General features: G+C 63.0%; 48 protein-coding genes and 4 pseudogenes (2 of these 52 cut by a window edge). 21 read left to right on the top strand and 31 right to left on the bottom strand.

The genetic code is table 11. From position 1 onward, the window contains the following. The 8 genes from P0D89_RS17100 to P0D89_RS17065 all read right to left on the bottom strand — a co-directional run. Window positions 1-869, bottom strand: partial view of a 3-hydroxyacyl-CoA dehydrogenase family protein gene (locus P0D89_RS17100; protein WP_408361140.1) — the 5' portion only. The gene continues 7 nt to the left of window position 1, outside the view; only the first 869 of its 876 coding nucleotides appear in the window; the start codon lies at window positions 867-869; its stop codon lies beyond the left edge, outside the window. Between the two features lie 43 nt (window positions 870-912). Then, window positions 913-1,683, bottom strand: coding sequence for an enoyl-CoA hydratase/isomerase family protein (locus P0D89_RS17095; protein ID WP_408361142.1), 771 nt, complete (start codon window positions 1,681-1,683; stop codon window positions 913-915). An 11-nt stretch (window positions 1,684-1,694) separates the two neighbouring features. After that, complete coding sequence (locus tag P0D89_RS17090; protein ID WP_408361144.1) at window positions 1,695-2,474, bottom strand: enoyl-CoA hydratase-related protein; 780 nt, start codon at window positions 2,472-2,474, stop codon at window positions 1,695-1,697. An 11-nt stretch (window positions 2,475-2,485) separates the two neighbouring features. Then, window positions 2,486-3,715 carry a CaiB/BaiF CoA transferase family protein gene (locus tag P0D89_RS17085; protein ID WP_408361146.1) on the bottom strand — a complete coding sequence of 410 codons (1,230 nt, stop codon included), beginning with the start codon at window positions 3,713-3,715 and terminating at the stop codon, window positions 2,486-2,488. 102 nt (window positions 3,716-3,817) lie between these two features. Next, complete coding sequence (locus tag P0D89_RS17080) at window positions 3,818-5,155, bottom strand: MFS transporter (protein ID WP_408361148.1); 1,338 nt, start codon at window positions 5,153-5,155, stop codon at window positions 3,818-3,820. Window positions 5,156-5,265: 110 nt separating this feature from the next. Next, a complete protein-coding gene (locus P0D89_RS17075; protein ID WP_408361150.1) occupies window positions 5,266-6,504 on the bottom strand; it encodes a CaiB/BaiF CoA transferase family protein in 1,239 nt (412 codons plus the stop codon). A 48-nt stretch (window positions 6,505-6,552) separates the two neighbouring features. Next, the gene (locus P0D89_RS17070) at window positions 6,553-7,320 is read right to left on the bottom strand and encodes a CoA-transferase subunit beta (RefSeq protein WP_408361152.1); all 768 of its coding nucleotides are present in this window, start codon (window positions 7,318-7,320) and stop codon (window positions 6,553-6,555) included. Then, window positions 7,317-8,222, bottom strand: coding sequence for a CoA transferase subunit A (locus P0D89_RS17065; RefSeq protein ID WP_408361154.1), 906 nt, complete (start codon window positions 8,220-8,222; stop codon window positions 7,317-7,319). The genes P0D89_RS17070 and P0D89_RS17065 overlap by 4 nt, the downstream gene beginning before the upstream one ends. A 16-nt stretch (window positions 8,223-8,238) precedes the next feature. On the opposite strand from P0D89_RS17065, the gene dgcA reads away from it, so the two are divergent. Next, window positions 8,239-9,300, top strand: coding sequence for an N-acetyl-D-Glu racemase DgcA (dgcA, locus tag P0D89_RS17060; RefSeq protein WP_408361156.1), 1,062 nt, complete (start codon window positions 8,239-8,241; stop codon window positions 9,298-9,300). A 44-nt stretch (window positions 9,301-9,344) separates the two neighbouring features. Here dgcA and P0D89_RS17055 read toward each other — a convergent pair whose 3' ends face one another. Continuing rightward, window positions 9,345-10,085, bottom strand: a complete 741-nt coding sequence (locus tag P0D89_RS17055) for an IclR family transcriptional regulator (RefSeq protein ID WP_408361158.1) — start codon at window positions 10,083-10,085, stop codon at window positions 9,345-9,347. A 166-nt stretch (window positions 10,086-10,251) separates the two neighbouring features. Here P0D89_RS17055 and P0D89_RS17050 point away from each other — a divergent pair, with 166 nt between their 5' ends. From P0D89_RS17050 to P0D89_RS17040, 3 genes are all read left to right on the top strand, one after another. Then, window positions 10,252-11,052: an SDR family NAD(P)-dependent oxidoreductase gene (locus P0D89_RS17050; protein WP_408361160.1), complete on the top strand. Its 801-nt coding sequence runs from the start codon at window positions 10,252-10,254 to the stop codon at window positions 11,050-11,052. 1 nt (window position 11,053) lies between these two features. Then, window positions 11,054-12,505, top strand: coding sequence for an NAD-dependent succinate-semialdehyde dehydrogenase (locus P0D89_RS17045; protein WP_408361163.1), 1,452 nt, complete (start codon window positions 11,054-11,056; stop codon window positions 12,503-12,505). Window positions 12,506-12,594: 89 nt separating this feature from the next. Continuing rightward, on the top strand, window positions 12,595-13,659 hold the full coding sequence (locus P0D89_RS17040) for an alpha/beta hydrolase (protein WP_408361165.1): 1,065 nt from the start codon (window positions 12,595-12,597) through the stop codon (window positions 13,657-13,659). Window positions 13,660-13,704: 45 nt separating this feature from the next. On the opposite strand, the pseudogene P0D89_RS17035 reads toward P0D89_RS17040, so the two are convergent. Then, window positions 13,705-13,962 (bottom strand): annotated as a pseudogene (locus P0D89_RS17035) (c-type cytochrome); the annotation flags it as partial. Window positions 13,963-14,055: 93 nt separating this feature from the next. Continuing rightward, the gene (locus P0D89_RS17030) at window positions 14,056-14,949 is read right to left on the bottom strand and encodes a LysR family transcriptional regulator (RefSeq protein ID WP_408361167.1); all 894 of its coding nucleotides are present in this window, start codon (window positions 14,947-14,949) and stop codon (window positions 14,056-14,058) included. Window positions 14,950-15,085: 136 nt separating this feature from the next. Between P0D89_RS17030 and P0D89_RS17025 the strand changes: the two genes are divergently transcribed. Together P0D89_RS17025 and P0D89_RS17020 are read left to right on the top strand one after the other, a co-directional pair. After that, window positions 15,086-15,916 (top strand): oxidoreductase, encoded by an 831-nt coding sequence (locus P0D89_RS17025; RefSeq protein ID WP_408361169.1) that lies wholly within the window; start codon window positions 15,086-15,088, stop codon window positions 15,914-15,916. 107 nt (window positions 15,917-16,023) lie between these two features. Continuing rightward, window positions 16,024-16,326, top strand: coding sequence for a YciI family protein (locus P0D89_RS17020; RefSeq protein ID WP_408361171.1), 303 nt, complete (start codon window positions 16,024-16,026; stop codon window positions 16,324-16,326). Between the two features lie 87 nt (window positions 16,327-16,413). Here the strand turns inward: P0D89_RS17020 and P0D89_RS17015 are convergent, their stop codons facing one another. Then, window positions 16,414-17,394 (bottom strand): zinc-dependent alcohol dehydrogenase family protein, encoded by a 981-nt coding sequence (locus P0D89_RS17015; RefSeq protein WP_408361252.1) that lies wholly within the window; start codon window positions 17,392-17,394, stop codon window positions 16,414-16,416. Window positions 17,395-17,479: 85 nt separating this feature from the next. Between P0D89_RS17015 and P0D89_RS17010 the strand changes: the two genes are divergently transcribed. Beyond that, on the top strand, window positions 17,480-18,361 hold the full coding sequence (locus tag P0D89_RS17010) for a LysR family transcriptional regulator (protein WP_408361173.1): 882 nt from the start codon (window positions 17,480-17,482) through the stop codon (window positions 18,359-18,361). Between the two features lie 386 nt (window positions 18,362-18,747). Here P0D89_RS17010 and P0D89_RS17005 read toward each other — a convergent pair whose 3' ends face one another. Genes P0D89_RS17005 through P0D89_RS16995 form a run of 3 tightly spaced genes read right to left on the bottom strand, consistent with a single transcriptional unit; the run spans window position 18,748 to window position 24,630 of the window. Further along, window positions 18,748-20,199, bottom strand: coding sequence for a short-chain fatty acid transporter (locus P0D89_RS17005; protein ID WP_408361176.1), 1,452 nt, complete (start codon window positions 20,197-20,199; stop codon window positions 18,748-18,750). 24 nt (window positions 20,200-20,223) lie between these two features. After that, complete coding sequence (lhpI, locus tag P0D89_RS17000; protein WP_408361178.1) at window positions 20,224-21,159, bottom strand: bifunctional Delta(1)-pyrroline-2-carboxylate/Delta(1)-piperideine-2-carboxylate reductase; 936 nt, start codon at window positions 21,157-21,159, stop codon at window positions 20,224-20,226. A gap of 24 nt (window positions 21,160-21,183) precedes the next feature. Then, entirely contained in the window at window positions 21,184-24,630 is a 3,447-nt protein-coding gene (locus P0D89_RS16995) for a molybdopterin-dependent oxidoreductase (RefSeq protein WP_408361254.1), read from the bottom strand. Between the two features lie 164 nt (window positions 24,631-24,794). Between P0D89_RS16995 and P0D89_RS16990 the strand changes: the two genes are divergently transcribed. Continuing rightward, window positions 24,795-25,706: a LysR family transcriptional regulator gene (locus P0D89_RS16990; protein WP_408361256.1), complete on the top strand. Its 912-nt coding sequence runs from the start codon at window positions 24,795-24,797 to the stop codon at window positions 25,704-25,706. Window positions 25,707-25,919: 213 nt separating this feature from the next. Here the strand turns inward: P0D89_RS16990 and P0D89_RS16985 are convergent. After that, window positions 25,920-26,526, bottom strand: a pseudogene (locus P0D89_RS16985) (IS6 family transposase); the annotation flags it as partial. Then, window positions 26,517-26,843, bottom strand: coding sequence for a hypothetical protein (locus P0D89_RS16980; protein WP_408376924.1), 327 nt, complete (start codon window positions 26,841-26,843; stop codon window positions 26,517-26,519). The pseudogene P0D89_RS16985 and the gene P0D89_RS16980, both read right to left, overlap by 10 nt. Window positions 26,844-27,780: 937 nt before the next feature. Between P0D89_RS16980 and P0D89_RS16975 the strand changes: the two genes are divergently transcribed. Then, window positions 27,781-28,206 carry a PIN domain-containing protein gene (locus P0D89_RS16975; RefSeq protein ID WP_408361182.1) on the top strand — a complete coding sequence of 142 codons (426 nt, stop codon included), beginning with the start codon at window positions 27,781-27,783 and terminating at the stop codon, window positions 28,204-28,206. A 430-nt stretch (window positions 28,207-28,636) separates the two neighbouring features. On the opposite strand, the gene P0D89_RS16965 is transcribed toward P0D89_RS16975, so the two are convergent. Next, window positions 28,637-29,968: a chloride channel protein gene (locus P0D89_RS16965; RefSeq protein ID WP_408361186.1), complete on the bottom strand. Its 1,332-nt coding sequence runs from the start codon at window positions 29,966-29,968 to the stop codon at window positions 28,637-28,639. 602 nt (window positions 29,969-30,570) lie between these two features. On the opposite strand from P0D89_RS16965, the gene P0D89_RS16960 reads away from it, so the two are divergent. The 8 genes from P0D89_RS16960 (at window position 30,571) to P0D89_RS16925 (ending at window position 43,003) form a co-directional block, all read left to right on the top strand. Next, a complete protein-coding gene (locus P0D89_RS16960) occupies window positions 30,571-31,818 on the top strand; it encodes an MFS transporter (RefSeq protein ID WP_408361188.1) in 1,248 nt (415 codons plus the stop codon). A gap of 357 nt (window positions 31,819-32,175) precedes the next feature. Next, a complete protein-coding gene (locus tag P0D89_RS16955; RefSeq protein WP_408361190.1) occupies window positions 32,176-33,078 on the top strand; it encodes a TetR/AcrR family transcriptional regulator in 903 nt (300 codons plus the stop codon). Between the two features lie 535 nt (window positions 33,079-33,613). Next, on the top strand, window positions 33,614-36,112 hold the full coding sequence (locus P0D89_RS16950; protein ID WP_408361192.1) for an acyl-CoA dehydrogenase: 2,499 nt from the start codon (window positions 33,614-33,616) through the stop codon (window positions 36,110-36,112). Between the two features lie 98 nt (window positions 36,113-36,210). Then, a complete protein-coding gene (locus P0D89_RS16945) occupies window positions 36,211-37,638 on the top strand; it encodes a 3-oxoacyl-ACP reductase (protein ID WP_408361194.1) in 1,428 nt (475 codons plus the stop codon). Window positions 37,639-37,640: 2 nt separating this feature from the next. Next, entirely contained in the window at window positions 37,641-38,582 is a 942-nt protein-coding gene (locus tag P0D89_RS16940) for a MaoC/PaaZ C-terminal domain-containing protein (protein ID WP_408361196.1), read from the top strand. Between the two features lie 124 nt (window positions 38,583-38,706). Then, window positions 38,707-40,008: an acetyl-CoA C-acetyltransferase gene (locus tag P0D89_RS16935; RefSeq protein ID WP_408361198.1), complete on the top strand. Its 1,302-nt coding sequence runs from the start codon at window positions 38,707-38,709 to the stop codon at window positions 40,006-40,008. A 138-nt stretch (window positions 40,009-40,146) separates the two neighbouring features. Beyond that, a complete protein-coding gene (locus tag P0D89_RS16930; protein ID WP_408361200.1) occupies window positions 40,147-41,943 on the top strand; it encodes an AMP-binding protein in 1,797 nt (598 codons plus the stop codon). Between the two features lie 37 nt (window positions 41,944-41,980). Beyond that, entirely contained in the window at window positions 41,981-43,003 is a 1,023-nt protein-coding gene (locus P0D89_RS16925) for a DUF1571 domain-containing protein (protein ID WP_408361202.1), read from the top strand. On the opposite strand, the gene P0D89_RS16920 is transcribed toward P0D89_RS16925, so the two are convergent. The 5 genes from P0D89_RS16920 to P0D89_RS16900 all read right to left on the bottom strand — a co-directional run bounded on the left by P0D89_RS16920 (window position 43,000) and on the right by P0D89_RS16900 (window position 46,737). Continuing rightward, on the bottom strand, window positions 43,000-43,449 hold the full coding sequence (locus P0D89_RS16920; protein ID WP_408361204.1) for a hypothetical protein: 450 nt from the start codon (window positions 43,447-43,449) through the stop codon (window positions 43,000-43,002). The two genes, P0D89_RS16925 and P0D89_RS16920, sit on opposite strands and share 4 nt — an antisense overlap. A 46-nt stretch (window positions 43,450-43,495) precedes the next feature. Continuing rightward, complete coding sequence (locus tag P0D89_RS16915; RefSeq protein ID WP_408361206.1) at window positions 43,496-45,073, bottom strand: FAD-binding oxidoreductase; 1,578 nt, start codon at window positions 45,071-45,073, stop codon at window positions 43,496-43,498. A 90-nt stretch (window positions 45,074-45,163) separates the two neighbouring features. After that, window positions 45,164-46,036 (bottom strand): anti-sigma factor, encoded by an 873-nt coding sequence (locus P0D89_RS16910; protein WP_408361208.1) that lies wholly within the window; start codon window positions 46,034-46,036, stop codon window positions 45,164-45,166. Beyond that, window positions 46,033-46,578, bottom strand: coding sequence for a sigma-70 family RNA polymerase sigma factor (locus P0D89_RS16905; protein ID WP_408361210.1), 546 nt, complete (start codon window positions 46,576-46,578; stop codon window positions 46,033-46,035). The genes P0D89_RS16910 and P0D89_RS16905 overlap by 4 nt, the downstream gene beginning before the upstream one ends. Before the next feature lie 15 nt (window positions 46,579-46,593). Continuing rightward, window positions 46,594-46,737, bottom strand: a complete 144-nt coding sequence (locus P0D89_RS16900) for a hypothetical protein (RefSeq protein ID WP_408361212.1) — start codon at window positions 46,735-46,737, stop codon at window positions 46,594-46,596. 372 nt (window positions 46,738-47,109) lie between these two features. Between P0D89_RS16900 and hfq the strand changes: the two genes are divergently transcribed. Next, window positions 47,110-47,622 carry an RNA chaperone Hfq gene (gene hfq, locus P0D89_RS16895; RefSeq protein ID WP_408361214.1) on the top strand — a complete coding sequence of 171 codons (513 nt, stop codon included), beginning with the start codon at window positions 47,110-47,112 and terminating at the stop codon, window positions 47,620-47,622. Window positions 47,623-47,642: 20 nt separating this feature from the next. Here the strand turns inward: hfq and P0D89_RS16890 are convergent, their stop codons facing one another. Continuing rightward, a complete protein-coding gene (locus tag P0D89_RS16890; RefSeq protein ID WP_408361217.1) occupies window positions 47,643-47,861 on the bottom strand; it encodes a hypothetical protein in 219 nt (72 codons plus the stop codon). Between the two features lie 403 nt (window positions 47,862-48,264). Here P0D89_RS16890 and P0D89_RS16885 point away from each other — a divergent pair, with 403 nt between their 5' ends. Further along, entirely contained in the window at window positions 48,265-48,474 is a 210-nt protein-coding gene (locus P0D89_RS16885; RefSeq protein WP_408361260.1) for a hypothetical protein, read from the top strand. 398 nt (window positions 48,475-48,872) lie between these two features. On the opposite strand, the gene P0D89_RS16880 is transcribed toward P0D89_RS16885, so the two are convergent. Together P0D89_RS16880 and P0D89_RS16875 are read right to left on the bottom strand one after the other, a co-directional pair. Then, window positions 48,873-49,610 (bottom strand): DUF2968 domain-containing protein, encoded by a 738-nt coding sequence (locus P0D89_RS16880; protein WP_408361219.1) that lies wholly within the window; start codon window positions 49,608-49,610, stop codon window positions 48,873-48,875. A gap of 47 nt (window positions 49,611-49,657) precedes the next feature. Then, window positions 49,658-50,913, bottom strand: a pseudogene (locus tag P0D89_RS16875) (sigma 54-interacting transcriptional regulator). Window positions 50,914-50,915: 2 nt separating this feature from the next. On the opposite strand from P0D89_RS16875, the pseudogene P0D89_RS16870 reads away from it, so the two are divergent. Continuing rightward, window positions 50,916-51,275, top strand: a pseudogene (locus tag P0D89_RS16870) (ShlB/FhaC/HecB family hemolysin secretion/activation protein); the annotation flags it as partial. 253 nt (window positions 51,276-51,528) lie between these two features. Beyond that, window positions 51,529-52,014, top strand: coding sequence for a DUF2147 domain-containing protein (locus P0D89_RS16865; RefSeq protein WP_408361221.1), 486 nt, complete (start codon window positions 51,529-51,531; stop codon window positions 52,012-52,014). A 193-nt stretch (window positions 52,015-52,207) separates the two neighbouring features. Here the strand turns inward: P0D89_RS16865 and P0D89_RS16860 are convergent, their stop codons facing one another. The 5 genes from P0D89_RS16860 to P0D89_RS16840 all read right to left on the bottom strand — a co-directional run. Further along, entirely contained in the window at window positions 52,208-52,675 is a 468-nt protein-coding gene (locus tag P0D89_RS16860; protein WP_408361223.1) for a transposase, read from the bottom strand. Window positions 52,676-52,884: 209 nt separating this feature from the next. After that, window positions 52,885-53,982: a cell division protein ZapE gene (gene zapE / locus P0D89_RS16855; protein WP_408361225.1), complete on the bottom strand. Its 1,098-nt coding sequence runs from the start codon at window positions 53,980-53,982 to the stop codon at window positions 52,885-52,887. A 90-nt stretch (window positions 53,983-54,072) separates the two neighbouring features. Beyond that, window positions 54,073-55,503, bottom strand: coding sequence for a dihydrolipoyl dehydrogenase (lpdA, locus tag P0D89_RS16850; protein ID WP_408361227.1), 1,431 nt, complete (start codon window positions 55,501-55,503; stop codon window positions 54,073-54,075). Between the two features lie 150 nt (window positions 55,504-55,653). Continuing rightward, entirely contained in the window at window positions 55,654-56,928 is a 1,275-nt protein-coding gene (gene odhB, locus P0D89_RS16845) for a 2-oxoglutarate dehydrogenase complex dihydrolipoyllysine-residue succinyltransferase (RefSeq protein WP_408361229.1), read from the bottom strand. 139 nt (window positions 56,929-57,067) lie between these two features. Next, on the bottom strand, window positions 57,068-57,671 hold the final stretch of the coding sequence (locus tag P0D89_RS16840; RefSeq protein ID WP_408361231.1) for a 2-oxoglutarate dehydrogenase E1 component. Its footprint extends 2,258 nt past the window's final position; only the last 604 of its 2,862 coding nucleotides appear in the window; its start codon lies off the right edge, out of view — the gene reads right to left on this strand; it ends in the stop codon at window positions 57,068-57,070.

Genomic DNA, 57,671 nt, shown 5'->3' with positions numbered 1-57,671 from the left:
CCAAACATCTTCGTGTCGGTGTACTGGTGGAATCCACGGCCCGTTTTTTTGCCGAGCCAGCCGGCCGCAATCATGCGCTTCACGAGCGGCGGGCACGCGGCCCGATCCTCGTTGGTCAAGCCGTGCATCGCCTCGCTTAGCAGACGCTGCGTGTCCATGCCGATCAGATCGAGCAGTTCGAGCGGACCCATCGGATAGCCCAGCGCCGTCTTGATGGCCTTGTCGATTTCCGCCGGTTCCGCAACGCCTGCTTCCACGAGACGAATCGCGTCGTTGTTATAGGGGATGAGGAAATAGTTGAGGATAAACCCCGGCGTATCGTTCGTTTTCACCGGCTTCTGGCCGAGTTGCACGGTGAAGTCCCACGCGCGCTGCCAGGTGTCGTCACTGGTCGCGAGGCCGGGCGACATTTCGACCAGTTTCATCAATTGCGCGGGCAGGCAGAAATGCATGCCGACGAAGCGATCGGGCCGGCCCGAGCCGCCTGCGATTTCGGTAATGGAGATCGTCGAGGTATTCGAGGCGAAGATCGTCGTGGGCTTGCAGATCGCGTCGAGCGCGGAAAAAAGTTCGTGCTTGACGCGCAAATCCTCGAACACCGCCTCGATGACCACGTCGCTCGACGCGAGGTCCTCGAGCCTCGTGGTGGACGACCATCGCGCGAGAATCGATTCGACCTCTTCCGCGCTGAGCTTGCCGCGCGCCACAGATTTATTAAGGAATGCCTCGGTTTGCTGCCGGGCGCGATCGAGCGCATCCTCGCGCGCATCGAACACGATCGTGCGAAATCCCGCCCTTGCCGCCACGATGGCGATTCCGGTGCCCATCGTGCCGCTACCCGCGACTGTTACTGTATTCACTTTTGTCACGTCTACTCCACCTAGGTTGTTTGCATGCGCTTGCGCGCGGCGCTCACCAATCCCTGAATGTCGGTTTGCGCTTTTCGATGAACGCGCGCATGCCTTCGTCGGCGTCGTTGGTCTGGTAGGCCAACGTCGAGAGGTCCGCTTCGATACGCAGCCCCTCTTCGAGCACGGAATCGAATGCCCGTTGGACGGCCTGCTTCGCCAGCATCAAGGCGATCTTGCTGTGTCCCGTGAACTGGCGGCTGAACGCTTCGCCAATCTGATGGGGATCGCCCTCATCCACGACGCAGCTGACGAGCCCGATCCGTTCGGCTTCCTCGGCGTCAATCGTCTTGCCCGACATGATGAGCTCCAGCGCACGCGCAGGACCGACGATGCGCGGCAGGCGTTGCGTCCCGCCGTAGCCCGGAATCAGGCCCAACTTGATCTCCGGCAACCCCATCTTCGCGGATCGCATCGCCACGCGGAAGGTGCACGCCAGCGCAAGCTCAAGGCCGCCGCCAAACGCGTAACCTTTGACGACGGCGATCGACGGGATCGACAGTTCATCGAGCTTGCAAAACACGGACTGCCCGAAGCTCGCTCCCTGTCGTTGCTCCACCAGACAGCGCGCGGTCAACTCCTTGATATCCGCACCCGCGCAAAACGCCTTTTCGCCATGTCCCGAGACGACCAGCGCGCTTGCGCCGGACGCCTTGACTTCGTCGATCGCGCTGGAGATCTCGCGCAGAACGCCAAAGCTGAGCGCGTTGAGCGCCTGCGGGCGATTCAGTGTGAGGAATGCGACGTCCTCACGGAATGAAAGTTCGACGCTCATGCCTCGCCCCTTCAATGACCGAAGCGGCCCGCGTCGGGAGAACGGCGCTCGGCGAACGACTGCGCGAGTTCATCCTGTTCTTCGCTGCCGATGTAGGCACGCAGCAGCAGATCGTGCGTCACTCGCGAAAGTCCCGCGACGCCACCATGCCGCGCATTGAAAGCGCCTTTGATCGAGGCGAGCGCGAATGCGCCGCGCTCGGCGATTTCGAGCGCATATTCCCGCGTCGCGCTCTTCAGCTCGCCATCCGGCACCACCTTGTTGATGAGACCCATTTCGAGCGCTTCACCCGCCGTGATCTTCTGGTTGCGATACCAGATTTCCTTCGCGCGCTTCTTGCCCACGAGATCTTCGAGGTACCACGTGCCGTACCCGGCGTCGAAGCTACCGACCATCGGTCCTACCTGGCGGAAGATCGCGCTTTCCTTCGCGATCGTGAGATCGCAAACGACCTGCAGCACGTTGCCCCCGCCCACCGCGAAGCCATTAACCGATGCGATCACGGGCTTCTGCAGACGGTCGATGTTTTCGTACATTTCGAGCACCGGCAGCACGCCGGCATAGAGCTTCGAGTCCTGCATGCCATCCTTGCGACCGCCCGTGCAGAAGAATTTCTCGCCCGCCCCGGTGAGCACGATGACGCGCGTGCGCGTCTCGCGGCGAATGTCGTTGATGCAGTCGCGGATCTCATGGCACATGCGCTCGGTGAACATGTTGCCGTCGTCCGGACGATTGAGCGTGATGGTCCCGATCGGGCCATCTTCTTCATACAGAATCTCTTCGTAAGCCATGGAAACCTCCATCAAATGATCTTTGCCGCGACGAGACGGGCAACGTCCTCTTCGGCCATCCCGAGACGCTGCCGCAACACGCTTTGCGTGTCGCGGCCGAGCTCGGGCGGCGGCCGTCGGTGAACGTTGCTGACGCCGTCGAAGCGAATACCCAGACCCACCTGGGGAACGAGCCCATCCGCGGCCTCGACCGCGTAAAACATGCCTTTTCCACGCAGCACTTCATCGGCCACGACCTGTTCGACACGGTTGATCGGTCCCGAGGGAATCCGGTGTGATTCGAAAAGTGCAAGCCAGTGCGCGCGGGGACGCGCCAGCAGAATGCGGCTGACCTCGGCCACAATTTCCGCGCGCCGCTCTCTGCGTGCGGCGTTCGTGGCGAAACGCGCTTGCTGGCCGTACGCGGGATGCTCGACCGCCTGCCAGAAGCGCTGCCAGATCACATCGTTGCCGAGGCCGAGCGTGATCGGCTCGTCCGCAGTACCGAACACCTGATAGATCGCGATGACGGAATCGCGCCCGCCCGATCGCGTCACCGCCTCGCCGCTCCCGAGCCAAGGCACGATGCGCGGCGACATGAAGCGGACCATGCTTTCCACCATCGAGACGTCGATCGCCTTGCCGGTACCGGTACGCTGCCGCTCGATGATCGCCGCCAGGGTCGCGAGCGCGACGTCCTGCCCCGCGAGCAGGTCCGCCGCAGGCGTGCCGACTTTTTGCGGGCCGCTATCGGGCTCGCCGGTCAGGTCCATCACGCTCGAATAACCTTCCGCAATGAGGTCGTAGCACGGCGAGTCCGCGCGCGTGCCCGTGAGACCGAAGCCCGTCAGCGAGACGTGGATCAGGCGCTCGTTGATCGTACGCAGCCGCGCTTCGTCGAGTCCTAGCTTCGCCTGCACGCCCGGGACCATGTTGAGCACGATGACGTCGCTTTCCTCAACGAGCCGATCGACGATATTCCGTCCCTCCGGCTGGCGAATATCGAGGGTCATGCTTTCCTTGTTCCGGTTGACGCTCAGGAACCAGAGCGACTGCGTGCCGAGAAACGGCGGCCCCCATGCCCGTGTGTCGTCGCCCGCGCCGGGCTTCTCGATCTTCAGCACTTCCGCGCCCATGTCCGCGAGCAATTGGGTCGCGTAGGGGCCCGCGATCGAGGTCGTCAGATCGAGTACGCGAATGCCCTCCAGCATGCGCAAACCGCCTTCATCGCGTTGCACGGGAAGCGAATCGAATGGCTTCATAATAAGTTATCTTAAATAAACGTATTGCGAACGGATCGATATGGACTAGTCGAACCCGCTGTTTCCTGCATTGTTGTAAGACTGCTACGCTCGCGCCCGGCGTCAGACGTCCAGAAGCAACGGACGATTCGCGGTCTCGCGCATCAGGACGGAGGCGACGAACGCGACGCCAGTCGCGCTCATCACAAAGAACGCAGGTGATGCCGGGTTTCCGGTGCTGGCCACGAGCCAGGTCGCGATATAGCCCGCCGAGCCGCCCGCGAGAATCGAAGCGATGTTGTAGCCGAGCGCGAAGCCGCTGACACGCATCGAAGCAGGCAGCGTTTCTGCGAGCGTCGCAAGCAGATTCGCCAGATAGCATGCGGTGATCTGTCCGAGGACGAGTTGCACGGCGATGCCCACGACCGCGCTATGCGTTGCGAGCGTGAAGAGCGGATACGCGCTCACAACGAACAGCCCGTTAAGCAGAACCATGATCTTCTTGCGGCCGAAGCGGTCGGAAAGACGCGACCAGAACGGCATCGATACGGCCGCGAGCACGAGCGTCGCCGTGGTCGCCCATGCCGCTGTTTTCGCATCCACCACGTGCTGGGTCTGAAGCAGCGTGCTCAGATAAGTGAACACGGTCCAGTAGCTCGCGTTCGACGTCAAAGCCAGCGCGATCACCACGAGAACGGCGGTGGGCCGCGCCTTGAGCACGCCGAGCGCAGGCGCTCGCTTGATTTCCTTTTCCTTGGCGATTTCCTCGAACGCGACCGACTCCTCCATGCGCAGGCGCACGAACAATGCGATGAGACCGAGCGGCAGCGAAACGAGAAAAGGAATGCGCCAGCCCCACGTTGCGAAATCTGTCTCCGCAACGAAAGCCCGCGTGAGCGCCACGCTGAACGACGCGAGCAGCGTGCCCGAGACCGTTCCCAGATTGACGAAGCCAGTGAGGTAGCCGCGTCGTTCTATCGGCGATTGCTCCGCCACATAGGAGGCGGCCGTGCCCAATTCGCCGCCTGCGGAAAACGCCTGAACGCAACGCAGGAGCACGAGTATCACGGGCGCCGCCACGCCAAGCGCTTCGTATGACGGAATGAAGCCGATGAGAACGCTCGCAGCGACCATGCCCGCGACGGACAGCGTCAGCGCCTTGCGCCGGCCCAGCCTGTCCGCGAGGTGGCCGATGACGATGCCACCGAACGGCCGCAGAAAGAACGACGCCGCAAAGATGGCGAACGTGGAGAGCAGGCCCGCGGTCGGATCGGACTTCGGAAAGAAAACCTGCGCGATCGTCGTCGCGAGAAAGGCGTAGATCGTGAAATCGTAATACTCGATCGCGGTGCCGATGCCCGCGCCGATGACAATGCGGCGCCGGCGCGCCGGATCGTGCGCCAGGCTCTCCTCGACCTCGCGCTCCGCTCTCGTATGAATCGAATCGTTCAAAGTACTCATGTCTCGTCTCCACCTTCCTTGCATGACAACACCGTTGCCAATATTCTTATCGGGGCGCCACGCATCATGTGCGCCATGATCGGTCAAGCCAGTCCCGTTGATGGGGCAACCTATTCCATTGCTCCGACTGCGTTGCCCGTGGCAGGTCTGTACTCCACGACGCCGCTTTCGATCAACTGCTCGATTTCACGCGCGCTCATGCCCAGCTCGGCTTCGAGAACATCGAAGGTATGTTCGCCGAGCCTCGGGGCGGCTGGACCGACGACCGGCGGCGTCGCGGAAAACCGCAGGCCCGACGTCACCACGGGATACCGGCCGTACAGCGGATGCTCGACATAGGCGACCTGATCCAGATGCCTGACCTGTGGATCCTCGAAAACCGCATCCATCTTGTTGATCGGCGCGACCGGCGCGCCCGTCGCCGAAAGCAGGTCTACCCAGTAGCTCGTCTTCTGGGTGCGAGTGATGGCGCTGATCATGCCGACGAGTTCCGGCTTGTGCACCACTCTGTCGCCGTTCGTGAGGAAGCGCGGATCGTCCTTCCATTCGGGCTTGCCCAGTGCATCGCACGTTTTCCGGAACAGCTTGTCGTTGGGCGAGCCCATCAGCACCCAGCCATCTTCGGTCGGAAACGCCTGATACGGCGCCACGTTCGCGTGCCCGGAGCCTTGCGGCTTCGCGATGCTCCCGCCAATGAGATATTCGCTGGCGACATTGATCAGAATGGCCAACTCGGTGCTCAGCAAGGACGCGTCGACGCGCTGCCCTTCGCCCGTCACGGTGCGGTGATGAAGCGCGGCCAGCACACCAATGGCGGCATGCAGCCCGGTCGACACGTCGATCAGCGCCACGCCGGTTTTGACCGGCTCGCCGTCCGCGTTGCCGGTCACGCCCATCAATCCGCCGAGCGCGGAAATCATCAGATCATAGCCGGGCCGTTCCTTGTACGGCCCGCTCTGCCCGAACGCGGAAATCGCGCAGTAGATCAGGCCGGGATTCGTCTTTTTCAGCTCTTCGTAACCGAGGCCGAGACGATCCATCACGCCAGGCCGGAAACTTTCGACGATCACATCTGCGTCGGCGACCAACCGCTTGGCGATCTCTATGCCTTCCGCGGTCTGCAGATCAATCGCGATGCTGCGGCGATTCCGGTTGAGCCCCAGGAAATAGGAGCTGACTTCGCCCACGAACGGCGGCCCCCAGCCGCGACTGTCGTCGCCGGTTCCAGGCCGTTCGATCTTGATCACGTCCGCACCGAGATCGCCGAGAATCGACGTCGAATACGGGCCCGCCACAACGCGCGTGAAATCGATCACGCGCAATCCCTTCAAGCAAGTTTTATGATTCATGGTGTTTTACCGAGTGTTCCGTGCTTTATCCAGTTCCGGCAGCGGCGCTCAGACCGACAATTCTCCGCTGGGATCGACGAATCTGCGCAGCATCGTCAGTTCCTCCGATGTGGGAGCATCCGTGCGAGGCCATGACGCCGGGTGCAACGGAAAGCCTGTGTTCCTGACGACGTCATCTGGGTCGACGCCGGGATGGATCGAGCGGACCTGCATGCATTTTTCGGCGTCGAATTCGAACGTTACGAGCGGCGTGACGCACACTACCGGTCCTTCAGTCGTTATGCCGAGCCTTTCCCGGTCGCCGGGACCGTTCAGATGTCCGGCCGCCGTGAGGAATTCCACTTTCTCCACGAACGTCCGCGGGGTATGGGCCGCGCTGAACAGCAGGATGCGCTTCGACACGACGGCAAACGACGTATTCGCCAGGCCTGGCCCACGAAACTGGGGACGCCCGTCTGCGCCATAACCCGTGCCGGTCAGATTGATGTTGCCGCGCCGGTCGATCTGGACGCCGCCATAAAACATCACGTCAAGCCTGCCGTTCTCCGACATTTCGAAGAGGTCATAAGCAGTCCCAATCGCTTCGGCGCCTTCCACCCACCGCCCATCCGAGGCGGATCGATAGAGCCTCGATGGCGCGGGATTGACGACGCCCGCCGGCGTGATGAGCGTCAAGTCGGGCGCGTGCATTATTTGCGCGAGCAGACACGCGGCGACCGGCACCAGCGAGCTGGCCCCTGTGACGGCGAGATCTTCGTTTCTCAATTCGCGGGCCAGCAGGACCGTCATCAACTCGTCGTTGCTGTAGCCGTTCATCGGACCACTTCCGAAAGCTCAAGAATCCGCGTCGCGCCACCCACACGGTCAACATAGTCTTCGAGCGACGTGGGCGCTTCGACGTACGGAGCAAGAAAATCGCGATTCCACGTGTCGGCGCTCGCGCCCGCCTTGATGTACGACCGGATATACGCTTCGTCGTGCACGTGGACGCCGTGGCTGGAGCACGGATGCGCGCCAAACGGCGCCTCGACGACGGCGTCGACGAGATAACCAGGAATCGTGGTGCGATGCGGCTGCGTGCGAATCGAATCGTTGTCCACGATCCGGTCGACGGTGACGATCACGTACTGCGACGCCTTCGCAAAGAGCGGGTCGCAAAACGGCGTGCCCAGACTTCTTACGTTGCCGTACCTGTCGGCTTCCTGCGCGTGCAGGATGCACACGTCCGGGCGCATCGCGAGCGGCGCCACAACAGCGTCCCGGTTGCGCGGCGCGGCGGGCGACCTGCAGATATCAGTGCCCTTCACGGACGTCACCGGATGTGAGTCGAGATGCTCGACGGTCGCCATGAGACCGCCGAGGATTGTGGCCTCGTCGGCATCGACGATACGCACAGCGCCCTCCTGCGCCGCGCGCCGAAAATTCGGCGCGAAACCGAGATGCTCGAAGGAGACATGCCCCACGGTCGCGTGCGACACGCAACCTGCGCCGATCAGCAGATCGACCGCGTAGCTCGACGGCGGTGCCGCGACGATCCGCAGATCGCGGATCTTGCGCCGCGCAAGCTCTCTCACTGCCGCGCACGGATTGTTATGAAACCACAAGCCACCGAGTGCGACGAGTTGCCCTGCCTCGACACGCGTCATGGCGTCGGTGAGGCTCGTCAGTTTGCTCCTCCGGGTCGGTTTGTCCGCATCCGCTTTCGAATCGATAGTCATCTGGCGAAACCATAATATGTTCTACGAATCCATAATATGGTTCAATCTTAGCTGTGTCAAACTATTTTGCGAACAAGAGGAGAGTGAGATGAAGCGCAGGACTCTGGAACAGCAACACCGCACGCTGCCGATTCGTGGCGTATTCCGCATCAGCCGAGGCTCGAAGACGGTCGCCGAGTCGATCGTCGTCAGCATCAGGGAGGGCGATGCCGTTGGCAGCGGAGAGTGCGTACCCTATGGCCGTTACGGCGAGACCATAGAGAGCGTCGCCGCGCAGATCGAATCGGCGCGGCCGGCGATCGAGGAAGGGATCGACCTGCGGACGTTGCAGCAGCTACTGCCACCCGGCTCGGCGCGCAACGCCATAGACTGCGCGCTGTGGGACTTGCGCAGCCGCATGAGCGGTCACACCGTAGCGGCGTTTGCCGGACTCGCCGCGCCGCTCCGGCCGGTGCTTACCGCATTTACGCTGAGCCTCGGGGAACCGCGGGAGATGGCAGAGAAAGCGCTCGAGTTCGCGCATTACCCGCTGCTAAAGCTGAAGCTCGGTGGCGACGGAGACCTCGAGCGCGTGCTCGCGGTGCGCGAGGCGGCGCCGCGAGCGCGGCTGATGGCGGACGCCAATGAGTCGTGGCAGCCTAGGCACCTGGACGCCTTCCTGCCGGAATTCGCAAGGCTAGGCTTAGAGTTGCTGGAGCAGCCGCTGCCGGCCGGCGCCGACGAGGCTCTGCTGGGCTACGCGAGCCCGGTTCCGCTCGCGGCCGACGAGTCGTGCCGCGATCTGCGGTCGGTGGACGACATCAGGAGGAAGTACGCGTTCGCCAACATCAAGCTCGACAAGACCGGCGGATTGACCGAAGGTCTCGCACTGGCCGACGCGGCGCGCGCGGCCGGCCTGAAAATCATGGTCGGGTGCATGGTCGCCTCCTCGCTGTCGATGGCGCCCGGCATCGTGCTCGCGCAGGCCGCGGAGGTCGTGCATCTCGACGGACCGCTGCTGCTCGCGCGCGACCACGATCCGGCGCTGCGTTATGAAGGCGCCATTCTCTATCCCGACGCGAACGTCTGGTCGACGTAGACCGCATCCGGAAGCACTCCATCCCCCGGTGGCGGCTCAAGCGCTTACTCGAAATAGCTTAGCCGGCGGGAGATTTCCCGGCCCGCCCCGACCACTGCGTCGACCAGCTCCTCGACGCGCTTCGGATCACTCGCACGCGACTTCAGCACGGGAATGCTCACCGCGGCGATGACCTGCCGCGTGTGGTCACGGATGGGCGCCGCGACCGCCCACACGTCCCGCTCCGTGAACTCGTCGTTGATCGCGTAGCCCTTTTCGCGCACGTCCACCAGCAGCTTCAGGAACGCCTTCGGGCTGGCGAGCGCCGCGACGTGCCCCGGACGCCATTGCGACGCCGTCGGCAGCAGGCCCTCGACCTGATTCTCGGGTAGCCACGCGAGCAGGACCTGTCCTGAGGCGCGCCCGTCCCAGGGCGGGCGGCGATAGCCGATCGGGCTGAAAATCTTGATCGTCTGATTCGTCACGCGGCGATCGACGAACACGACGTCATTTTCGATGAGCACGGTCAACTGGACGTTCTCGCCCGTCTTGTCCCGCAAATCGTCAAGCGGCTGGCTGGCGGCCGATATGAGGTCGTTGCCCTGCACCGCCACAGCCGCCAGCCGGACGATCTCGACGAAGGGGGAATACTTTCCGGTCCGCGGATCCTGCCTCACGAACCCCTTGCTCTCCAGCGCGTCCAGGATACGCCGCACGGTGCTGGGCGCCAGATCGAGCCGCGCGGTGATCTCCGACATCGTCAGCGCGGCTTCATCGGTCGAAAAGATCTTGAGGACGTCGAGCATACGCTCTGCGGACCGCAACGTCTGACCGGTTGCGAGTTTAGGCACGTGTGTGTTCCTCCATCTTCGATAGCAAGTCGCGTCTCAATCTACGCAACCACCATTTTATGGTATCTTTATCCATATAATGAATCTTCTCACCCGGGAATTTCACGATCAGGAGAGTCTCATGCGTTTGAGTAACAAGGTAGCGGTGGTGACCGGAGCGGCGTCGGGGATTGGCCGTGCCATCAGTCTGCGGCTGGCCGCCGAGGGCGCGACCGTGATCGCGACCGACCTGAATGCCGATGGCGGCGCAGGCGTCATTGACGAAATCAGGAGCAAGGGAGGCACAGGAGCGTTCAGGACGCTCGATACCACTTCCGAGGAACAGTGGCATGAAGTGGCAGCGTGGACGGTCGACCAGTACAGGACACCGGACATACTTGTGAATAACGCCGGAGTATATCTCATCCGTCCTCTCGCCCAGACGACCGTCGACGAATGGGACCGCATGATGAACGTGAACGCCAAGGGCGTCTTTCTGGGCATGCGAGCGTTCGGGCCACTCATGGCGAAAGCGCATGGCGGGGCGATCGTCAACATGTCCTCGACCAACGCGCTCACCGGCATCGCCGGACGCACGGCATATGCCGCCAGCAAGGCGGCGGTGCGGATCATGAGCAGGACGGTCGCAATCGAATATGCCTATGACCAGGTGCGGGTCAACGCGGTGTTTCCGGGTTTCGTGCGTACGGCCATCGCCGAATATGGCGCGCAGAAGGCGGGGGCTACGGTGGACGACCTCGGCAGGATGGTCAGCCCGCTCGGCCGCATCGCCGAGCCGGAGGACGTCGCCAACTCGGTGCTGTTCCTCGCCTCCGACGAAGCGCGCCACATCACCGGCGCGGAGTTCGTCGTGGACGGCGGCCTGACCGCCAGCCCCAATAGCCCGGCGCACGTGAGCGCCCTGCAACCCGCGGAGGTGTGACATGACGCTGCCATCTCATACGACGCGCGATGTCGATCTTTTCATCGATGGCGCATGGACGAGCGGCGCCGGCGACGAATGGCTCGAGAACCGCAATCCGGCGACCCTGGACGTCATCGGGCGCGTCGCTGTCGCCACCGAGGCCGATCTGGAGCGCGCGGCCCGCGCGGCCTTGCACGCGTTCACAGCGTGGAGCCGCACACCGGCGCTCGAACGCTCGAATATCCTGCGGCGCGCCGCAGCGCTCTTTCGCGAGCGTGCCGAGGACATCAGCCGCGCGATGACCGTCGAACAGGGCAAGCCGCTCTCCGAATCGCGGCTCGAAGCCGAGCTCGCTGCGCAGATCATCGACTGGTTCGCCGAGGAAGGTCGGCGAACCTATGGCCGCATCGTTCCCGGCAGGCACCCCGATATCCAGCAGCACGTCATTCAGGTGCCTGTCGGTCCCGTGGCATCGTTCGCGCCGTGGAATTTTCCGCTGACCCAGGTGGCCCGCAAGATCTCTGCGGCACTGGCCGCCGGTTGCACCGTCATCATCAAGCCGCCCGAGGAAGCGCCTGTCTGCACGTCCGGGCTTGTGCGATGCTTTGCCGACGCAGGCGTGCTGCAGGGTGTGGTGAATATGGTGTTCGGCGCACCCGCCGAAATTTCGTCGTACCTCGTGCCGCATCCGGCAATCAAGAAGATCTCCTTTACCGGCTCGGTGCCTGTCGGCAAACATCTGGCGTCGCTTGCAGGTCAGCATATGAAGCGCGCCACGATGGAGCTGGGCGGTCACGCACCCGTGATCGTCACACCGAGCGCCGATCTGCCGATGGCGGCGAAAGCAATCGTGCAGGCCAAGTATGCGAACTGTGGACAGGTCTGCATTTCGCCGACGCGCATTCTGATTGCCGATTCCATCTACGAGCGCTTCACGGCGGAGTTTCTCGACAATGTGCACAGCGTGGTTGTCGGCGATGGCCTGGATCCCGCGACGAAGATGGGCCCGCTCAACAACGAGCGCAGGCTCGCGGCGATGAAGCGGCTCGTCGAGGACGCGAGGCAATACGGTGGCAAGGTGCTCGCGGGCGGCAACGCGATCGACCGGCCGGGCCACTTTTTCGAGCCGACGGTAATCGAGGAGCCCGGCATCGAAAGCGCGCTGATGAACGAAGAACCCTTCGGCCCCATTGCAATACTGACGCGCTACAACGCGCTGGACCAGGCGCTCGAAGAAGCCAACCGCCTGCCCTTCGGTCTCGCCGCCTACGCATTCAGCGACTCGGCGAACGACATTGCGAAGATTACCGTGGGCGTGCAAACCGGCATGCTTGGCATCAACCACACCGCGATCGCGTATGCCGAAACACCGTTCGGCGGCGTGAAGGACAGCGGCTATGGATCGGACGGCGGCCTCGAAGCCATGCGCGGCTATCTGCAGCCCGAACTGGTGACTATCGCCACGCGCTGATCGCGTGCCCGCCTTTCTTCTGCAAAACACCGCGGCGCCTAACCGCGCCGCAGTTCGACCCACCCTGCATCCTGTACGACTCGCTTCCAATGCGCATCCCGAAATCACCACTGGCTTCCGCGCTGCTGGCCACAGCCTTTTTCACCTGCGTCTGGAATGACGCGCACGCGCAGTACACGACAGCGTCCAGCAGCGCAGATATCGCCGCCGTCGCCAACGTCGTCGCCATGCGCCAGGACTCGCTCGTCGGCACACATGGCTTTCTCGATCGCCGCGCGGCGTTCGAGAAATTGATGGCGAGGTTCCCGCTGCCGGACGGCGTGACGGTACGCGAAATCGACGCGGACGGCGTGCCCGGCAAATGGATCTCGCCCCACGGCGCATCAGGCTCACCCGTCGCGCGTGAGCGCGGCGTGATTCTCTATCTGCACGGCGGCGGCTTCTACAGCGGCTCCAGCGATAGCCACCGCGTGCTTGCCGCCACGCTCGCGAAGGATGCTGGCGCTGACGTACTGCTGATCGATTACCGGCGCATGCCCGAAGCAGTCTATCCCGCGCAGATCGACGATGCCTTCGCGAGCTACGCATGGCTGCTCAAGCAGGGCTACGCCCCTTCGCGGATCGCTCTTGCCGGTGAGTCGGCCGGCGGTAACCTCATGCTGGAACTGGCCTTGCGGCTGCGCGCGGCGCATCTGCCGCTGCCATCGTCGATGGTTGCGATGAGCCCGATCATGGACCTGAGCGCATCAGGCAACTCGACGCTTGAGAACGCGAAGCGCGATCCGCTGCTCACCCGCGACGGCCTCATCGACGTGACGCGCGTCTACATGCACGGCGGCGATCCGCGCAACCCGGACGCATCGCCGCTATTCGCCGATCTGCACGGCCTGCCGCCGCTGCTGTTGCAGGTCGGCTCGCGCGAGATCCTGCTCGACGACAGTCTGCGCACCGCGCGCGTCGCCGCGATGGACGACGTCGCCGTTTCGGTCGAGGTATGGCCCGGCATGGTGCACCAGTGGCAGCTGTTTCCAGGCCTCATTCCCGAAGCGCGCCGTGCGCTTAGTGATACCGCCGGCTTCATCCAGGCGCACATATCGCAACTGGGCGACGCGAACACCGCAAGCGCAACGGCTGTATCCTCTATGCATAACTGAACGTTTTGCCACACCGCCGCCACAGCCGGGCTTCCTGGGGGCACGTCAATTTCCGGCGCTCGGGGACGTGAGCGCCGCGTAGTCGTACGCATTGATGCCGCGCGCCTTGTAGAGAAACGCGGCGAGCTGCCAGATCGTCTGATCGTCCTGCGTCTTGCCTAATGCGGGCATGGCGGTCATCTTGACGCCATTCTTGATCACCCAGTACATCAGTTGCGGATTGTTGCGCCGATTCGCGCCCAGCAGCGCCGGTGCGAGCGGCAGGATGCCTTGGCTCAGTGGGACGCCCGGCGCGCCATGACATTGCGCGCAGGTCGATTAATAGATTCGCGCGCCTGCCTCGACATTGACCCTGTTCATCAAGTCGGCCGGCACCTCGATACCGCGGCCCGCGCGTTATTTCAGGCGGGCGCGTGCGAAGTCGATGAAAGCACGCAGCTTGCGCGGCATGCCGCCGGGATTGTAGTAGTAGAGGTAGAGCGCTGCCCTCGGAACCCAGTCGTCAAGCGCGCTCACCAGCCGGCCGGCGCGGATATGCGGCTCCGCCGCGCGGTATTGAAGGTAACTAAAGCCGAAGCCGTCGAACGCGGACTGCAAAAGCAGGTCGTTGTCGTTGGTCGCGATGCGTCCTGCGACGGCGATGCGAATCCTCTCGTCGCCCTTCTGGAATTCCCAGCGATAGAGCGCGTTCGTGTCGGCGCTCCGGTAGTTGGTGCACTCGTGTGCGAGCAGATCTCTCGGATGCGCGGGAATGGCTTTGCCTTCGAGATACGCAGGCGACGCCACAATGCAGAACCGCATGTTGGTCACGAGCGGTATCGCCACCATGTCCTGCGTGAGCACGTTGTCGTATCGAATGCCCGCGTCGTAGCCCTTGCTGGCGATATCGACGAGACTGTTTTCAGCCATGACGTCGACGTTGATATCGGGGTAGGCCCTAAGGAACTCCTTCAGGATGGGGGTGATAACCAGCGAGATCGCCGAGGGCGGCACGTTCAGCCGCAGCGTGCCCGCCGTATCGCTCGATGCGCGGCCAATTTCGCTGAAGGCGAGATCCAGTTGCTCAAGCAACGGCTGGATTCGGGTGAGAAACGCGTGGCCCGCCTCGGTGAGGCTGACACTGCGCGTTGTCCGATTGAAGAGCTTGGTGCCGACCTGTTTTTCCAGCTGACGGATGACGTAGCTGGCCGCCGAATTGGACATGCCCAGCGCTTGTGCGGCGGCGGTGAAACTCTGCTCCTGGGCGACGCGCACGAACAAGGACAAGTGAGAAAGATCGGAACCGTTCATTATGCAAATTCATTGCATGGACCATTTGCATTATGCCTCTTTTTTTCATGACCGCTCGCGGCCGATACTGCGACGCATGCGGTCGCCAAGCGGCGCCGTCCTGTAATCGTCCATTTGGATCAAGGAGAACTCAACAATGAAAACGTGGTTCATCACGGGTGTCAGCACGGGTTTTGGCCGCGCTCTGGCCGAGACGCTCATCTCGCGCGGCGAGCGTGTAGTCGGCACGTTGCGCAATGAGGATCAGCGTGCACAATTCGACGCGTTGTCGCCCGGCAAGTCGTTCGGCTACCTCCTCGACGTCCGCGACCACGACGCGGTGCGTCGCGTGGTCGCGCAAATCGAAGAGGAAGTCGGCACCATCGACGTTCTCGTCAACAACGCGGGATACGGTTACGAAGGGAGCGTCGAAGAAGCCACGCCGCAGGCCATCCGCGCCCAGTTCGATGTGAACCTGTTCGGCGCGGTCAGCGTGCTGCAAGCCGTTCTTCCCTTCATGCGCAAGCGGCGCGCGGGTCACATTTTGAACGTGACCTCGATGGGCGGCCTGATGACGTTTCCGGGCGTGGGCGTCTACAACGCCAGCAAATTCGCGCTGGAAGGGATTAACGAGGCGCTCGCATCCGAAGTCAGGCAGTTCGGCATCAAGGTCACTGCCATCGAGCCCGGCGCATTCCGCACCGACTGGGCAGGACGTTCGATGACCCGCGCAGCCCGCACGATCGGCGACTATGCGTCGCTCCTCGAACCGATCTCAGTCTCCCGCGCCGCGCGCTCGGGAAAACAGCCAGGCGACCCAGCGCGGGCTGCCCTCGCGATGATCAAGCTCGTGGAATCGGAGCGTCCACCCGTGCATCTTCTGCTCGGAACCGATGCGGTAAAATTCGTGCGCGAGAAGATCGCGACGTTGACGAAGGAAATCGACGATTGGGAATCGCTTAGCGTGAGTACCGACTTTCCCGAGTGAGAGCGTGCACTGCGACCTCGCTTCCCGGCTCGCCAATCAGCGGCGAAGTCGCAGGCTCACGCAGGCCGGATTCAGTCACGTGTCTTCGAAAACTCATTGAGTCACTCATGTTCATTGTTCTTCTGCACTACATACAACCGCTCCCCACCATCGAGGCTCACCTCGAAGCACATCGGCGTTTTCTCGACCACCACTATGCAACGGGCCGTTTTCTGGCGTCCGGCCCGCAGATACCGCGAACCGGCGGCGTCATTCTTGTCAAAGGCGCGAGCCGAAAGGAACTCGACGACGTGCTCGCCGAAGACCCTTTCTATCGCGAACAGGTCGCGAGTTATCAGGTCATCGATTTCGAACCGAACAAATTCGGTGCGGGCGTCGAGACGCTGCTTGGGGCACCGTTCGTTGAATGAATGACGACGCCATGCGCACCGCGTCTTCGGGTGCGTCGCGGGCGCCAGTCAGCGAGCGAATTTCCGCTATGGCGCCCGCTAGCTGGCTCAGGTCGCGATGTCGACCACCAGCTTGCCCCTTGCCGCGCCGGCCCTGATGGTTCGGTAGGCGTCGCACATGTTGTTGAGCGTGAAGCGCCGCTCGTCCAGAACGGGCAGCAGCCGCCCAGATTCGACCAATTGCCGCGCCTGATCGAGAATCTCGCGATGATGCCTGCGCCCCTCGCCGGACAGCAACGGCGGCAGGATGAACACGCCGGAGTAGGTCGCTTCCTTGAAGGACAGCGGGGCCAGCGCATACGTGCCCCAACCCAGACAACTGACCACGTGACCAAATCGTCGGACGGCCTGGAAAGATGCTTCGAGGGCGGCGCCGCCCGCGGTGTCATAGACGCGATCGAAGCCGCGCCCGCCCGTAAGGCGCTGCACGTAATCCGAAACAGGTTCCGTACGCTCAATAAACGTTGCGCCGAGGCGCTCGATGACAGCGCGGCTATGCGCCGATCCGGTCGCGAAAACCTCTGCGCCGAAGGCGCGCGCGAGCTGGACCGCGACATGGCCGACGCCGCCGGCACCCCCCTGGATCAGGACCGTGTCGCCCGCTCGAACGGCCATACGATCCACCAGGCCCTCCCACGCGGTGATGACTACAGACGGGAGCGCGGCCGCCTCCTGCATCGAAAGATTCGGCGGCTTCAGCGCCAGCAGATCCGCATCGACCGCAGCATATTCGGCGAGCGTGCCCTGCAATCCGCCGACGCCGCCAGCCGCGCCGTAGACCTCGTCGCCGGGGCGGAAATCGATCACTTCAGAACCCACTGCCTCGACGGTGCCACCAAGGTCGATGCCGAGAATGGCCGGCAGCGGATGGCGCGCATGCTCCGCCGCGCCGGAATGAATCTTTGTATCAAGTGGATTGATGCCACTCGCGGCGATGCGCACCAGTACCTCTCTGGGTCCGGGCACCGGCACCGGGATATTGCGTATGTGGAACGGCGCGCCGTGCGTCTCGAGAACGGCGGTTTTCATCATTCGGGTCATGAGACTCTCTCTGGGTAAGCGTTCGAGTATTGTTCCCCTTTCCTTTCTGTATTGACATAGATAAACTTGCACGATGTCCATGCAGTTTTGTATAAGTGTCGAAATGGAGTGGAGCGACCTCAGGATCTTTCTCGCAATCGCGCGCGCAGGCACGCTCGGCGCAGCTGCGCGAAGTCTTGGTCAGTCCCAGCCGACCATGGGAAGGCGGTTGAAGGCGTTGGAGACTGCGGTCGGCCATGCACTCTTCCAGCGGACCGCCGACGGCTTCGTGCTCACTGACGAGGGCAACGCCGTCCTCGAACACGCTGAACGGATGGAAGAAGAGGCGCTCGCCTTCCAGCGTAGGATCGCAGGCTCCGACGTGCAGCTCGAAGGCATGCTCCGGCTCTCCTCTTCCGACTGGTTCGGCACCTACATGCTGGCTCCTGTGCTGGCGGAGTTCAGCGAGCGTCATCCGAAGGTCTGCGTCGAGCTGCTGAGCGACGGCCGCCTTTACAGCCTGCCGCGACGCGAAGCCGACATTGCATTCCGGATCAAGGCGTTCGAAGAGCCCGAGGTCGTGTCCCGGCGGTTGCTGCATATCTCCTACGCCCTTTATGCACGATCCGGCGCAGCAATCGACTTGACCGGCGGGGGTGCCGGCTTGCGGGTGATAACGATGGACACGGCGTTCGCGGAGATGCCAGACGCGCTCTGGCTCAAGCGGGTCCTCCCCGGCGCGCAGATCGCAATGCGCAGCAACAGCCGCCTCGTGCAAGCGGAGTTCTGCCGACAGGGCAGCGGCCTAGCAGTATTGCCGAGGCCGCTCGGCGACCGCATACCGGGCATCGTGCCGCTCTATCTCGGTGAGGCGCCGCCCGGGCGCGAAACCTATGTTGGATATCATCGAGACTTGCGCCGGCTGTCGCGCTTGCGGACTCTCCTTGATCTCGTCATTGGGCGACTGAAAAACTGACGGGCCAGCGAGATACCATTCGGACGATCGAGGACGATGGTCAATGTCTCGCGCCGGCCGTTGATTGGGCAAACCAGGGAAGTCTAATCCGGCCTTCTCGTTCTACCGTCCCCTCTACCGCTAGCCGGCGATATTCAACGGCGCCTATCGTGACACCCGATGGCCCGGCTTCACTCCCGCTCAGGATATTCAGATGCACCAAAACTCAGAACCGATCGCGATTGACACGGAAAGTCAGATCAGTCCTCTAAGGTATTACGGCCGTTGCATCCATTCAAGCCATTGAGCGACATCGCCAGATCGACAACCGGCTGGTTGTCTCGGTCCGGACGACCACGGCCACACGAAACGGACAACCTGCGACATCGGGTCTCGCCACGAACAGATTAGGGCATGACGGGGGGATGGAAGGTCAGCGTCCCAGCAAGCACCCACAGCATGAAGATCACGAGCGGAAGATGCACGACGAACTGCGTAAACGTAAAGCCCACCACGTCACGAGCCCGCAATCCCAGCACGCCGAGCAACGGCAGCATCCAGAAAGGGTTGATCAGATTCGGCAGCGCCTCCGCCGCGTTGTAGACGGTTACCGCCCAGCCCAGATGAACCTGCAGTTCCTTGGCCGCCGCGATCACATACGGTGCTTCAATGATCCATTTCCCACCACCCGACGGCACAAAGAATCCAAGGACGGCAGAGTAGATGCCCATCAGCGCCGGAAACGACGCATGCGACGACACTGCGACGAAGAAATGCGAAAGATGATCGGCCAACGGTAGTCCCGACGGCGCTGAGGCTTTCGTCAACATGTACGCAATACCCCCATAGAGAGGAAACTGGATCAACACGCCAGCCACGGACGGCACCGATTTCGCAACGGCGTTCAGGAAGCGGCGGGGGCGCCAGTTCAACAGCATTCCGGCCAACAGGAACACGAAGTTGTAAGTATTGAGATTCGAGATGGCCAGCACCGGATTTTTCGTGGTGAATTCGTGCCAGGCCCAAACCGCGCCGAGTGCGACGATCAGGATTGTGATTAGCGGACTGTACTCGAGCCAGTCGCCGGGGCGCGAAGGCGCTGCTACTTCGAGTTCCGCCTCGTTGAGCGAGACGCCCAGATACTCCGCGGTTTTGGCGCCTTTCGCACCGGGTGCAGAGAGATACGCGATCAAAAGCGATACGACGGTCAGAGCGGCGACTATCAGTAACGACTGTGGAAGAAAAATCGTCTCGGAGAACGGAATGACCCCGGTAATCGCCAGCAACGTTTTCGGCAAACTGTCCGGATTCGCCTGCAATTGCGATGCCGACGAACTCAATCCCAGCGCCCAGGTCGCGCCCATGCCGAGATAGGCGGCGGCACCCGCCGCACGGTAGTCCATGCTGAACTCGATGCGACGCGCAAGTGCACGAACCAAAAGGCCGCTGAAGATCAGGCTGATCGCCCAGTTGAAAAGAGACGCCGAAATACTGACCAGCGCGACGAATGCCACGGCTGACTTGCCGTTCGACGGCAAGCGGGCAAGCCATGCAATCAATTTCGCGGCGGGCGGAGAGACCGCGACAACGTAGCCCGAGATGGCCACGATCGCCATCTGCATCGTAAAGGGAATCAGGCTCCAGAATCCATCTCCGAAGGCAATGCCCACACGTTGTGCCGGCGCGCCCGTCGCGAGCGCGCCGACAGCGACGACGACAACTGCGATCGCCGCGAATATGTATGCGTCAGGAAACCACTTTTCCGACCAACGGGTCACTGCTGCGGCCATACGCTCGAGCCCGACTGAAACGTCGGTTGTCGAGGCTGCCAGGTCTTGCTGACGGTTCAATTCATTCATCATGGTCTCCGACGCTTCGAGTGATCAAACGTGCTTTTCATAAACCTGCGCTGCCGCAGCCAGGTCTTCTAGTGCGGTTCCGACCGCCTTGAATACCGTGCGCCCGCTGCCGTCGAGTCGGCCGCGAACGTCGCCCCGGCACAGGGCGGCGAGCGTACCGTTCAGGTCCGCCGGCGAGATCACGTTGCGCGACAACGGCCCAATCAGGTCGCCGGATTTCTGCGGTGCCTCGTCGGTATCGACAAACACGCGTGCGTGGCGGAAGCAATCGTCGTCGGCCTCGCGCATCTGCGGCGTGAAGCTTCCGATCAGATCGAGGTGCGTTCCCGGGTTCAGCCACGCGCCGCGTACGATCGACTCGGTAGCGAGCGTCGCGCAGGTCACGACATCCGCGCGCGCCACGCTGTCCGGCAGACTGGCGACAACTGCCGCATCGAAACCTTCGCCTTGCAGTTGCTGCACGAGTCGCGCGGCCGACTCCGGATTGATGTCCCAGACCTCGACATGCGTGATCGGCAACTGGCTTCGATACGCTGCCGGCACCAGGCTTCCCACGCGTCCGGCGCCCAATAGCACCACGCGCGAGGAGTCGTCGCGCGCCAGAAAGGTTGCAGCGAGTGCCGATGCGGCGGCGGTCCGGCGTGAGGTGATTTCATTGCCGTCCATTTGCGCGAGTGGCTCACCCGTGCTGGCGTCGTACAGCACGTAAGTAGAGTGCAAGCCGGGCATTCTTCGGGTCTGGTTACCCGGGAAAATGTTCACGGTCTTGATGCCGAGATATCGGTCTGCCTCCCACGCCGGCATAATCAACACGGTGCCGGTGTTGCCGTCGCTGCCATTGATTGTGTGCGAGTGTCGGGGTGGAACCTCACACCCCTTGATGAACGCTTTCTTCAGTGACGGAATCAACGTAGCGAAGTCCAGCGCTTCGCGTGTCGCTGCCGTGTCGAAAAATTTCATGCTCAATTGCTCCCCGTGAGTCGTTCACGCTTCGATGGAAATATCAGTGGCCGGAATCGCCTGACAGGCGAGGCACATATCGGGTTCCTCCGGGCCATGCCCTGTCATATGCGACACCTTGCCTGCCAGGACCTTGACGGCACAGCTCTCGCACTGCCCGACCCGGCAACCGCTCGGCATGCTGATGCCGATGCTCTCGCCGAAACTGAGCAGGCTTCCCCGTTCGGGTGTCCATTCAGCCTTGATCTGGGAACGCCGGAATTCGACGGCAAAGCGCTGTGATGGATCGAGGACCGGCTTCGACGGAGACCGAAAGGCCTCGCTGAAGATATCGAACGACGGTACGCCACGCTCGACGAGCGCCGCCGTGATTGCGTTCATCATGGGCTCCGGGCCGCACAAATAGAACCTTGCGCGGCGCAGTATCAATGCGTCGTCGACGACGTCCGCAGTGAGGTAGCCCTGCATCTCGAAGTCTCGTCCGAGTACTTCGTCGCGTGGCCGGTTATAGCAATTCACGACCTTGAGCGTCGGCAACGTATGCTGCAATTGCGCAATCCGGTTCCGGAACGCATGAGTCGAGCTGTTCAGATTCGCGTAGAACAGCCATGATTCGGGCGCCTGCGTGCCCAGATGTCCGATTGTTTCCAGCCACGAAATGAAGGGGGTTATTCCAATGCCGCCTGCGAATATGACGACCGGTCGCTTCGAAGTCGGCGGTACAATGAACGTGCCGCTGGGGGCCTGAAGCAAGACTCTGTGCCCAACGGCCAACTCGCGATGAATATACGAGGACATGGCGCCCTCGAACGGCTCACCATCCGCACTTCGGCCTCGCTGATGGCGCACCGAGATCGAGAATGTCCGGCGATCGGGTTCAATCGCATCGCCAGTGAGCGAATAGGCACGAGACGTTCCTCCTTCGCCCAATTCCGGAATATGAATCGTCACATGCTGTCCGGGCAGATAGTCGGGAAGCGGTCCACCATCGGCCGCGCCGAACGTAACCGTCCGAACGCCTTCGGCTTCCCCATATACAGCCGACACGACAAAGTCCCGGAAACCTTGCCATGCCCGTCGCGCGGGGTCGACCGACGGGTCGAGCGTGACGTCGCACGGCACGGCACGAAGCGGCGACGATCCGCTCAGGGGATCGACGACGGCACCGGACACGATGCTGTTGTAGTTGCTGTTTGCGCTTCCCAGGGCCACAGACGATTCCATGCCGATCTCATCGCACGCCTGCCACCACCCATACTCGGCGACTACGACATCCGGCGCGAGTTCGGGGACCACTCGCGCACGAAATCGTGCGCTGCCATTTGTACTGGCGACGCGTATCCAGTCGCCGTCGACAATGCCCTTGATGGCCGCCAGATCGGCGCTCAGTTCCGCGACGGGATAAGGGGCACGGCGACGAAGGCTTGGCAGGCCGCGATGCTGGCTGTGGCAGTAGTAGCCGTTCTTGATGGAAGTGAGCGTATACGGAAAGCGCCGACGGTCAGCTGCGCGTGCTCCGTCTCTGCGGCTCGGCGGTACATACTGAGGTACGGCCGGATAGCCGTACCGATGCAGCTTCTCCGAATAGAGCTCGACGCGCCGCGTTTCAGTCGCAAAGCCTCGCGGGCCATTCGGCGTCGCGCAAGCGTATTGTTTTTCCCTCTGCTTGAGCGGCCGATAAATACCCTCGGGATGTGAACGCAGCGTCGCGGCGTCGAGGCCCAACGGTTCGAGAACATGGTTCCATCCTTTTTCGACGTCGCCACCGAAGAATTGATCCCCCATCCCGAGCCTGACCGCCAGATCCAGCACGATGTTGTAGTCTGCGCGGCTCTCGCCACGAGGCGTCACCATCCGCTGCCGCAACTGGACCAATTCGACAGCCCGCTTATTGATCTCGAAGCCGAGACGCAGCCCTTCCCGTTCCCAAGGCGTATTGACCGGAAGGAGAATGTCCGCATACCGTGCCGATGGCGTTTCGAACAGGTCGCAATGAACATGGAAATCCAGCGCGCACAGAGCGTCGTGCGCCATTGCGCTGTCGGCTTGTGACATCACCATGTTGGTTCCGAACGCGACAAGCGCACGCACCCGATAAGGCTCAGCCTCGAGGACGGCCCGATATACATCGCGCGCGGTCACCCATCCCTGGGACGGCGGACCGAGCGGTCGCTCGTCAAGCCCGAGTGCCTTTGCTCGCTGCTGCGGACTCAGCATGGCGTAGTTGCTGAGGGGATTTGCCGGCTGCTTCAACCACTCGCGGTTTGAGCCGCGCGTATCGAAGGCGCCTGTCAGTGCATACAGCGTGGCGATCGCCCGCTCTGTTTGCGTCGCGTTCGTGTGTTGTCCCACGCCAGACCACGCGTGATAGGCAATGCGCTGGTGTGGTGCGAGCATCGCAGCCGCAATTTCGATTGCGGAAGCGTCAACACCGGTGATTTTGCTCACATGTTCGGGCGTGTATTCAGACAGAGCGTCGCGGTACAGCTCGAAAGCGGGCGTACACGTGACCTCTATCACCCGACCCGTCAGGTCGAATATGGAAATCTGATGCGAGCCTGACATCGAAAGATCGGATGGCAACGTGCGCGCCTCTTCTCCGACGAGTTCGAGTCGATTGAGTGCGCCATTCCAGACCGCATATCGATTGCTCGACGACTCCGGGTCGAGGTCGCGTTCACGCAAAAAGTGTCCGCTATCACGACGAACCAGGAACGCGGCATTCGTCCACTCATGGACAAATGCGTCGTCAATGTTTCCCGTCGCGATCATCTGCCGGGCGATTCCCATTGCAAGCGCGCCGTCTGTCCCTGGCTGCACGCGCAGCCATAGGTCCGCATCGCGCGCAAGCGCCGTGGGTCTCGGGTCCACGACGATCAGTTTTGCGCCATTGCCCCGACCCGCTGCAATACTGTCCGCCTGGGCCAGCCACGTGTTGGCGGGATTCGTACCCCAAAGCACAATGACATCGGAATTCCGGTAATCGGCCGTTGGCATGCCGCAACCGAACGTGAACACATGCGCGAAATCCTTGTGCCAGTTGCAGATCTCAGTCGCGTAGCAAATGTTTGGACTTCCAAAAGACCAGACGAATCGCTCCACCCAGTCGATACTGTCGCTCATTGACGTACCGCTCGGGGTGGTCACGCCAAACACCACAGATTCGGCGCCGCTTTCCCGTTTGATGTGCGCGAGCATGGTCGCGATCTCGTCAAGCGCATCGTCCCAGCTGATCCGTTTCCAGTGCGGATCGACCGCCCCTTTCGGGGCAGTGCGGCGCATCGGATACAGCACCCGGTCAGGGCTGTGCACGAGTTCCGGCGCGGCCTTGCCCTTCATGCACATCGCGGTGCCGGTCGGGTGCGCATTATCGGGACGCACCTTCAGCAACACGTCGCCGCGGACCGTGTTGATCGTGCCGCATCTCGACCGGCATAGCGTGCAGTACCCCTTCCTCTCCTGCGTCTCCATCATGATTCCACTGCCTCCTTTCATGACGGGATGCTATGAAGCCGAAATTGCCTTGCCTAATTCATATTTCATGCCTCGCGATATATAATTTTTCAATACCTCAGATCGGTCGTCCGTTTGCCCGTCGGCATGCACGGAGTCGCGACCCAGCGGAGTACGTCAACGTGGCCACACACATCACGCTTCGCCAGATCGAATACTTCATCTCTGTGGCTGATACGGGGCAGATCTCCAGATCTGCCAATCTCTGCGCTGTTTCACAGTCGTCGATGACGATCGCGCTGAAGAATCTCGAAGACACAGTGGGGGTGCCGCTACTGCAGCGCCACGCGAGGGGCGTCCGACTGACCCGAGCCGGCGAGCGGTTTCTTCGGCATGTGCAGAACGCGAGCTTGTCGGTAGATCGCGCCGTGGTCGCGGCTCAGGAGGAACCTGAACAGATTTCGGGCCACGTTCGGGTCGGCGTCACGGAAACCGTGTCGGCTCACCTGATGCCGTCAATTCTTGCTACCGTCTCGCAGCGCTTCGAACACCTGACTGTCGAGGTCATCGAAGACGCACGCGAGGATATCGAGCAACGTCTCGTCGACAATCAGCTTGATATCGGTCTGATGCTTGTGTCCAATACGGCCGACGTGGACGAGCTGAAATATGAAACGATTCTGCGCTCCATGCGCCGGCTTTGGACTCATCCGGATCACCCGTTGCAAGATGCACAACAGGTCACGCTACAGGACATCGTGGAGGAGGACTACCTTTTACTCGACATGGACGAGCATGTTCGCACTGTTCGCAAGTATTGGGGAAAGTATGGCCTCGAACCGCAAGTGCGTATCCAGAGCAAGTCGATCGAAGCCGTGCGAAGCATGGTGGCGCTTGGGTTGGGTGTCACGATTCTTTCGGACCTCGTCTATCGCCCGTGGTCGCTCGAAGGGAACCGGATTATGAGGCGTGATCTGAGCATTCCGATCCCGACCATGGACGTCGGCGCCGTCTGGCATCGAAAGGAAATCCTGCCGACGCCCGCGAGAGTGCTGTTAGACCTCTTCCGGTCCTGGAAGAAGACGATCCAATAGTCGAACTTTGCTGATAGGCACAGCGGACGTTTGTGATCACCTTCGGAGCCGCAGCTGCTGAACGATCACTCCGGCGGATCATGCTGGGGGGGCATCATCGCTATGCGAGCGACCGGTAACTTACGGATACTGTTGAAATCTATGGCCACCACCATTTTTGGGCTGTGGTGCAAATTATGGGCGCGAGCAAAAAACGGCGCATTCACCATTACATCATCGTGCTGAAAGGACTGCCTTCCAAACAACAGACGCAGTGGTATCTTTGAGGCGCAACCGTGCGAGGTTGAACTGACCTTTGCGAATGCGATGCCTCAACTCGACGCCCGATATCGTAATGGCCGCATCCCTGAAGCGTTTGAAGCCGAGCATTGCGTTGACCCTGGACTTGATGTTGCGATGATCCTGCTCGATCAAATTGTTCAAATACTTCGACGGTCGCAATGTCGTGGCCGCAGGCAGATACTGGTCCGCCTTCATTTCGCGCACCGCGCGGTGAGACGCAGCATAACCGTCCAGCGTGATTGTCTTCGGAGCGAACCCTTGACTCCTGGTCGCTTTCGCGAAGAAAGCATTGGCCGCAGCGACATTGCGCCTGGCACTGAGCCGGAAGTCGACCGTCTTTCCTGCTCGATCAACGACACGGTAAAGGTAGACCCATTTGCCGCGGATCTTCACATACGTCTCGTCGACTCGCCAGGAACGACCAGCGGACCTCGCAAACCGATCCCACCGCTTAACGAACTCCGGCGTGAAGCGTCTGAGCCAGACGCATGATTGTCGTATGCGCCAGCGACAGACCGCGCTCGGCCATCATATCGAGTGATCAAAAAAATACTCACCGCCAGCATTGTGTTCAGTGCGATGATCGCAGGCTCCGCGAGCGCCGAGGATGCGCTGGTCGTCAGCACCTGGGGCGGCAACTTTCGCGACATGATCGACCAGATTGTCGGGCAGGAATTCACGAAAGAGACGGGCGTCCCGGTGAAATACGTCACGGGCGGCACCATCGACCGACTGAACATACAAAGCGCCATACGGTATGGGGTCTTTTGATCTGCGCGGTGAGATGGGCGCATTCCGAACATCAAGAAAAAGACCTTCGGTATTTGCACTTGCTGCCGCTTCAAGCGAATGCACCTGTCGCGCTCCTCTACAACCGCTCTAGCCGAATTGGCGGACACGCCAAACGCGTTAGCAAAATCAACGGACATCCGAGCGTGCGTGCGTTGCTGAAACACAACGCCTAGAAAGGCGTGCTAAACCGCTGCTATGCCTTATTTCGCGGGGCCGAAATACAGTCTTACATTAGCGTAATCTACGGACACGATTAGCAGTTTTTAAGGACTTCAACAGCAGTTTCTCGATGGGCTGTGATTATGCACGTCCAAAAGAGCCCGTGCGGTCCGCGAAGGCTGTGAGGCTCGTGCATCCGGATGGGTCGCGCGGCGTGGTTTGCACTGCAGTTCACATTGGCACTTACGCCGCGCAATCCAATCCGCTCAATGACAAACCATGCATAATCCCGGGGCGGGCATAATTAAGGACTTCAACAGCTGATGCTCCAAGAGCGGATTTTTGTGTGCTACAGACCTGCTACAGCAATGGTAACAATCCATATCTGACATGCCTTGCGCCGGTCATTCCGCCCCATGAACTATCGCCGCCCGAGAGACCCCGCAAGGTGACTTTGATCGGCTCAGCTCGACCCTTCTGAGACGTTCGCTGCGTTGCCCGGCGAATGGCAGATTCCGGGTAGAACAGCCGTTCGCGGCTGACCCCGCCCGTTGCTGGTTGTTCCTCAGACATCACTACGGGCAACAGCACTTCTGGGTTTGGGACCGTGTAGCGTGGGTGATTCGGCGATGTACACCTTCGGAACGATGGCACGAAGCAGGCGTCACGACGTACGACAGCCGCTATCCGTAACTGGTAAGCTGCGAACGACCCGCTGGTCTCCGTTCGACATCGAAGCACGGATCGTTGCAAATCCCCATTGCAACCGCAACGCATCCACAAAAACCGAACGCCTATTAGACGGCCAACGCCGCAGTAGACTTGAGGGTTCTTAAAAGCGATGTCAATTCCGACCGTTGTATTCCTCGATACTAGCGTCCTCGCCGGACAGCAATTCAACTTCGCATCGACGGCCTTTATGACCTTCGTTCCTGCGGCGAAGAAGGCCGGTCTGAAGCTGGTGCTTCCGGATCCGACGGAGCGCGAGGTTAAGCGTCAGATTAAGGAGCGTTCGCAAGAAGCGCTGGATGCACTCGAGCTTGCTCGAAAGCGTGCGCCCTTTCTTGAGAAGTGGACCAGTTTTCCTAAGAAGTCTTTTCCAAGTGTGGATACTTGGGAAGTCACGCGGGTAGCGACTAACGAGTGGAACGCGTTTCTGTCTCAGTTCAGCGTCGTCCGGCTCGGATATGAACTCCTGGATGTCAAAGCGGTAATGAATTGGTACGACCACATCTTGCCCCCCCTTTCGCGAGGGAAAGAAGCGTAAAGAGTTTCCTGACGCGTTCGCAATTTCTATGGTTGACGCATATGCCGACAAAAACCGCTGTTTCGTGGCCGTTGTATCGGACGACCAAGATTTTAAGCTGGCGTGCGAGCGATTCCCGAATCTGCTCTATTTCAAAAGTCTCCCGCGGTTGACCGAACGTCTACTTTCAGCCGAAGACGACGTCGAAAAGCTTCACACCGTAATTGATGCAGATATCCCTCTTCAAGTGAAATGAAACACCCCGTTGAGCCTTAGAGCTTCGCGGGGTTTTTTGTTTTTAGCGGCGCTTTTTTGACGGCGAGTTTTTTGATCGCGAGCCACGAGTTGTTTTGCTGCGGAGCCCAGCCGTTGCCGGCTGCATTGTTCAACTCCTCCTTCGTCATGCGGCGACATCGCATCGCGCCAATATCGCCGCCGCAAGCCACCCGCCCTATCGCCCTCTGCCCGCTCCGCTCAAGTTGAAACCAAATCCGGGCTGCAACGCGGGCACCCACTTCGCGCAAGCCTGAAACGCCAACAGCGCGCCGCCCACGGCGAACAGAACGGGAATCAGAAAGTCCTGGCTCACGCGCGTAAATTCAAACATCAGCACCACGGCTGTAATCGGCATCTGCATCGAAGCAGCGAGAAACGCCGTCGCGCCGACCACCGCGAATGCCCCCAATGAAGCCCCCGGCCAGAACGCACTCCACATTCCGCCGAGCACGATCGCGAGCAGCGCGCCGTTCGCGAGGCCCGGCGTCAACAGCCCGCCCTCCGCGCCCGCGCGCAAACTGCTCGCGGTGATCACGACCTTCAGCACCAATAGCATCGCGGCGAGGCTGATCGTCAGGTCGCCATCGAATGCGAGGCTTGCCGGGCCTTTGCCGTTGCCCAGCAACTGCGGAAAGTGCATCGCCAGCACGCCGATGATCGCGAAGTTCAACAGCGACAACACCGGCAAACGCCAATCCTTCGGCGCCACGGCGCGCGAGCGCTTCATCAGCTCCGTGAAGCCCCACGCGGCCGCGCCGAAAATCGGCCCGCTTACGACGGACCACGCGACCAGCGACGCGCTCACCGTCATCGACGGCACGAGGTATTGATGCTCGTCGCCCAGTCCCACTTGCGCGACCAGCGCCGCGATCGACGAAGTCACGATGGCCGGCACCAACGCCGGCCAGCCGAAGGTGCCCAGCAGGACTTCGAGCACAAACACCGCGCCGCCGAGCGGCACGTTGTAGACCGCGGCCAGCCCGGCGCCCGCGCCACACGCAACCATGATTCGGCTCTGCGCGACCGACAGCCCCGCGCGACGCGACAGCCATCCGGCCAGCGCCGAGCCGATTTCGCGCGGCGCCACTTCGCGGCCGAGCGGCGAACCCAGCGCGACCGTGACGATCTGCAGCAACGCGTGGACTGTCGTACTCGCCAAAGGCATCTGCGGATCGTCGGACTTGACGGCCTGGCGGATGCTCACGAGCGGCCGCCCGAAGCGATACAGCGCCCACCAGCCGAGGCCCGCGACGAGTCCGCAGATCGTCAGGACCAGCACGCGTCGCTCGGGTGCCGCAGCGCTCACGCCTTGCAGAAAACTCTCCGCGCTGATCACGTGCGCGACGCTATATCCGTATGCGGCGTGCTGGATCGCGTGCAGCAACAACGCGAGCAGCATGCCGCCGAGACCCGCGCCGATGCCGGTGAGCAAGGTGACAGAGGCGACTGCCGCGAACGAACTGTGTTCACGGCGCACCGGCATGGAAGTACTTGATTTGACTGACATGATGCGTCGACGGAGGCGAGATGGAAGGAACGGTCGCCATTTTATTCCGCAACGCAACATGAATCAAATTGATTTTTAAGATCTACTGATGCGTCAGTTGCATATATAGATTTGGCGGAACGCTTTCCCGTGGAATGTGCCGCGATGAGCACTCGGCGCAGCGATGAGCAGGCAAAGATGCAGGATCGCCATCGACTAGTCTCCGTATATGCGCGCCGCGGACGCCACTCGGGCCGCAGTTATACGCGCCGCCGGCGCGCCCGATAACCTTATTCCGATGAGCGCCACCTATACCCACACGCCTGAAATATGGTTCACTCCATTTTCGACCCACTGTCTTTCCAATTCCATTAAACATTACATAAAACCAACGTAAATCCAAACATTATCAATACAACAATTACATTTATCCGACATTAAGCATGCTTTGTGAGTTCAGCACGAAAATTGCTCCAGGGATTAATACGGATAAACGCGCGTTCATTCATGCAAGCGCTTAACAGTCGGCGTACACTCGCCGGAAGCCTTTACCAGAGGGCGCACGGGGCTGCGAAGCCGCCCGTCGTCAAACACGGGTTACTGGAGATACAGGAGAACAATCAATGAGCTGGACACGGGAACAGAGAAACGTCACGATCGCCGCCTATCTAGGGTGGACACTCGACGCATTCGATTTCTTTCTAATGGTGTTCGTATTGAAAGATATCGCCGCGGAATTCAATACAACCATTCCGTCGGTCGCGGTCGCGATTATGTTGACCTTGATGATGCGTCCGGTCGGCGCATTGATTTTCGGCTGGCTCGCCGACAAGTATGGCCGCCGTCCTACGCTGATGCTCAACATCGCGTGCTTCTCGCTGCTGGAACTGCTGTCCGGTTTGTCGCCGAACCTGATGACGCTGCTGGTGCTGCGCGCGCTGTTCGGCATCGCCATGGGCGGCGAATGGGGCGTCGGCGGCGCACTGACCATGGAAACCGTGCCGCCCAAGTCGCGCGGCATCGTCTCCGGCCTGCTGCAGGCGGGTTATCCGAGCGGCTATCTGCTCGCGTCGATCGTATTCGGGGTGTTCTACCAATACATCGGCTGGCGGGGCATGTTCTTCGTCGGCGTGCTGCCCGCGCTGCTCGTGCTGTATGTGCGCGCGCACGTGCCGGAATCGCCGGCCTTCAAGACGCTCGAAAAGAAAGCGCGGCCTGGCCTCATCGCCACGTTGAAGCAGAACGTCGGCTTGTCGCTTTACGCGATCGTGCTGATGACCGCGTTCAACTTCTTCTCGCACGGCTCGCAGGACCTGTATCCGACCTTCCTGCGCGTGCAGCATCAGTTCGACGCGCACACGGTATCGTGGATCACGATCGTGTTGAACATTGGCGCGATTTGCGGCGGGCTGTTCTTCGGCTGGTTCTCCGAGAAGATCGGCCGCAAGCGCGCAATCTTCATCGCCGCGCTGATCGCGTTGCCGGTGCTGCCGCTGTGGGCGTTCTCGAGCACGCCGGTATTGCTCGCGCTCGGCGCGTTCCTGATGCAGATCTCCGTGCAAGGCGCGTGGGGCGTGATTCCGGTACACCTCAACGAAATCTCGCCTGATGAAATTCGTGCGACCTTTCCCGGCCTCGTGTACCAGCTCGGCAATCTGATCGCGTCGGTCAACGGCCCATTGCAGGCGGGCGCGGCCGAAGCGCACGGCAACAACTATGCGCTCGTGATGGCGGTGGTGATCGGCATCGTCGCGGTGGTGATTGCCGCGCTGATTCCGTACAGCCGCGAGCGGCGCGGCATCGACATGACACAGTCGGCCAAGGAAGTCGTTACGCATGCAACGGGAAGCCCCGTTGGAGGACAGGTTTAAGCATTCGAACCGAACAGCTGTTTCGTCGGCGCGTTCTCACGCACCATAGCCGCAAAGGCGGTTCGAACCGCCGCGACGCGAATGGCGCGTCACGCATTACGAGCAAGGCCAAACCCATTAGCGAGCAATGCGAGGCCGTTCCGATTTCGATCGGAACGGCCTTTTTATTTCCGCGTAATTCCGACGCGTCGCGGCCAGCGGAATGACGACCCTCGTGAGGTCTTCTAGAGGTGTTAATCGACTACGACCCCTTGATCGCATCGACCGTCCTTCCGTATCCTGAAAAAAACGGCTGTTTCAAATCTCGATTTGAAGCGATTGTTTGCGGCCGCACGCCCGGCAACTGGGAGACGCTATATGGCAGTTCGCACCACAGGCCGGCACGCCGGCGATACGAAATCCCGCATTCTCGACGCCGCCGAAACGATGTTCATCGAATGCGGCTATGAGGCGATGTCGCTGCGGCAGATTACCTCGCGCGCCGAGGTCAATCTGGCCGCGGTCAACTATCACTTCGGCAGCAAGGAATCGCTGATGCATTCGATGCTGTCGCGCCGGCTCGACCGCCTCAACCAGGAACGGCTCAAGCTGCTCGACCGCTTCGACGCCATGCTGGGCGCGCGTCTGACCTGCGAGCACGTGCTCGGCGCGATGTTCATTCCGGCGCTGCGTCTGTCGCGCGATCCGCAGGTTGGCGGCAAGACGTTTCTGCGTTTGCTGGGCCGCGCTTATACCGATCCGTCGTCGTTCATCCGCGACTTTCTGAACTGGCATTACGAGACCGTGGCGGTGCGCTTTTTCGATGCGTTCCAGCGCGCGCTGCCGCATCTGCCGCGCGAAGAACTGGGCTGGCGTCTGCACTTCGCGATCGGCGCGCTGGCGGGCGTGCTCGCCGGCACCGATACCGACAGCCTGATTTCCGAGTTCTCGCAGGGCAAGTCGATGAACGATCTGCAACTGATCGCACGGCTTGCATCGCTGATGGTGGCCGCGCTCAAGGCGCCGTTGCCCGACAGCTCGCAACTGGCCGCGTTCGCCGCGGTGCTGGGCGACGCGACCGAACACGCGGCGGAAAGCGGCGCGGACAAAGCGGGCGAATGCGGCCTCGACAGCGCGAACGGGGCCGCGGCCGCGCCGCAAGCGCAAACGCACGGGCGAAGCGCGACGGGAGCGTCGGTGGACGGCGCATCGGACGGCGAACGTCAGGGCGGCGGCATCGAAGCTGCTTCGTTTCAGCACGCGATGCACCGCACCGCGTAGCGGCAAAAAAGTGTAGCAGCCGATGCGGACGGCTCCGTCATAGGTTGCCCGCGCGAAACCCGGCGGCGAGCCGCAGCGTGCGGCGCGATAAACCCCGCTGCCATGTTGCGCGAAAAGCCGCGCAACATGACAAGCGTGCCGAAGCTTCAAAGGCGCCAAAGCAGCCATACATACCCGGCACTCGACGCATAGAACACGCAACCAGAACCGCAACGCAACGAGGCGGCACGCAAGCAAGCGCACACCATAAACCCCGCAGATTCGACCCGCGCTCCGAGACCGCGCACCTAAGTCAGCTCACGCGGTCGAACTATCCATACGGCGCGCACGAGGTCACAGGCGCGGTTCGCAACAAGTCGCACAAACGCAGCACAAGCGCGGCATAAGCGCAGCACGAGAGCAATCAGAGCGCGTCCCCAAGCGCCGCGACGGCAGCGCAAAGCAGCCACACCGCCGCGCGGAAGATCACCAGAACGCGAGCCGTCCGTGCCCCATGTATGCGTTCGCACGCATCATCGAAACAGGAGGAAACGTCATGTCGTGGTTCATCCTAGTGCTCCTCATCGCCGCTCTTGCGCTCGTCTACGTTCAGGCGCGCGCGTCATGGTGGCTGGCCGCCATGATCGTCTGGGTGGCCGCCGCGCATGTCAGCGGCGCAGCGGGACCCGTCGGCACGACACTGCTCGCGATCGTGTTCGTCCTCCCTGCCCTCGTACTCACGCTCAAGCCGCTGCGCCGCGCGTGGCTGGCCAAACCGGTGCTCGAGATCTTCCGCAAGATCCTGCCCGAGATGTCGCCGACCGAGCGCGATGCGATCGAAGCCGGCACGGTCTGGTGGGACGCCGAGCTGTTCTCGGGACGCCCGCACTGGGACAAGCTGCTCGGCTACGGCCCGGCCACGCTGACACCCGAAGAGCAGGCATTCCTCGACGTCGAATGCGAGCAGCTGTGCGATCTCGCGAACGACTGGGAAACCACCATGGTCTGGCAGGACCTGTCGCCGGCCACCTGGCAGTTCATCAAGGAGCGCGGCTTTCTCGGCATGATCATTCCGAAGCAGTACGGCGGCAAGCAGTTCTCCGCGTACGCCCATTCGCAGGTCATCATGAAGCTCGCCACGCGCTGCTCGGCCGCCGCCGTGTCGGTGATGGTGCCGAACTCGCTCGGCCCCGCCGAACTGCTGATGCACTACGGCACCGACGAGCAGAAGAACCACTACCTGCCGCGTCTTGCGTGCGGCGACGAAATCCCCTGCTTCGCGTTGACGAGCCCTTACGCCGGTTCCGACGCGGCGGCGATTCCGGACCTCGGCATCGTCTGCAAGGGCAGCTTCGAAGGCCGCGAGACGCTAGGCTTTCGCGTCACGTGGGACAAGCGCTACATCACGCTCGGGCCGATCGCGACCGTGCTCGGCCTCGCGTTCCGCGCGCTCGATCCGGACCACCTGCTCGGCTCGAACGACGAGCCGGGCATCACCTGCGCGCTGATTCCGACCGATCATCCGGGTGTGAACATCGGCCGCCGTCACTGGCCGCTGAACGCGGTGTTCCAGAACGGCCCGAACTCGGGCAAGGACGTGTTCATTCCGCTCGACTGGGTGATCGGCGGGCGCGCGCAGGTCGGCAACGGCTGGCGCATGCTGATGGAATGCCTCGCGGCAGGCCGCGCGATTTCGCTGCCGTCGTCGAATGTCGGGATGGCGAAGCTCGCGGTGCGCGGCACTGGCGCGTACGCCGCGATTCGCCGCCAGTTCCGCACCGCCGTCGGCAAGTTCGAAGGCGTGCAGGAAGCGCTCGGCCGCATGGGCGGCAATCTGTACGTGATGGACGCCGCGCGCCGCCTGTCCGCGCAGGCGGTGGACCTCGGCGAAAAGCCATCGGTCATTTCGGCGATCGCCAAGTATCACATCACCGAACGGGCCCGCACGGTCATCAACGACGGCATGGACGTCTCGGCCGGCAAGGGCATCTGCATGGGGCCGTCGAACTTTCTCGCGCGCGCCTATCAGCAGGTGCCGATCTCGATCACCGTGGAAGGCGCGAACATTCTCACGCGCGGCCTGATCATCTTCGGCCAGGGCGCGATCCGCTGTCATCCGTATGTGCTGAAGGAAATGGCCGCGACGCGCGAGGCCGATCATGCCAAGGCGCTGCGCGATTTCGACGAGGCGTTCTTCGGTCATGTGAGCTTCACGCTCTCCAACGTCGTGCGCAGCTTCGTGTACGGCATCACAGGCGGCGTTCTGATCGCAAAACCGCGCACGGCGTCTGCGCCGCTGCATGGGTACTATCGCGCGGCCACGCGCGTGTCGACCGCCTTCGCGCTGCTCGCCGACGTCTCGATGTTCGTGCTCGGCGGCGATCTGAAACGCCGCGAGCGCCTCTCCGGCCGGCTCGGCGACGTGCTGTCCCAGTTGTACCTGATCTCGGCGACGCTCAAGCGCTTCGAAGACGAAGGCCGTCAGGAGGCCGATCTGCCGCTCGTGCGCTGGGGCGTCGAGGATGCGCTGTACAAGGCGCAGCACGCGCTCGACGGCGTGCTTGCGAATTACCCGAACCGGCTCGCCGCCGGCCTCGTGCGCTCGCTCGCGTTCCCGTTCGGCCTGCCGTACCGGGAACCGTCGGACCGCCTCGGCAGCGACATCGCCGAGCTGATGCAAACGCCTGGCGCGGCGCGCGAGCGTCTGGTGTCCGACTCGTATGTGCCGCATCCGGATGTCGACGCGCTCGGCTACGGCGAGCTGGTGTTCGAGCTGAACCCGCGCTTCACGCAGATCGACCAGAAGCTGCGCGACGCGGTCAGACAAGGCCTGCTCGCGCCGATGCCGCAAAGCCTCGCAGAGCTCGCCGCGTGGACCGACGCGGCCCAGCAGCAAGGCCTGATCGACGCCGACGAGCGCCGCGTGCTCGACGACTACGCACGCTATGGCGCGCAAGTCGTGAAGGTCGACGACTTCCCGGCCGACTTCGACATGCTGGCCGGGCTGCAAAAACGCAAGGAGGCGCTCGACCGCGCGCTGGAACTCGCGGCCTGAGTCCGGTTGGCGCGCGAAAAACCTGGTGGCGAGGCGTACCGGATGCGCTCAACTCAGTGCACACTGACACACGTCCGGCCAGCGGAGCAAACAACAATATGAACGACTCTTATCTGAAGTTCGTCAACTCGCCGTTCGGCGCGCGCCTCGCACGCTCGCTCGGCCTGCCCAGGCCCGAGGTGCTGCGCCGCTATCGCGCGGACCGGCCGGAGTTCGAGGGGCTGGTGGCGATCGGCGGGGGGCGCGAGCCTCGTCTGTTCGACGCGCTCGCGAATCTGGTGGCGAGCATCGGCGTGACGAGCGTCGCGCACGAGAGCGCTGGCCTGTGGGTGTCGCTCGCCACTCGCCACGGTCTGATGACTGGCCGCTTCGAAGCGGCGGAGCCCGGCTCGCCAGGCAAGCTCGCCGCACTGTTGTTCGACGCGAGCGGAATCGAGGACAGCAGCCAGCTCGCGCCGCTCTATCAGTTCTTTCACGACACGCTGCGCTCGCTCGGCAAGTGCGGCCGCATCGTCGTACTGGGACGGCCGCCGCAGGCCTGCGCGAGCCCGCGCCAATCGACTGCGCAGCGCGCGCTCGAAGGCCTGACGCGCTCGCTCGGCAAGGAAGCGGGACGCGGCAGCACGGCGAATCTCGTGTATGTCGCGCAGGGCGCGGAAAGCGGCGTCGAAGCGACGCTGCGCTTCTTTCTGTCGCCGCGTTCGGCATATGTGTCGGGACAGGTGGTGAGCATCGACGCGGGCGGCGCTGGCAACCCGGCCGACGCTCACGCATCGCCCGCATTCGACTGGGCGCAGCCGCTCGCGGGCCGGCGCGCGGTCGTGACGGGCGCCGCGCGCGGCATCGGCGCGTCGATTGCGAGCGTGCTGGCCGCCGAGGGCGCGCACGTGATCGGCATCGACATCCCGTCGGCGCGCGAAGCGCTCGACGCAACGATGCGTCAGCTGAACGGCACCGCGCTCGCGTTCGATATCGCCGCACCGGAAGCCGCCGCGCAGATCGCCGCGGCGCTAGACGAACTGGGCGTCGACATCGTCGTGCACAACGCCGGCATCACGAAGGACAAGACCATCGCGAAGATGACCGACGCCGCATGGCACAGCGTGATCGACATCAATCTCAGCGCACAGGAACGGATCGACGATGCGCTGCTCGGCGCCGGCATCCTGCGCGACGGCGGCCGCATCATCGGTGTGTCGTCGATCAGCGGCATTGCGGGCAATCGCGGCCAGACCAATTACGCCACCTCGAAGGCCGGCGTGATAGGCCGGGTGCAAAGCATGGCGCCGTCTCTGCGCGCGCGCGGCATCACGATCAACGCGGTCGCGCCCGGTTTCATCGAAACGCAGATGACCGCGAAGATTCCGCTCGCGATCCGCGAAGTCGGCCGCCGCATGAACTCGATGAGCCAGGGCGGCCAGCCGGTCGACGTCGCGCAGACCATCGCGTGGCTCGCGCATCCGGGATCGGCGGGCATCACGGGCCAGGTCGTGCGCGTGTGCGGACAAAGCCTGATTGGAGCATGAGCATGCGCGAACCAGGCGATCCGTTCGGCAGCGGGGCGGCGAGCGCGGCGCGGGCCGACGCGGTGCGGCCGAAGACCCTCGTCATCGAAACCTTGCCGGCACCGGCGAAGCTCTATGCGCGCGCGTTGACGGGCATCGTCAAGCGGCCCCGCCAAACGCATCAGCCGCAGTTGCCGCCGCTGCGCCTCGTGCGCCCCGCCGTCGCGCTCGAGCCGGGGCCGGTCTGGCGTTATGCACGCGTGTGCGGCTTCATTCCCGAGCACGGCGTGCCGCTCACCTATCCGCATCTGCTCGCGTTCCCGCTGCATCTGCTGATGCTGACCGATCCGGCCTTTCCGTGGCCGGCGCTCGGGCTCGTGCATCTGGCCAACCACGTGCGGCTGCGCCGGCCGCTCGCGTACAAGGACATGCTGCGCATCGAGGTGGAATTCGGCGCGCTGCTGCGTCACGACAAAGGCCAGGCGTTCGTGCTGCATACGCGCATGTACCGGCGCGGCGAGGCTGTGTGGGACGGCGACAGCGTCTATCTGAAACGCGCGGTGCCGGCGAGCGGCAGCGCGCTCGATCCGCTCGAACTCGGCCCCGCCGCGCTGCAGCGCATTTCGCGCTGGCAGCTCGCGCCGCAACTGGGCCGCGACTACGCGAGCGTGTCGGGCGACTACAACCCGATCCATCTCACCGCGCTGTCGGCGAAGGCGTTCGGTTTTCCGCGCGCGATCGCGCACGGCATGTGGACACTCGCGCGCGCCGCGTCCGCGCTGCAACCGCCCAAGCCGCTGGCCGAAGCGTCGCTCAGCGCCGAATTCAAAACACCGCTGCTGCTGCCGGGCGAGGCGTCGTTGTGGAGCGCGTCGCCGTCGCTGATCGAACGCGATATCGAGGTGCGCGACATCGCCGGAGACAAGCCGCATTTGCGCGGCCGCATGCAGTGGAGGCTGCAATGAAGTCGGCGCGCGGTTATCGCCGTCTGGAATTCATGCCGCCCCGCGGACGTTGTTGCATCAGAGCGTGGGACCCCGCCCGCACGAATCACACCACTTGAACAGCGAACGACCCAAGGAGCCGAGCATGTCCAACCCGCTACCCGCCGTGCGCCGCGTCGCCATCGTCGGGGGCAACCGGATACCGTTTGCCCGCTCGAATACCGCCTACGCGACCGCGTCGAATCAGGACATGCTGACCTTCACGCTGCAAGGGCTGATCGACCGCTACAACCTGCATGGCGAACGTCTGGGCGAGGTCGCGGCGGGCGCCGTCATCAAGCATTCGCGCGACTTCAATCTGACGCGCGAAGCCGTGCTCTCCACCACGCTCGCCAGGGAAACGCCTGCGTACGACGTGCAGCAAGCCTGCGGCACCGGCCTCGAAGCGGCGATCCTCGTCGCCAACAAGATCGCGCTCGGGCAGATCGACGTGGGCATCGCGGGCGGCGTCGACACGGCCTCGGATGCGCCGATCGGCGTCAACGAAAAGATGCGCCAGATCCTGCTCGAAGCGAATCGCAGCAAAAGCGCCGGGCAGCGCGTCGGCGTGCTGACCAGGCTGCGGCCCGGCATGTTCTTCAAGCCGCTGCTGCCGCGCAACGTCGAGCCGCGCACCGGGCTCTCGATGGGCGAGCACTGCGAGCTGATGGCCAAGCGCTGGAACATCTCGCGCGAGGCGCAGGACGTACTCGCCCGGGAGAGCCATCGCAAGCTCGCCGACGCCTACGCACGCGGCTTCGTCAACGACCTGATGACACCGTACCGGGGCCTCGCGCGCGACAACAACCTGCGCGCCGATCTGACGCTCGAAAAACTCGCGGGCCTGAAGCCGGTGTTCGACCGCGACGCCGGCACGCTGACCGCCGGCAACTCGACGCCGCTCACCGACGGCGCGTCCGCCGTGCTGCTCGCGAGCGAAGAATGGGCGGCCCGACGCGGGCTGCCGGTGCTTGCGTACCTGAGCGGGTCGGAGACGGCCGCGGTCGACTTTTTCGACAAGAAAGAAGGCCTGCTGATGGCGCCCGCCTACGCGGTGCCGCGCATGCTGGCGCGCGCCGGCCTCACGTTGCAGGACTTCGATCTGTACGAAATCCACGAAGCCTTCGCGGCCCAGGTGTTATGCACGCTCGCGGCGTGGCAGGATGACGAATATTGCCGCACGCAGCTCGGCTTGCCGGGCCCGCTCGGCGCGATCGACCGCGCGAAGCTGAACGTGAACGGCAGCTCGCTCGCCACCGGCCATCCATTTGCGGCGACGGGCGGACGCATCGTCGCCGGCCTCGCGAAGATGCTCGCGCAACTCGATAAACCGGCCGGCACCGCGCGCGGGCTGATCTCGATCTGCGCGGCAGGCGGCCAGGGAGTGGTCGCGATTCTGGAACGCTGAGAGTGGCAGCCGTTTTCGCGTTCGCCTGATTGAAGGGTTTGCTCGACGCGCGGCTGCAACACACGCTTTGCCTGCTTTGGCGACTGGCCGCCAAACCAGCACACAAACAGATGAAGCCACGGCTTCAGGAGACGACCGATGATCCAGCCTACTCAAGCCCCGCTCCCGCCGGCCGCCGGTTCCGCCGCGGCGGCGAACGCCGCGTCGAACCCCGCACCGCAGCCCGCGCCCAACACCGACGGCATCTGGTACGCGTCGTATCCGGCGGACGTGCCGCATGACATCGATGTCACGCAATACGAATCGCTCGTGCAGTTCTTCGACGAATGCATCGCGCGGTTCCGCGAGCGCGTCGCGTATGTGAGCGTCGGCGCGAATCTGACTTACGGCGAACTGGGCCGCAAGGCCACCGCGTTCGCCGCGTATTTGCAGAGCATCGGCGTGAAGCCCGGCGAGCGCGTCGCGATCATGCTGCCGAATACGTTCCAGTATCCGGTGTCGCTCTTCGGCGTGCTGAAAGCGGGCGCGGTGGTAGTCAACGTGAATCCGCTCTATACGGTGCGCGAGCTCGCGCATCAGCTGAAGGACAGCGGCGCGCAAACCATCATCGTGTTCGAGAACTTCGCAAAGACCGTCGAAGACGCGCTACCGGGCACCAAGGTGAAGAACGTCATCGTGACGGGTCTCGGCGATCTGCTGGCCGACGGTCTGAATCCGAAGGGACGTCTGCTCAATTTCATGTTGCGCCACGTGAAGAAGATGGTCCCCGCGTACAAGCTGCCGCAAGCGGAGCCACTGCTCGACGCGCTGTCGGCCGGTTACTCGCTGCCGTTGACGCCCGTGCGCGCCACGCACGAGGACATCGCGCTCCTGCAGTACACGGGCGGCACCACCGGCGTCGCAAAAGGCGCGATGCTCACGCACCGGAACATGATCGCCAATCTGCTGCAGGCGAAGGCGTGGGCCGAGCGCCAGTTGAACGGCGAAGCAGAAACGGTCCTCACGCCGCTGCCGCTCTATCACATCTATTCGCTGACCGTGAACGCGCTGATCTTCATGGGGCTCGGCGGGCGCAATATCCTGATCGCCAATCCGCGCGACATGAAGCGGGTAATGATGATCATCCGTCACGAGAAGTTCACCGGCATGACGGCGGTCAACACGCTCTACAACGCGTTTCTCGACAACGAGGAATTCTGCAAGCGCGACTTCTCGAACCTCAAGCTCGCGATGGCGGGCGGCATGGCAACGCAGAAGGCGGTGGCCGACCGTTTCAAGGCCGTCACCGGCAAGCCGATCATCGAAGGTTATGGGTTGACCGAATGCTCGCCGATCGTGTCGATGAACCCGGTCGACCTGAGCAACATGCGCGACTTCGAAGGCTCGATCGGCTTGCCCGCGCCGTCCACGCACGTGCGCTTCAGGAGGGACGACGGCAGTTGGGCCAACATCGGCGAAGCGGGCGAACTGTGCGTGAAGGGCCCGCAGGTGATGAAAGGCTACTGGAACCGCCCTGAAGAAACCGCCAGGGCAATCGACGACGACGGCTGGCTCGCCACCGGCGACATCGGCGTGATGGACTCGCGCGGCTTCATCCGCCTGATCGACCGCAAGAAGGACATGATCATCGTGTCGGGCTTCAACGTGTATCCGAATGAAATCGAGGACGTGATCGCCGCGCATCCTGACGTGCGCGAAGTGGCCGCAATCGGCGTGCCCGACGCGGCACAGGGCGAACGGGTGAAGGTGTTCGTCGTCAGGCGCAACCCGGCGCTGACCGCCGAGCAGGTGATCGCCCATTGCCGCAAGAATCTGACTGGCTACAAGGTGCCGAAGCTGGTGGAGTTCCGCGACGAGCTGCCGCAAACCAACGTCGGCAAGATTCTGCGCCGCGCGTTGCGCGACGAGGAACTCGCAAAGCAAAAGTCTGCCTGACAGGCAATGCGCTTCGCGTCACCTTCCGGAGAACTCGATGAAGCACCGCGTGTCAGCACGCTCGCGCCGATCGCCGGCTTTCGTGCGCGCCGTTGGGGTCGTCGGGATCGTCAAGATTGCGGTACGCGCCGCCGCGTCATGGCGCGCGCTGTCGCCACAGGGACTGCTGATCGGCGCGCTGCTGGCCGGCGCGGCCATCGTCGCCGCGCCAACGGCGTTCGCGCAGAACGACGACGCCCCGCCCCCGCTCGATGCCGCGAGCGCCGTCAAGGCGCCTACCACGCCGCCCGCGCAGGTCGGCAAGCTCAAGCTGGATCAGCAGGTCAAATGGCTGCGCGCCGCGCAACGCAGCGGCACGCTGGAAAAGCTCGGCGACGCGCAACTGGTCGCGCTGTTCCAGTCGCTCGATCCGCTCGCGCTGCCGCGCTACATCAAGGAAGGGCCGAACGGCTACGCGTCGTACGAGTTCACCATGTCGCGTTCAGAGCGTATTCACGGCCAGTGGCCCGACAAGCCCGATCACATGCTGGTGCGGCTCGCGCACGACCCGCTGCGGATCTACGCGAAGTGGCTGCCCGACGGCGCGCGCGCGGGCCAGGAAGTCATCTACGACGAGTCCAAACGGCCTGACGAAATGTACGGCCACATGGGCGGCCTGATGAACGTGATGCCGTTGTGGACCTCGCTGAACGGCGCGCTCGCGCGCTCGCAATCGAACCACGACGTGCGCGATCTGGGCACCGAGTACATCGCGAATCAGTACCTCAGCGAGGGCAAGAAATACATCGAGGCCGGCTTGCCGCGCTCGACCCAGGTGGAAGTCAAAACGATCGACGGCGTGCGCGTGGTGGCCTTCACATTCGAAACGCCGACCGGTCAGCCGCAGTTCTACGCGAAGAAGGAAACGCTCGGGCTCGATCTGCGGCATCCGTACTTCCGCACCGTCGAGTCTTATGACAACGACGGCAAGCTGTTCGAGCGGATCGTGTTCGAAACCATCACGCCGAAGACTTTCGACGACGCCACCTTCAACCCTGAGAACAAGGCGTACAAGTTCTAGTTTCCACTGTGGTCGTCGCGTGAAAGGCGCGGCGTGAACGCGAAGACGACGTGCGCCTGTTGTGCCGTTGAGCCCGTGCGCGGGTCGTGGCTGTGTGCGGCCAGCAGATGCCCCGCACGGGTCACAAGTTCGCCGAGCACGAAGTAGTCGGACGCGCGCGTGAGGCCGATCAGCGCAGGCGGGATTGGCGCGGAGGTCGGGCTGGATGTCCGGCTTAGAAGCGGCGCAAGCGTCGTGTACCACAGCGCGCCGATGTCGCCACCGGTTTCGAACGTCGGCAGCTTAAGTTGCGCGGCATAGCGCGCGAACGACGGCCCGCTCGCGAGCGTCGAGTCGAAGATCGCGAGCGTGCCCTCACGCGTTGCCGCTTGCGCAAGCCACGGCCACGCGCCGCCGGCCACGCTCGACCACCATGCTCCGGTCATCATGAAGGTGCGTCGGTCCATGAATGACTCCTGTCGCTATAGCGCGAACCGCGCGCGTTGTCCGCGTTCACGTGTACCCGCGCCGGTCGCGCCATGCCGCCGGCCAGATGCCCTGCTTGCCCGGCGCGAGAATGCCGTTCGGGTCGAGCGCGTCCTTGATCGTTTCCGACAGCCGCAGCAACGCGCCATCGTTGAAGCTGTATTGAGCCGCCGCAAAATCCATGTACGCGAGATGCGCGCGATACTCGCCGTACCCCGCCGCGCGCGCATCGCTCATCAGCGAACGCAGCAACGCGCCCGCCTGCTCGACCTGGTCCGCGTCGTCGCGGTCGAAGATCGCCGCGAAGATGTGATGCAGATGACGCTCGCCCGCCGTGAATCCGCCGTAGTAATCGAAGCCGTATTCCGCCGCGCGCGTCTTGACCATGGTGTACTGGCGCAACGCGTCGCGCCCGGTCGCCGGGCACACCGGCGCGAAGTCCACGTGCGCGCCCGCGCCGCCACGCCAGTCGAGCATGCGGAACGCGCTCATCGCGGGAATGCCGGCGAGGTTGCGGTCGCCGCCGCCGGTTGGCTGCGCATCGCCCGCATAACGCGCGGCGAAAAACCGCGCCTGCGGCACGTGGGCGAACGCGCGCTGCACGATCGCGTGGCGCGCGTCGATCAGTTCGGGCGTGCCGTAGAGCGCGAAATGCAGATTCCAGCGGCCGACGTTCAGCTTGTCGAGCATTGCGGCGACCGCGCTTTCCGGCATCGCGCCTGGGCCTTCGTACCACTGCCTGCGCGCCGACAAACCCGCCGCGCGGCGCAAGCCGCCTTCGATCACCGCGCGATTGCGGATCGTCTCGTCGAGCCGCAACGGCCGCAGAATGTCCACGATCGCTTCGAGATCGGCCTCGTGGCGAAACTGGATTTCGCCGAGCAGATACGCGGGCGGCGCGGGCATCAGCCAGACCCCCAGCTTGGTGACGATGCCGTAATTCGACTGCATGAACATCGAATCGAACGAAGGGCCGTAACCCGGCTGATACAACTGCCATGCGGTGCCGATCTCGATGCCGCCCATGCCGGTGCGCAGCACGTCGCCGTTGGCGAGCACCACTTCCATCCCGCACTGTGTCGCCGCATGATCGCCGTACGCGGTGTAGCCGAAGCCGCGTTCGAGCGTGTTGCCGACCACGCTGCCCCAGCCGGCCGCGGGCGGATCGACCCACAGCTTGTAGCCTTTGTCGCGCAGATGCGCATACAGATCGAAGTAGCTGACGCCCGGTTCGACCAGCGCGTACGCGAGCGTCTCGTTGACTTCGATGATACGGTTCATCCTCTGCAGATCGAGCACGACCGATCCCGCGAGACGCGGCGCGGCACCGCCGTACGCGAAGTTGCGGCCGGTCGAGACGGTCCACAACGGAATCCGGTATTGATTGGCGACGCGCAGCACCGCGCGAATCTCGTCGACCGAGCCGGGCAGCAGCGCAGCGCTCGCTGAAAACGCCGCGGGCTCGCCGGGCGCGAACGGATCAAGATAGGCTGCGAGCCCTGAGGTCGAAGTCACCACGTGCTCGTCGCCGACAATCGCCCGCCATGCGGCGAGCGCGCGATCGAATTGAGCGGCGGAGAGTCTGGGCGGGACGCTCGAGGGCAATGAATTTTCCTCCTGTGGATGAAAGGCGCGCGGCGTATGAGCCTGTGTATTTTGCGCCGGCGCGTTCCCGTGGCTCGGTGTGCTCGCCCGCTACTGCCACGCTTCCGGCTTGCCGCCGAGCGCGCTGCACACGTCGATTGCGATCGAGCGCAGCTTGCCTTCCGCGATCGACCCGGACAACGCATAGCCCATGCCGTCGTTGACCCAGTAGAAGGTGCGCCGGTTGCCGTCGCGGAACAGGCGGAACGCGGTTTCGTCGCGCGCAATGCCGGTGACGTACAACGTGAGGCGCACGCCCGTGCTGTTCTCGTACATGAACTGCGCGGCCGGTCCCGCCTCGCCGGGCAACAGCCGTCCACCCACCAGCGAATACCCATATTCCTGCAACGACGGCACCGACAGCGGACGGTTCAGCCGCTTGGACAGCCAGTTGATCAGATGCTCTTCTTCGCTCGCGGCGACTTCCACCGGATGACGCCGCTCCGGCGTGTACACCGCGTAGGCGATGTCCGCACGCTGCGCGAAGCTCGGCGGCTGGCTGCCCGCGCCACCCCATGCGCCGCCCCACTTGCCGCCCGTCAGGCGCGGCGCGAGCGGCCCCACCGCCAGCGCAAGCCCCGCGCCGACCGCGAGCCAGCAAGCGGCGAGGCCCACGCGTTGCCACCACGGCGGGCTGCGGCGCACCACGATGAAGGCGGGTTCGTCCGCGGCGTCGCGCTCGGGGTCGTCGTGACGCTCGTCGAAATCAGCGCGCGCGCTGCGCTGCGGCGCGCCGCACAGCGCGCGCAGCGCGGTTTTCTGCGCGCGCCACGCGGCCACCCGCGCGGCGGCCTGCGGATACTGCTCCAGCTGCGCCTCGATCGCGGCGTGCTGCGCGTGCGGCAATTCGCCGTCGACAAACGCCGACAGCGCTCGCAGATCGAGCCCTTCGGGCAAGCCGGGATCGTAGTCGTCGTTGTTCATTGCTGGTTTCTCACCACTTTCAACGGCGGAGACTTGCGCGTTGGGCCTTGGGTTGGCCCATGCGCCGGCCCCTCCGTCAGCAGCACGCGCATACGCTCACGCGCGCGCGACAGGCGCGACATCACCGTGCCTATCGGCACGCCGAGCGCCTTCGACGCTTCCTGATAAGACAGTTCTTCCACGCAGACGAGCAGCAGCACTTCACGCTGCTCGACCGGCAAACAGTACAACGCGCGCTGCAGGTCGCGCAGCATCAGACCGTCGACTTCTGCTTGCGGCGCCTCCAGATTGCGCCACGGCGCGCTTTCGTCATCGACGGCGATTTCGCGGCGGCCGCGGAGCTGATCGATATAAAGATGCCGCAGGATCGTCAGAAGCCACGCGCGCAGATTGCTGTTGGGCCGGAACGCCGACCAGCGCGCGAGCGCACGCTCGGCCGTATCCTGCACGAGATCGTCGGCCCACGCGCGGTCGCCCGTCAGCGCGCGCGCATAGCGGCGCAACTGCGGGAGCCACGCGATCACATCCGCTTCGAAGCTCACCTTGTGAGCGGAAACTCAGTAGCCGCCACCGCCGCTGCTGGTGCCGCTGCTGCCTGACGCGCCGCTGTCGGTCGCGGACGTGCAACCGCCGGTTGCGAGCGACCCGAGCGCAAGCGCGAGCAACATGAAGACGGCGGACAGAATACGGGATGCTTTCATGGCGAATCTCCTTTGGAGCGTCCGGCGCTAGCTGGCCACCGCCCCGATCCGGCCGCGCGCGGAATTGCGACGCAGCCATGTATGACTTAACGCGGGCGCAGCGGGATTTATTCCGCGCAAAGGGCTCGCACACCTATCCTTTTCCGCCATCCGCGCCGGGAATGCCGGGTGAATGCGTGGATGATGCCCGGGGTGATGCGGAAGAAACCGCCATAGCCCAGCAGATTCGTAACTCAACGTTACAGTCAAGAGTTATCAGATGCTTATGCGCTCACAAGCCGTTATAGTGGACGCAGTTCGGGCCGCCGACTCGTTCCGCCCCACACAGGGTAGAATTGCGGCGAACCACCGTCTTTCTAACCTGAATTGTCCATGGCATCCGCAGAATCGCACCCGCAAAACGATTTCATGAACGCTGCGCGCAAAGAACGAAAGCGCGTTGAGATCTACCTCGTCAACGGCATTCGCCTGACGGGGTGCATCGAGTCGTTCGATCAGTACCTGGTGATGCTGCGCACGCCCGTCGGTCTGCAAGGCATCTACAAGCGTGCGATCTCCACGATCCAGCTCGACACCGGCACACGTCCGGCGCCGCGCGCGGGGCGTCCGTCGCATGGCGAGCACAACACACGTGGTCCGCACGGCTCGCGTGAACCGCGCGACCATCGTGAGCCGCGCGAACCGCGTGAACCGCGCGAGTCGTACGGGGCGCCGTCCACGGACCGTTCATCGTCCGAGCGCGGCAGCGGCACGTCCGACGGCCCCGTAGTCGTCACGCGCCGCCGGCGTCTGTTCGGCACGGGCGGCGACGGCAACCACGGCGGCGGCAATCATGGCGGCAGCGGCAGCCCCGGGAACAATGGCGGCAACAACGGCAACGAATAAGCGGCCGTCGCGGCGCTCGGCTACGTCACCGGCTTGCCGAGCCGCTGCAAGATCTTCTCCAGTTGCATCACCCGCTGCTCAGTCAGCTCGAATCCCCCTTTGACCGCCAGCACGCGGCGCCGCCAATAGCCGGAATCCAGCGTGCGCAGCGCCGGTTGCCTTGTTGCCCACTCCAGATGTTCCAGCTCTGCTTCTACCACGTGTGACGCGATCACGCGCGCAGGTTTTTTCCGGTCCATGTTGTTCGCTGCCTCGTGATTGGCCAGTGCTGTTGCGCTCTCTTCCGAGCGAGGCGGACGTCGGTCCGCGCGATGCGGTCCGCCGCCGCTTGTGGCTTGTGGCTTGTGGCTTGTGGCTTGTGGCTTGTGGCTTGTGGCTTGTGGCTTGTGGCTTGTGGCTTGTGGCTTGTGGCTTGCGACAGTTTGTGTTTTTCCGCTTCGCTGCCTGGCGACACACGGAAAACGAGGTGACGGCGCGGAATTCAAATGGCGCTGTGGCGTTAGGTGCTGGCTGCCGCTAGCGCCATGCTTGTGGCCTCGAAAGGCGACGCTCGCGCTGCGCGCTAGAGCCATTCGGCCGACCCTCGATCAGGTCCGCCATGCGCTATGCTGAATAGTGAACTCTCTTTTAGCGGAGCGCGTCATGACCATCAGGAAGCCCCCCGTATCCCAGCCCGGCATGCAGCCGGGAATCAAGTCCGCGGCGGCGCGGGCGTCGATTGAATCGGTCGAGAGCCGTCTCGACGAGGCGCTCGAGGAAAGCTTCCCCGCTAGCGACCCGATTGCCGTCGATATGACAGATCCCCATGCGGCGGTGAAGACGGCGTCACCAGAGGGAAAGAAGCGGCCTTAGCGCAGGTGATGACGGCTGGTTTCGCCACTGTATGGCGGCAACGCGAACGAGTTTGGAAAATCGGAGAATGGTCGCCGTCACTGCTCGTGCGGAACATGCGACGTTGGAGCGGAAAACCGGCGTGCGATGGCAATGCAGATAGCCGCGCGAGAATCCGGCTTGCCGGACAAACGCGGACCGGCGAACGCGGACAGCACCGCAAAGATCGCTGACCAAGGCCGCCAGCCAGATAGCGGCGTTGGCAGCGTATGTGCCCAGCACCAGCGTGGGCGGCAAAGGCACTACCGCATCAGCATGGCCGCGGCCGTCGTGCCCTGCAACCACCGCGGACTGTCAGTGAATCACGCGGCGCTTCCCCGCTCCGCCCTCCCCGCCCGACGAACCTCAAGCCATCGCACTCAATGCGAAGGCAGGCCGCTCTCCAGTTGGCGCTGGAGCTCGCGCACCTGGCGCTGGGCCACGCGCAACTGATCCTGCGCGGCAAGCTTCTGCTGAGCGAGCGCCGTGGCTTCGGCATGCTTCTCCTGCTGCTGGGTCGCAACGATGCTCTGCTGCTGCCGCGCGACATCGAGGTCGGCCTGCAAGCGGTTCGCGCGGTCCTGCGACAACGCGATCATCCGCTGCGTGAACGCCTTCTGCGCTTCGAGCTGCGTGCGGCGAATCTCGACATCCGACAGTTGCACCGTCTGACGCACGAAGTCCTTGTAAATCATGTCGGCGCGCGCGGCGTCCTGCGTCTTGATCACGCGCCAGAAATTCTTTTGCTGGAACAGCGCGACGTAGTACGTCATTTCCTTGCCGTAAAACAACAGGCTCGCCCCGTAGCTGCCGTTGTAGGTGGTGCGCAGTTCGCTGAGATCCGACCCGTGGATCATCTGCTGCAATTCCGCCACGTTGCCCGCGGCGGATTGCCGGTTTTCGTCCGGGGTCAGTGCGGTGGTCTCCGCCTGCCCGGTCTGCCCGGTCTGCGCGGTCTGCGCGGTGGCTGGTAGCGCGGTGCTCGTGCCGGGCTGGGAAACGACGCCAGCGCTTGCGACGCTACTGTCCTGCAGAGCCTGAGCATTCGCACCTTGCACGGCTCCCACTGCGATGAATGCGGCGAGAGCAATCTGCCGCAGCTTCGACTTTTGGTCCATGTAATTCCTGCTTGAACAGTTTTTGTTTTAGTAGAAACGGCTAATTATTACTCACTTTCGCGGGTTTCGGGCTTTTCGTCAAAAATTTGGTATTTGCGCATTTTTCTCCCCCAGAACCTTGCGGCTGATGCCGGGATAAAGCGCCGTGTTCTGGCGGCGCCAGCCATTGGCATCGACCGCGACCAGCAGGCGGCTGCGCTCGGCCATGTCCCATTTGCTGCGGTACACCAGCACTTCGGCCGCGCTCTCGGCCGCCGGCATCGGCTGACTGGAGCGTGCCACCGCCAGCAGGTGCTGCAGCCGCGCCGCGTCCCGCACGCCAAGCGGGCGCACTGTCACGCCGATTCGCTTGGCCAGGTTGCGCACGTCGCCGGGAAAATAGCTATCGGCGACCGCATCGGTGAGCCAGTCCGGCAGGTCCGGCAACGCGGACAGGCGCTCGGCGCCGACCTCCAGCGCGATGAACGCCTTGAAGATCGCAATCTTGTCGACCGCGCCCAGCACTTCCAGCGACGAAATCTTCAACTCGATCACCGCGAGCCGCTAGTACAGGTCGGCGCGGACCGTGCCGTCCTCCACCAGTTGCGGCAGATGCTCGTTGGTCGCCGGCACCCGCCGGAAATCGAGCTTTGCCGGCGTGGCCGAGCCGATCCGCGTGACGGCGCTGTGTGCAAGAACGCGCAACAGCTTGACTTGCTGATACAGCGGCAGATCGCCGATTTCGTCGAGGAACAGCGTGCCGCCGTCGGCCTGCTCGACGTAGGCCTTGTGCACGACTACCGCGCCCCTGAACGAGCCTTTGGCGTGGTCGAAGAAGAGCGACTCGAACAGGGCGTCCGGAATTGCGCCGCAGTTCACCGCGACGAACGCGCCTTGCCCGTGGCGGCGATGTTTTTCGTGCAGCAGTTACGCGATGCGCTCCGTGCCGACGCCTGTTTCACCGTGCACCAGCACGCTCGTGTCGCAGTCGAAGGTGTCGGCCTCGTGCGGCAGCGCCTGCATGCATTCCGAGTTGGCGATCATCGCGTCGGACTCGTGCGTCTTCGCGCTGTGCGTGCGCATCTGCAGCACCAGCTTCATCGCCATGCCGCGCAGCTCGGCGCAGGTGTAGTCGAGCGGCAGGATGTGCGAATACTCCGACGGGTACATGGCCGGGTCGTGGTCGCGCGGCGCCCACCCACACCACCGGGATACCGTGCGCGGCCTGCCAGTCGCGGAGGATCAGCGCGCCGCTGTCGATCACCGGCGAGCTGAAGATCGCGAGCGACGACCGCTGCGCGGCGCACTCGGGCAAGATCGCGATGTCCGATGTCGGAGCGAATCTCCTCTGGTGCGCAGCGTTTCGCGTAGAGTTATCAATCGGGCGAAGCGTCAGGCGATTCGGGCTGGGGCGCGATGTTCAAAGTCAACCGCGCGTTCGGGCAGGGTTTCACGGATCTGCGCATGTTCACGCCGTAGATCTCGTTCGAGATTGCGCGCGTCTATCGGCATGTGGGTACGCTGTCGTCGTCGAAACTGTCGTCGATCGCGTTCGGCTTCCGGATCTCGGATGCGAAGTACTGCAGCCTGGATCTGTCGGTGGCGATGGCGGCCGGCGACGCACCGGTGGAAAGCGCGTCGCGCAGCCCGCGTATCAACGCGATATTCTCGTACCAGTTGAATTGATGCGGGTTGAAAGTGCCGTGCCCTGATTAGAGGGTGCACTATCAAACGACCCGCGCACTTTCGCGTATTCTGCGCTGACGATGCAACTGGCGGCACGCACGCATGCATGCCGCGCGATGCAAATCACGTGAGCCGAAGCCAGACCTGAGAGGCAATACCAGGACATCATGGCGGGCCTCGTCCGGGCACTGCCCGAGATGCCGATAACGCCGCGCGACCATGATCGCGCCGTCTTTAATCAAGGAGGAAGACAATGACGCAATTCACTCAACGCGCTCGCGCAATGGCGCTTCGCAGTGCCAAACATGCTGCTGTCGCCGGACTGCTGCTCGCGAGCGCGGTGACGGCCATGGCGCAGACCGACACGCCGGTCGGCACATGGCAAACCATCGACGACCACACCGGCCAGCCCAAAGCGCTCGTGCAGATCTCGCAGGATGGCAGCGGTCAACTGAGCGGCAAGGTCATCAAGGGTCTCGGTACGAACGATCAGCCTGATCGCCGCTGCACCGCTTGCACCGACGCACGCAAGGATCAGCCGATTCTCGGCATGATCATCGTCAGCGACATGAAGAAGGACGGCGACGGCTGGGATCACGGGCAGATTCTCGACCCGGAAAACGGCAAGCTCTACAAGTGCAAGATGCACCTGGAAGATGGTGGCAACAAGCTGGTGGTGCGTGGCTATATCGGCGTGGCGCTGCTGGGCCGCTCGCAGACCTGGATTCGTCAGCAGTAGTGCCGCGACGCATGCGAGCGCTGCCCTCTTTCGGGCCAGCGCGAATCATTTGTGGAGCGTTACTGACGCTGCCAGCAACGTGTGCGTGGGCAGCGTCACCGCCGAAGCGCGCCTGCGGTCAATATAAAAAAGAAACGGCCGTCGATCACTATCGCGCGGCCGTTTTGCATTTGAAGCCAACAGATCGACGTCGTCATGCAGCGTGCTTGAATGGCGATGCGTACGCGAACGGCGAAACCGGCAGCGGTTTACTCAATGCAGGCTTGTACGCCGGAGGTGCAACGGGCACAGCAGGTACGGCGAGCGGAGCGCTTGGCGCTGCGGCACGCTTCTGTTCAGCGCTCGCGTGCGTGCGCATGCGCATTTCCATCAAGTTGCAGAGTTCCTCGCTCGCGGTGCCGAGCAGTTGCTCCGTCACACGTTTGAGCACGCCGGATTCGTACCATGTCTTGAAGCGGCGATGACAGGTTTGATAGGACGGGTATCTGCGCGGCATTGCGGACCAGGTTGCGCCGCTATACATGACCCACAGCACGCCGTTGAGTACCGAACGGGTATTGGCAAGCGGCCGGCCACGCAGTTCGGAGCGCGGGCGCAGTTCAGGAAGCAACGGAGCGACGCGCTGCCATTCTTCGTCAGTGATATCACGGTGCGGATTCATAGCTTCTCCTTTATCTGAACCAAGACAAAAGATAGCCTGTCGTGCGCACGCGGGACATAAGACCAATCCGAATCTTGAAAACGCGCCGTTCGGCGTAATCAGTTCGGCAACCGAGCGTGATCTATTGCAAATGTATCGGCGGCAGTATCACTTTATCCCCCGGCCGGAATCAGCTCGATGTGCGGCGCGAATGCGCACCCTGAAGCCTCTCAGGTCAGCGACGTGTCGACGATCCGTCGCGGCGTGTCGAGATACTCCTTCGACTGCATCTCGACAATCCGCGATACCGTGCGCGTGAATTCATTGGCCATCGGCCCGTCCATGTACAGTTGCTCGGGCGGCACAGCGGCGGACATCAGCAGCTTGACCTTGTGATCGTAGAACACGTCGATCAGCCACGTGAAGCGGCGCGCTTCCGAAGCCATGCGCACCGACATCTGCGGCACGCTAGAGAGAACTACTGCGTGAAAACGGCTTGCCAGTTCCAGGTAATCGTTCTGCGAGCGCGGGCCGCCGCACAGCGTCGCGAAGTCGAACCAAACGACGCCGTCCGCACGGCGCAGCGCCTTCAACTCGCGCTTCTCGATATGCAGGATCGGGCTCTCGTCGGGGACCGCGGCGAGGCGCGAGAACGCGTCGCGCAACGCCTTGTCGGCCGCCGCGCCGAGCGGCGTGTGATACACCTCCACCTGAGCGAGCGTGCGCTGCCGGTAGTCGACTCCCGCGTCGACGTTGATCACGTCGAGCTTGTCCTTGATCAGCTCGATGGCCGGCAGCATGCGATCGCGATGCAGACCATCCGGATACAGCGTGTCCGGATCGTAGTTGGACGTCATCACGAACTGCACGCCGTTCTCGAACATCTTGTCGAGCAGACGGTACAGGATCATCGCATCCGCAATATCCGACACGTGGAATTCGTCGAAGCAGATCAGGCGGTAGCGCTTCGCAATGCGGCGCGCGAGTTCGTCGAGCGGATCGGCCTGGCCTTTCAGCTCTTCCAGTTCGCGATGCACTTCGCGCATGAACTCGTGAAAGTGCAACCGCGTTTTACGCTGCACCGGCACGATCATGTAGAAGCTGTCCATCAGGAAGCTCTTGCCGCGCCCTACGCCGCCCCACATGTACACGCCGCGCGGCAGGTCAGGCCGATTGATCAGCTTCTTGAACGCGTTCGAGCGGCGCGACTTGTATTCGACCCACTCTTCGTAGCACCGCTGCAGCCGGTCGACCGCCGCGCGTTGCGCGGGGTCCGATTGATAACCGCGGGTCTGCAGTTCTTTTTCGTAGTATTCGGTGACGTTCATGGTGTTGCTGCAAAAAGAAAGGCGGGAGGGAATGAACCCGCCCGCCTTGATGGTGATGCCAGAGTTGTGCTCAGTCAGGCGTGCGCGTGATTACATGTTCAGCGCGCGCTTGTCGACGGCGAGTGCCGCTTCGCGCATGACTTCCGACAGTGACGGGTGCGGATGGCAAATGCGGCCCAGGTCTTCCGACGCCGCCTTGAATTCCATCGCCACCACGGCTTCCGCGATCAGGTCCGATGCGTCTGCAGAGATGATATGCACGCCGAGCAGTTCGTCGGTCTTGGCGTCGGCGATCATCTTGACGAAACCGTCCGCCTTGTTGATGCCGAGCGCGCGGCCGTTCGCCATGAACGGGAACTGGCCCGTCTTGATCTCGCGGCCTTCGGCCTTCAGCTGCTGTTCCGTCTGGCCGACCCATGCGATTTCCGGTTCGGTGTAGATCACCCACGGAACGCAGTTGTAGTCGATATGCGGCTTCTGACCGTCGATAATTTCGGCGACCAGCACGCCTTCGTCTTCGGCCTTGTGCGCGAGCATCGGACCACGCACCACGTCACCGATCGCGTACACGTTGGGCACCGCCGTCGCGCAGTGATCGTCGACGTCGATGAAGCCGCGCTCGTTGGCCTTGAGGCCGATCGCTTCGAGACCAAGATTGTCGGTGTTCGGCACGCGGCCGATCGACACGATCAGGCGATCCGCTTCGAGCGTCTTCGCGTTGCCGTCCTTGTCCGTGTAAGCGATCGACACGCTGTTGTCGGTCGTCGTCACTTCGCCGACCTTCACGCCGACCTGAATGTCCAGACCCTGCTTCTTGAACTGCTTGGCCGCTTCTTTCGCGAGCGCCTGGTCAGCCGCGCCGAGGAATTCCGGCAGCGCTTCGAGCACGGTCACTTCCGCGCCCAGACGACGCCACACTGAACCGAGTTCCAAACCGATCACGCCGGCGCCGATCACGGCCAGCTTCTTCGGTGCGACGTCGAAGGCCAGTGCGCCTTCGTTGTCGGCGACGATCTTGTTGTCGACCGGAATGCCCGGCAGATGACGCGCCTTCGAACCCGTGGCGATGATCACGTTCTTCGCCGTCACGACTTCGGTTTCGCCTTCGCCGCTTACTTCGATCTGCACGCCGGCGTCCGTCTTGCCGGTGAACTTGCCGTGGCCCTTGAGCCACGTGATCTTGTTCTTGCGGAACAGGAATTCGATACCCTTGGTCATCTTCTCGACGATGCCGTCCTTGCGGGCCATCATCTTCGAGATATCCACCTTCACGTTGTCCACCAAGATGCCGTGGTCCGCGAGGTGATGCGATGCGTTTTCAAATTCTTCCGACGACGCGAGCAGCGCCTTCGACGGAATGCAACCGACGTTCAGACACGTGCCGCCGAGCTTCAACGCACCGGCCGGGTTCTTCCATTTTTCGATACATGCGACGGTCTTGCCGAGCTGCGCTGCACGGATGGCGGCGATATAACCGCCAGGGCCTGCGCCGATCACGACGACGTCAAATTCTTTGGACATGACAATCCTTTTGATGACGGAACGGCGCACGGCCACGTTTCGTGGCGCGCGCCGCTCCTGTACTGCGGAATGCTAAAGACGTGCTGCTTAGGTGGCGCCGGCTGGCCTGATATCAACCAGGCTAACAAGCCGGCGACGCCGGGATGGCGATTACAGGTCGAGCAGCAGGCGGGCCGGATCTTCCAGCGCGTCCTTCATCGCGACCAGCGACAGCACCGCTTCGCGGCCGTCGATGATACGGTGGTCGTACGACAGCGCCAGGTAGTTCATCGGGCGAATCACGATCTGGCCGTTTTCGACCACAGCGCGTTCCTTGGTGGCGTGCACGCCCAGGATGGCGGATTGCGGCGGGTTGATGATCGGGGTCGACAGCATCGAACCGAACACGCCTCCGTTCGAGATCGAGAACGTGCCGCCGGTCATTTCTTCGATCGACAGCTTGCCGTCCTTGGCTTTCTGGCCGAATTCGGCAATCTTCTTCTCGATTTCGGCGAGGCTCAGTTGATCTGCGTTGCGCAGGATCGGTACCACCAGACCACGCGGCGAACCGACAGCGATACCGATGTCGAAGTAGCCGTGATAGACGATGTCGTTACCATCGATCGACGCGTTCACCAGCGGGAACTTCTTCAGCGCGTGAACTGCAGCCTTCACGAAGAACGACATGAAGCCGAGCTTCACGCCATGTTCCTTCTCGAACTTGTCCTTGTACTTGTTGCGCAGGTCCATCACCGGCGCCATGTTCACTTCGTTGAACGTGGTCAGGATGGCGTTGGTTTGCTGCGACTCGAGCAGACGCTCGGCGATACGCGCGCGCAGACGCGACATCGGCACGCGTTGTTCCGGGCGGTCCTTCAGCCACTGGTCGACCGAAGCAGGCGCCTTGACGTCCGGCAGCGACGGCTTCGCAGCCTTCGGTGCGGCAGCCGGTGCCGGGGCGGCCTTGGCAGCCGGGGCGCCAGCGGTCAGCACGTCGCCCTTGGTGATGCGGCCGTCGCGGCCCGTGCCGGCGACGTCGCCCGACGACAGGCCCTTCTCCGCCATCAGCTTGCCGGCAGCCGGCGAAGCAGCGGTGTTCGCGCCCGTGGCAGCAGCGGCCTGAGCGGCCGGAGCGGCTGCCGGAGCAGGAGTAGCAGCCGGTGCCGGCTTCACTTCGGCTTCAACGGCGGCGGCGCTTGCGGTGCCTTCGGTGTCGATCTTCGCGATCACCTGGTCGGCAACGACGGTGTCGCCGTCGTTCGCGATGACCTGAACCAGCACGCCGGCCGAGGGTGCCGGCACTTCGAGAACGACCTTGTCGGTCTCGACTTCGATGAGAATTTCGTCGACAGCAACGGCCTCGCCGGGCTTCTTCTTCCACTGCAGCATCGTGGCTTCCGAGACCGACTCGGACAGCTGGGGAACCTTGACTTCAACAATAGCCATTATGAATATCCTGAATACGTATCGGGTGACGGCGCGGTGAACGACGACCGCCTGCGAACCATGACCGCGGCTGAACCTTCACTGGCTCACCGAACGCGGCACGGGAAAGCGCGTTGCGCCTTCCCGGTTCGTCTGTTCTTTATTTAGCGATCGACGCGCTCTTGAGGCGGCCGAAAGCGCCTTCGACCAGCGCCTTCTGCTGCTCGTAGTGCTTCGCGTAGTAGCCGACTGCCGGCGAGGCCGAAGCCGGACGGCCGCTGTATGCCAGCTTCTGTCCTTCCTTCATGCCTTCCTTCAGGTGGTGCTCGATGTAGAACCACGGGCCCTGATTCTGCGGCTCGTCCTGCACCCAGACCACTTCGGTCGCGTTGTCGTACTTCTTCATTTCCGCTTCGAACTGCTTGTGCGCGAACGGATAGAGCTGTTCGATACGGATGATCGCGACGTCGTTCGCCTTGGCTTCGCGGCGATGCGCAACCAGGTCGTAGTACACGCGGCCCGAGCAGGCCACCACGCGCTTCACCTTCTTCGCGTCGATCGCTTCGTCCACTTCGCCGATGATCGGCTGGAACGCGCCCTTCGCGAGTTCCGACAGATCCGACACGGCTTCCTTGTGACGCAGCAGGGACTTCGGCGTAGCAACGATCAGCGGCTTGCGGAACAGGCGGATCATCTGACGGCGCAGCAGGTGGAAAATCTGCGCCGGCGTGGTCGGCTGAACGACCTGCATGTTGTGGTCTGCG

Source organism: Paraburkholderia sp. RL18-085-BIA-A, from assembly GCF_046027075.1.
Taxonomy (GTDB): domain Bacteria; phylum Pseudomonadota; class Gammaproteobacteria; order Burkholderiales; family Burkholderiaceae; genus Paraburkholderia.
The sequence above is the reverse complement of the archived record's forward strand: the minus strand, read 5'-3'. Positions and strand labels throughout refer to the sequence as shown.

Coding starts and splice junctions, on each gene's coding strand:
- P0D89_RS17095 (WP_408361142.1), bottom strand. CDS start 1,683: ATGAGCGTCGAACTTTCATTCCGTGAGGACGTCGCATTCCTCACACTG.
- P0D89_RS17090 (WP_408361144.1), bottom strand. CDS start 2,474: ATGGCTTACGAAGAGATTCTGTATGAAGAAGATGGCCCGATCGGGACC.
- P0D89_RS17085 (WP_408361146.1), bottom strand. CDS start 3,715: ATGAAGCCATTCGATTCGCTTCCCGTGCAACGCGATGAAGGCGGTTTG.
- P0D89_RS17080 (WP_408361148.1), bottom strand. CDS start 5,155: ATGAGTACTTTGAACGATTCGATTCATACGAGAGCGGAGCGCGAGGTC.
- P0D89_RS17075 (WP_408361150.1), bottom strand. CDS start 6,504: ATGAATCATAAAACTTGCTTGAAGGGATTGCGCGTGATCGATTTCACG.
- P0D89_RS17070 (WP_408361152.1), bottom strand. CDS start 7,320: ATGAACGGCTACAGCAACGACGAGTTGATGACGGTCCTGCTGGCCCGC.
- P0D89_RS17065 (WP_408361154.1), bottom strand. CDS start 8,222: ATGACTATCGATTCGAAAGCGGATGCGGACAAACCGACCCGGAGGAGC.
- dgcA (WP_408361156.1), top strand. CDS start 8,239: ATGTTCTACGAATCCATAATATGGTTCAATCTTAGCTGTGTCAAACTA.
- P0D89_RS17055 (WP_408361158.1), bottom strand. CDS start 10,085: ATGCTCGACGTCCTCAAGATCTTTTCGACCGATGAAGCCGCGCTGACG.
- P0D89_RS17050 (WP_408361160.1), top strand. CDS start 10,252: ATGCGTTTGAGTAACAAGGTAGCGGTGGTGACCGGAGCGGCGTCGGGG.
- P0D89_RS17045 (WP_408361163.1), top strand. CDS start 11,054: ATGACGCTGCCATCTCATACGACGCGCGATGTCGATCTTTTCATCGAT.
- P0D89_RS17040 (WP_408361165.1), top strand. CDS start 12,595: ATGCGCATCCCGAAATCACCACTGGCTTCCGCGCTGCTGGCCACAGCC.
- P0D89_RS17030 (WP_408361167.1), bottom strand. CDS start 14,949: ATGAACGGTTCCGATCTTTCTCACTTGTCCTTGTTCGTGCGCGTCGCC.
- P0D89_RS17025 (WP_408361169.1), top strand. CDS start 15,086: ATGAAAACGTGGTTCATCACGGGTGTCAGCACGGGTTTTGGCCGCGCT.
- P0D89_RS17020 (WP_408361171.1), top strand. CDS start 16,024: ATGTTCATTGTTCTTCTGCACTACATACAACCGCTCCCCACCATCGAG.
- P0D89_RS17015 (WP_408361252.1), bottom strand. CDS start 17,394: ATGAAAACCGCCGTTCTCGAGACGCACGGCGCGCCGTTCCACATACGC.
- P0D89_RS17010 (WP_408361173.1), top strand. CDS start 17,480: ATGTCCATGCAGTTTTGTATAAGTGTCGAAATGGAGTGGAGCGACCTC.
- P0D89_RS17005 (WP_408361176.1), bottom strand. CDS start 20,199: ATGAATGAATTGAACCGTCAGCAAGACCTGGCAGCCTCGACAACCGAC.
- lhpI (WP_408361178.1), bottom strand. CDS start 21,159: ATGAAATTTTTCGACACGGCAGCGACACGCGAAGCGCTGGACTTCGCT.
- P0D89_RS16995 (WP_408361254.1), bottom strand. CDS start 24,630: ATGGAGACGCAGGAGAGGAAGGGGTACTGCACGCTATGCCGGTCGAGA.
- P0D89_RS16975 (WP_408361182.1), top strand. CDS start 27,781: ATGTCAATTCCGACCGTTGTATTCCTCGATACTAGCGTCCTCGCCGGA.
- P0D89_RS16965 (WP_408361186.1), bottom strand. CDS start 29,968: ATGTCAGTCAAATCAAGTACTTCCATGCCGGTGCGCCGTGAACACAGT.
- P0D89_RS16960 (WP_408361188.1), top strand. CDS start 30,571: ATGAGCTGGACACGGGAACAGAGAAACGTCACGATCGCCGCCTATCTA.
- P0D89_RS16955 (WP_408361190.1), top strand. CDS start 32,176: ATGGCAGTTCGCACCACAGGCCGGCACGCCGGCGATACGAAATCCCGC.
- P0D89_RS16950 (WP_408361192.1), top strand. CDS start 33,614: ATGTCGTGGTTCATCCTAGTGCTCCTCATCGCCGCTCTTGCGCTCGTC.
- P0D89_RS16945 (WP_408361194.1), top strand. CDS start 36,211: ATGAACGACTCTTATCTGAAGTTCGTCAACTCGCCGTTCGGCGCGCGC.
- P0D89_RS16940 (WP_408361196.1), top strand. CDS start 37,641: ATGCGCGAACCAGGCGATCCGTTCGGCAGCGGGGCGGCGAGCGCGGCG.
- P0D89_RS16935 (WP_408361198.1), top strand. CDS start 38,707: ATGTCCAACCCGCTACCCGCCGTGCGCCGCGTCGCCATCGTCGGGGGC.
- P0D89_RS16930 (WP_408361200.1), top strand. CDS start 40,147: ATGATCCAGCCTACTCAAGCCCCGCTCCCGCCGGCCGCCGGTTCCGCC.
- P0D89_RS16925 (WP_408361202.1), top strand. CDS start 41,981: ATGAAGCACCGCGTGTCAGCACGCTCGCGCCGATCGCCGGCTTTCGTG.
- P0D89_RS16920 (WP_408361204.1), bottom strand. CDS start 43,449: ATGGACCGACGCACCTTCATGATGACCGGAGCATGGTGGTCGAGCGTG.
- P0D89_RS16910 (WP_408361208.1), bottom strand. CDS start 46,036: ATGAACAACGACGACTACGATCCCGGCTTGCCCGAAGGGCTCGATCTG.
- P0D89_RS16900 (WP_408361212.1), bottom strand. CDS start 46,737: ATGAAAGCATCCCGTATTCTGTCCGCCGTCTTCATGTTGCTCGCGCTT.
- hfq (WP_408361214.1), top strand. CDS start 47,110: ATGGCATCCGCAGAATCGCACCCGCAAAACGATTTCATGAACGCTGCG.
- P0D89_RS16890 (WP_408361217.1), bottom strand. CDS start 47,861: ATGGACCGGAAAAAACCTGCGCGCGTGATCGCGTCACACGTGGTAGAA.
- P0D89_RS16885 (WP_408361260.1), top strand. CDS start 48,265: ATGACCATCAGGAAGCCCCCCGTATCCCAGCCCGGCATGCAGCCGGGA.
- P0D89_RS16880 (WP_408361219.1), bottom strand. CDS start 49,610: ATGGACCAAAAGTCGAAGCTGCGGCAGATTGCTCTCGCCGCATTCATC.
- P0D89_RS16865 (WP_408361221.1), top strand. CDS start 51,529: ATGACGCAATTCACTCAACGCGCTCGCGCAATGGCGCTTCGCAGTGCC.
- P0D89_RS16860 (WP_408361223.1), bottom strand. CDS start 52,675: ATGAATCCGCACCGTGATATCACTGACGAAGAATGGCAGCGCGTCGCT.
- zapE (WP_408361225.1), bottom strand. CDS start 53,982: ATGAACGTCACCGAATACTACGAAAAAGAACTGCAGACCCGCGGTTAT.
- lpdA (WP_408361227.1), bottom strand. CDS start 55,503: ATGTCCAAAGAATTTGACGTCGTCGTGATCGGCGCAGGCCCTGGCGGT.
- odhB (WP_408361229.1), bottom strand. CDS start 56,928: ATGGCTATTGTTGAAGTCAAGGTTCCCCAGCTGTCCGAGTCGGTCTCG.